Source organism: Acinetobacter lwoffii (assembly GCF_024129355.1).
GTDB classification, from domain to species: Bacteria; Pseudomonadota; Gammaproteobacteria; order Pseudomonadales; family Moraxellaceae; genus Acinetobacter; species Acinetobacter lwoffii_I.
On sequence record NZ_JAMXXP010000001.1, the window covers coordinates 57,672 to 115,342 of the forward strand.

A 57,671-nucleotide genomic window follows, 5' to 3' on the forward strand; every position below is an offset into this window, starting at 1 on the left:
GCACTAGAAGTTGAAAACTTGTATGAAGTTGCGAAAGCAACGCTTATTTCAGCTGCAGCGCGTAAAGAATGCCGTGGTGCACATACGGTTGTAGACTTTGAAGAGTCTCCAGACCATGCTGAATACCCATATGGTCGTCGTGATGATGAGTGGATGAAGCACACTTTATGGTTCTCTGCGGATAACCGTCTAGAGTACAAGCCAGTTCGTTACCGTCCATTGTCGGTTGACGCGATTCCACCTAAACCACGTACATTCTAATCAGGAGAATTCAGATGAGTAGAGGTACTCGTACATTTCATATCTACCGCTACGATCCTGACAAGGATAAAGCACCGTACATGCAAACTTTCAAACTTGAACTGACTGACAAGCACCGTATGTTGCTTGATGCACTTCTTGCATTGAAAGTACAGGACGAAACTTTAACGTTCCGTCGTTCATGTCGTGAAGGTATTTGTGGTTCTGATGGCGTGAACATCAATGGTAAAAACGGTTTGGCGTGTCTTTGGAACCTGAACGATTTACCAAATGAAATTACTGTTCGTCCATTGCCTGGTCTTCCTGTAGTGAAAGACTTGGTGGTTGACATGAACCAGTTCTATGATCAGTACAACAAGATCCATCCATTCTTGATCAACAACCAGCCTGCGCCTCCTAAGGAACGTTTACAGTCTCCTGAAGAGCGTGAGCATCTTGATGGTCTGTATGAATGTATTCTATGTGCATGCTGTTCAACTTCATGCCCGTCATTCTGGTGGAACCCGGACAAGTTCTTGGGTCCTTCAGCATTGTTGAATGCTTACCGCTTCATCATTGACTCGCGTGATACGGGTACACAAGAGCGTTTGGCTCGTCTTGACGATCCATTCTCATTGTTCCGTTGTAAAGGCATTATGAACTGTGTATCTGTATGTCCTAAAGGCTTGAACCCAACTAAAGCAATCGGTCACATCCGTAATATGCTTTTAGATATGGCGGGCTAATAGGCTGCTCTTCGCAGTTTAGAAAAAAGCACACCTTCAGGTGTGCTTTTTTTATGCAAACTATTGGAAAAATTAAAAAATCATAAGATAAAAATAAAGATACTATACTTAAAATGTATAAAGTTGAGTGAAATAGTCAGGAAAAGAGTAATGGCTTTGGGCGCCATATAAGAAGAACATGTGATTATTTTGGGTATTTATGATTTTTAGATGTAAAACTGACCTGAAAAATAGCAAGAACGATGTTATTATATAACGGAAATTTAAGGAGGGAGTGGATTGAAAGGTTTGCTCTCTTTTTATTTATCGGAAATGCTTAGGACTTAAGTCTACATTGAATCTATTTTTGAGATAAAGCACCATATATTAGAGTAAAATATCTGAACTGTATTTAGCCAATTTATGGAAGGTATGTGTCAAAAAAATCAATTGAAAAGTTGAGATCATGTTAGCATTTAGCCCATGACTATGTTTAAAAAATGCCACGTCAGGTACATTTTTTAAACACTGCATAATCAGGGACTGGTATATAAAGGTAGACCCGAGTCGCTTTAGAAAAAATCTTTGTTAATACTTGCTTTTTTCTAAGTCGATTTGCAAAAAATTGCCCGGTTTCGATCGGGTATTCAATGAGTGATGATGCCGCTGAGGGGCGTTATTGTTCATTAAACATATCAAGATTTTCTTGGTGTGGTGATAACGCCTCATGGTTTATGCCTTATGGGGGACTAGTATCATATTACCAATTTGATGCTAATAATCCTGGGTTTTGCTTAAAAAGCATCCTGAAAATGTTTTTGCAATAGGAAATGGGTCCACAAATGCAAGAAGTTGCTGACGCTCTGCGTCTTGACACTGAACTTTCCGCTGATAGTGCAGCGTATATTGAAGAACTTTATGAGCAGTATTTGACTGCTCCAGACTCAGTGGGTGCTGACTGGAGAGCGTACTTCGATAAATTCCCAAAAGGTGATCAACCACACAGTAATGTACGTGAGCAATTCCTACTTTTAGGTCGCAATTCAAGCCGTATTCAGCCTATTGTTCAGTCGACAGTCAGTTCAGAGCATGAACGTCGTCAAATTGGCGTGCTACAGCTGATTGCAGCGTACCGTAACCGTGGCCACCAGAAAGCAAAACTGGATCCATTAGGTTTGGCGAAGCGTGAAGTTGTGCCTGATCTAGATCTTGCTGCGCATGGTTTGACTCAGTCTGACCTAGATACAGTATTCAATACTGGCAATCTGGCGATCGGTAAAGAAGAAGCGACTTTGGCTGAAATGGTTCAGTCAATGGAAGCCACTTACTGTGGTTCAATCGGTGCTGAATACATGCACATCGTGGACACCAAAGAAAAACGTTGGATTCAACAACGTCTAGAAAGTGCACGCGGTCAATATGGCTTCAATGCTGATCAAAAGAAACATGTCCTTGAGCGTTTAACTGCAGCTGAAGGCCTAGAAAAATATCTTGGTAATAAATTCGTTGGTGCCAAACGTTTCGGCGTTGAAGGTGGTGAAGCATTCATCCCGATGGTCAACGAAATTATTCAGCGTGCAGGTTCTGTAGGCTGTAAAGAAGTTGTGATCGGTATGCCTCACCGCGGCCGTTTAAACCTTCTTGTTAACATCATGGGTAAGAACCCGGCTGACCTGTTTGGTGAGTTCGAAGGTAAATCTATTCACAAGAAAGGTTCTGGTGACGTTAAGTATCACCAAGGCTTCTCTTCAAACGTGATGACTCCAGGTGGCGAAGTTCACTTGGCATTGGCGTTTAACCCGTCACACCTTGAAATCGTTGGCCCTGTGGTTGAAGGTTCAGTACGTGCACGTCAAGTACGTCGTAAAGACATTGGCGGCGATGACGTATTGCCACTAATCGTACACGGTGATGCTGCATTTGCAGGTCAGGGCGTTAACCAGGAAACTTTCCAGATGTCACAAACTCGCGGTTATACCGTGGGTGGTACAGTGCACATTGTAATTAACAACCAGGTTGGTTTCACCACGTCTGATCCACGTGACGCACGTTCTACAGAATACTGTACTGACATCGCAAAAATGATTCAGGCGCCGATCTTCCATGTGAATGGTGATGATCCTGAAGCTGTGGTGTTCATTTCACAATTGGCACATGACTTCCGTCATACCTTCCGTAAAGACGTTGTGATTGACATGTTCTGCTACCGTCGTCGTGGTCATAACGAAGCGGATGAGCCAGCTGCAACTCAACCAATGATGTATCAAGTGATTAACAAGAAAGCGACTACGCGTACGCTTTATGCGGATCAACTGGTACAACAGGGTGTTCTTGATCGCGCAAGTGCAGATCAAATGGTTGAAAACTACCGTGCAGACCTGGAAGCGGGTAATCACGTTGCCAATGCACTGGTACTTGAACCAAACAAAAAAATGTTTGTGGATTGGACTCCTTACTTAGGTCATGAGTACACAGACGAGTGGGATACAACTTTCCCAATCGAACGTCTAAAAGAGCTTGGCAAGAAAATGCGTGAGCTTCCTGAAGGCTTCGTGATGCAGCGTCAAGTTGCAAAAGTAATTGATGACCGTCTGAAAATGCAAACGGGTGAAATGCCTCTGAACTGGGGTGCTGCTGAAACTCTGGCGTATGCAACTGTACTAGATGATGGTTACTTGCTTCGTTTAACGGGTGAAGACGTAGGTCGTGGTACTTTCTCACACCGTCATGCAAAACTGCATAATCAGGTAGATGGCTCAACTTATCTTCCGCTGTGTAACCTGAAAGAAAACCAGCCGCGTACTGCAATCTATGACTCTTTATTGTCAGAGATGGCTGTATTGGCATTTGAATATGGTTATGCGACGACTCTTCCTAAGAGTTTGATCATCTGGGAAGCGCAATTCGGTGACTTCGCAAACTGTGCACAAGTGGTAATTGATCAGTTTATCTCATCTGGTGAAACCAAATGGGAACGTGTATGTGGCTTGACCATGCTTCTTCCTCACGGTTTTGAAGGTCAAGGTCCAGAGCATTCATCTGCACGTTTGGAACGTTTCTTGCAGCTATGTGCTGAAGACAACATGCAAGTCATCACACCGACCACGCCTGCGCAGATTTTCCACGCATTACGTCGTCAAGCGATTCGTCCAATCCGTAAGCCATTGATTGTTACTTCGCCGAAATCTTTACTTCGTCACAAGCTTGCTGTATCTAGCCTTGAAGAGCTTGCAAACGGTACATTCCAGACCGTGATTGATGAAGTAGACAACATCAACAAGTCAGATGTAACCCGTCTGGTACTGTGTGGTGGTAAGGTGTATTACGACCTAGTTGAAAAACGTCGTGAAAAAGAATTGAACAACACTGCAATTGTACGTATTGAACAATTATATCCATACCCAGAAAAACGCCTGGCAGAAGTGCTTGCGCAATATCCAAACGTTAAAGAACTTGTTTGGGCGCAAGAAGAACCGAAGAACCAAGGCGCTTGGTTGTTCATCGCACCGCGTCTATATGACGACGTGATGAAAGCGGGTAAACAAGTACGTATTAGCTATGCAGGCCGTGAAGCTTCTGCTGCACCGGCATGTGGTTCACCATATTTGCATGCAAAACAACAAGCTCAGCTCATCAACGACGCGCTTGCGATCGATGCTGAATAATCCAGGAGATTCTAAAATCATGGCAACCGAAATTAAAGCACCGGTATTCCCAGAGTCAGTTGCGGACGGTACGATCGCAACTTGGCACAAACAACCAGGTGAAGCTGTATCACGTGATGAAGTGATCTGCGATATTGAGACTGATAAAGTTGTTTTAGAAGTTGTTGCTCCTGCAGACGGTACACTTGCATCTATTATTAAAGTTGAAGGCGATACTGTTCTTTCAGCTGAAGTTATTGCGCAGTTTGAAGAGGGTGCTGTTTCTGGCGCGGCTCAAACTCAAGCAGTTCAGTCTGAAGAGAAAGTTGAACAAGCTGCGGCAAATACTGAAGCAGGTAATTCACCAATCGTTGAACGTCAACAGGTACAGGACCAGGCTCCAGCAGTGCGTAAAGCATTGACTGAATCTGGTGTTGCAGCTGCTGATGTTGCAGGTACTGGTCGTGGCGGTCGCATCACGAAAGAAGATGTGGCAAATCATCAAGCGAAACCGGCAGCACCTGCAGCGCAACCATTAAGCGTTGCAGTGGGCGAGCGTATCGAAAAACGTGTTCCTATGACTCGCCTTCGTAAGCGTGTTGCTGAACGTTTACTTGCAGCAACTCAAGAAACTGCAATGTTGACCACGTTCAACGAAGTGAACATGAAACCAATCATGGAAATGCGTGCTCAATACAAAGATGCATTTGAGAAGCGTCATGGTGCGCGTCTTGGCTTCATGTCATTTTTCGTTAAAGCAGCAACTGAAGCACTTAAACGCTATCCAGCGGTAAATGCTTCAATTGATGGCGATGACATCGTGTATCACGGTTACTACGATATCGGTGTTGCAGTTTCATCTGAGCGTGGTCTAGTGGTTCCTGTACTTCGTGATACAGACCGCATGAACTATGCTGAAGTTGAAAACGGTATTCGTGCATATGCTGGCAAAGCACGTGACGGTAAGCTGGGTATCGAAGATATGACTGGCGGTACATTCACTATTACTAATGGTGGTACTTTCGGTTCATTGCTTTCTACACCAATTTTAAATACGCCACAAACTGCGATTCTGGGTATGCATAAAATCCAGGAACGTCCGATGGCGGTGAATGGTCAAGTAGAAATCTTGCCAATGATGTACCTGGCACTGTCTTATGACCACCGTTTAATCGATGGTAAAGAAGCAGTTGGTTTCCTTGTAACAATCAAAGAATTGTTAGAAGAGCCAGCGCGTCTTATCCTTGATCTTTAATTTTTAAGAATATATTTATGGGCTTAGGGCGAAAACTCTAGGCCCATTTTTGGAGATAAACATGTCTCAATTCGATTTAGTCGTAATTGGTGGTGGCCCGGGCGGCTACGAAGCAGCAATTCGTGCAGCTCAACTTGGTTTCAAAGTTGCGTGTATTGAAAAACGTATTCATAAAGGCAAGCCATCTTTAGGTGGTACTTGTTTAAACGTGGGTTGTATCCCGTCTAAAGCTTTACTTGATTCTTCACATCGTTATGAAGATACCGTTCAGCATCTAGATGACCATGGTATTACGACCGGTGAAGTTAAATTCGATCTTGCTAAAATGCTGGCTCGTAAAGACAAAGTTGTAGATCAATTGACTGGCGGTATTGATCAATTACTTAAAGGTAATGGCATCGAGTGGTTAAAAGGTACGGGTAAACTGCTTGCAGGTAAAAAAGTTGAGTTTGTGTCTCACGAAGGTGAAACTCAAGTTTTAGAGCCTAAGTACGTGATTCTTGCGACGGGTTCTGTTCCTGTAAATATTCCAGTAGCTCCTGTAAATCAAGACTTGATCGTTGATTCTACTGGCGCGCTTGAATTCCCAGAAGTACCTAAGCGTTTAGGTGTGATTGGTGCTGGTGTAATCGGCCTTGAGCTTGGTTCTGTATGGCGTCGTTTGGGTGCTGAAGTTGTTGTATTTGAAGCAATGGATGCATTCTTACCAATGGCTGATAAAGCATTGGCAAAAGACTTCCAAAAACTGTTGACTAAGCAAGGTATGGATATCCGTATCGGTGCAAAAGTTGCAGGTACTGAAATCAATGGTCGTGAAGTAACGGTTAAATATAACCAAGCTGGTGAAGACAAAACTGAAACTTTCGATAAATTGATCGTTTGTGTCGGTCGTCGCGCATATGCTGAAGGTTTATTGGCTGATGATTCAGGCATTAAATTGACTGAACGCGGTTTGGTTGAAGTCAACGATTGGTGTGCAACTTCAGTTGAAGGCGTATACGCAATTGGTGACTTGGTACGTGGTCCAATGCTTGCGCATAAAGCAATGGAAGAAGGCGTAATGGCGGTTGAGCGTATTCACGGTCATGCTGCACAAGTGAACTATGACACCATTATTTCTGTAATTTACACACATCCGGAAGCGGCGTGGGTAGGTTTAACAGAACAGCAAGCGACTGAAAAAGGTCACGAAGTTAAAACGGGTCAATTCGGTTTTGCTGTGAACGGTCGTGCTTTAGCTGCGGGTGAAGGTGCCGGTTTCGTTAAGTTTGTTGCTGATGCAAAAACGGATCGTTTACTCGGTATGCACGTGATTGGACCTGCTGCGTCTGATATCGTTCACCAAGGTATGATCGCGCTTGAGTTTGTATCTTCAGTTGAAGATCTTCAGTTGATGACTTTCGGTCACCCGACATTCTCTGAAGTGGTACATGAAGCTGCACTTGCAGTTGATGGGCGTGCGATTCACGCGATCCAACGTAAGCGTAAGTAATTCGAAAAAAGAGCGACTTAGGTCGCTCTTTTTACATTTCATGGTTGTTTTTATTGGAACAATCATCTAAAAATAAAGATAACGATTTTAAGAAATGCTGGTACTGCTTTGACGGACGTCTGGGTGCTAGTGGGTTATAACAAGGCAAAGAAGTAATAAAAGGTTATTCAATGAATTTACATGAGTATCAAGCAAAAGCGCTATTAAAAAAATATGGTATGCCTGTACAGGAAGGGATACTTGCCACCAATGCCGATGAAACGGTGCATGCTTTCGAGCAGTTGGGTGGAAAGTTTGCAGTATTGAAAGCACAGGTGCATGCGGGTGGCCGGGGTAAGGCTGGTGGGGTAAAAGTGGTAAAATCGGCTGCCGAGGCTGCTGAATATGCCAACCAGATTATTGGTTCACGCTTGGTGACTTACCAGACTGATGCCAATGGTCAGCCGGTCAATAGCATTTTGGTCTCTGAGGATGTTTATCCGGTTGAGCGCGAGCTGTACTTGGGCGCTGTAGTGGATCGCTCGACTCGCCGCATCACTTTTATGGCATCGACTGAGGGTGGTGTTGAAATTGAGAAAGTGGCCGAAGAAACTCCTGAAAAAATCATTAAAGTTGAAGTTGATCCTTTAGTTGGTCTAGTGCCATTTCAGGCGCGTGAAGTTGCTTTTGCACTTAAACTCAAAGATGGACAAATCAATCAGTTTGTTAAAGTCATGACGGCTGCTTATCAGGCATTTGTAGACAATGATTTTGCACTTTTTGAAATCAATCCGTTGTCTGTGCGTGAAAATGGCGACATTCTCTGTGTCGATGCCAAAATCGGAATTGATTCGAATGCACTATATCGTTTACCTGAAGTCGCTGCACTGCGTGATAAGTCTCAGGAAAATGAACGTGAGTTAAAAGCGTCTGAGTTTGATCTGAACTATGTGGCTTTAGAGGGTAACATTGGTTGTATGGTCAATGGTGCCGGTCTTGCCATGGCAACCATGGATATTATCAAGCTTTATGGCGGTCAACCAGCCAACTTCCTGGATGTTGGTGGTGGTGCAACCAAAGAGCGCGTGATTGAAGCCTTTAAAATTATCTTGGCAGATAATTCTGTTCAAGGTGTATTAATCAATATTTTTGGTGGAATTGTACGTTGTGACATGATTGCTGAAGCAATTATTGCAGCGGTTCAGGAAGTAAATGTGACCGTTCCCGTAGTTGTTCGCCTCGAAGGCAATAATGCGGAACTGGGCGCAAAATTACTGGATGAATCAGGTTTAAAATTGATTTCTGCACATGGTCTTGCTGATGCTGCAGAAAAAATCGTTGCTGCTGTAAAAGCTTAAGGAGTATCTAACATGAGCGTATTAGTTAATAAAGACACTAAAGTATTGGTACAGGGCTTTACAGGCAAAAACGGTACATTCCATTCTGAACAGGCTTTAGCCTACGGCACTAAAGTCGTGGGTGGTGTAACCCCGGGTAAAGGTGGTCAAACCCATTTAGAATTGCCTGTATTTAATACCATGCGTGAAGCAGTGAAAGAAACAGGTGCAGATGCTTCAGTGATTTATGTTCCGGCACCCTTTGTACTGGACTCTATTGTTGAAGCGGTTGATTCTGGCATTGAGTTAATTGTGGTAATTACTGAAGGTGTACCGACCATCGACATGCTCAAAGCCAAGCGTTATCTGGAAACCAATGGTAATGGCACACGTCTCATCGGACCAAACTGTCCGGGTATTATTACGCCGGGTGAATGTAAAATCGGGATCATGCCGGGACATATTCATCAGCCCGGTAAAATCGGGATTATTTCACGTTCAGGCACACTGACTTATGAGGCTGTGGCGCAAACTACAAAACTCGGTTTAGGTCAGTCGACCTGTATCGGTATTGGTGGTGACCCGATTCCGGGCATGAACCAGATTGACTGCTTGAAACTGTTCCAGGAAGATCCACAAACTGAAGCTATCATTATGATTGGTGAGATTGGCGGTACTGCGGAAGAAGAAGCTGCGGAATATATTCAATCGAATGTGACTAAGCCAGTTGTTGGTTATATTGCGGGTGTGACTGCACCTAAAGGCAAACGTATGGGTCACGCAGGTGCGATTATTTCAGGTGGTAAGGGCACAGCAGAAGAAAAGTTTGCTGCCTTTGAGCGTGCGGGTATGGCGTATACACGTAGTCCAGCCGAACTTGGTTCAACCATGCTGCAAGTATTAAAAGATAAAGGTTTAGTTTGATATTCACATTAGACCTTTAATAAAAAAGCTCCCAGATGGGAGCTTTTTTATATCTCAGTCTATTTTTAAGTTTTGGCTTTAAGGCTCTGAGTCATGCCGTTGATATCACCACCTTGAATACCAAGCTCACTCATCAGACTGTCAATAAGCGGTGCTTGGCTACGATAACGTAGGGCGCTATTCACTACCTGATCTGATAGAGCAACATTACCATTCTCATGATGGGCATCTGCCTGACAGGCACCGGCATGACCGCCATGTAGGCCATTCACCTGGAGAATCTTGATATCATCAATATTCTCCATTGGCTTGACACTTTCTCTGATAATTTCAGGCAAGTATTTCAGCATGGCCAGACGAATCTGCATTTCGACCTGTTCAGGTGACAGGACGTTATTGGCTTCATTAACCGCACGTGTACCTTCAGCATCCACCTGATACTGTTTCTCCATTGCCTGAGCCAGTAGAATTTTCGCATCCGCTTCGCCCTTGGCTTTAAGGCGGACTTTTTCTGCTTCCGCCTCAGCCGCAATCCGCACTGCTTCTGCATCATCTGCTGCCGCTTGTTTTCCAGCTTCAGCGGCAACTGTAATGGCAATTGCATCTTTTTCAGCATGTTCTTTGGCTGCGACCAGCTCAACTGCCTTTTGACGCTCTGCCTGCTGGATTTGACGTACGGTGATAACTTCTTCTTCCGCTTTTACCGCTTGTGCACGTGCCTGATCGGCTTGGGCTTTAGCTTCAGATTCAGCACGTGATTTTTCCGCAATGGCAATGGCGCGGTCCTGTTCAGCCAGTTCAATGGTTTTCTTTTGCTCGACCTGTGCTTTTTGAATCAGCTGAGCCTTTTGAATATTTTCATTTTCGACATCACGGGCGGCCAAAATACGCTTGAGTTCGACTTCTCGTTCAGCGGCAATTTGTGCTTCTTCTGCTTCACGTTTTTTGCCGGCTTCCTGAGCGGCAATTTCAGCCAGCTGTTCAGCACGGCGAATGGCAATTTCACGTTCTTGTTGCAGCTTGGCATATTCTTCTTCACGAATAATTTGCAGGCGCGCCTGTTCAGCTTCCAGATTTTTGGTTTTGATCGCCAGATCGGTATCCTGTTCAATGTGGTTACGCTTGCGGCGACGATCTTCAATGGTTTCAGTGAGCTTGGTCAGACCTTCAGCATCAAATGCATTTTGCGGGTTGAAGTATTTAAATCCGGTCTGATCCAGTCCGGTTAGGGAAACCGTTTCAAGCTCCAGACCATTTTTATGTAAATCTTCCGAAACGACTTGCTGTACTTTTTGTACGAAATCGACGCGTTTTTCATGCAGTTCTTCCATGGCCATTTCTGCCGCCACTGCGCGCAGTGAATCAACAAATTTACCTTCCACCAGATTTTTCAGTTCATTCGGTGACATGGTTTTTTGACCAAGGGTTTGTGCTGCGGTGGCAATTGAATCTGCGGTAGGTTTGACTCGGACATAGAATTCGGCCATGACATCGACCCGCATACGGTCACGGGTAATCAGTGCCTGATCATCAGCACGGCGGACTTCAAGACGTAGGGTATTCATATTTACTGGAATGATTTCATGCAAGACAGGGAGCACGATTGCGCCTCCACCTAAAATCACTTTTTCTCCACCCCAACCGGTACGTACAAAGGAAATTTCCTTGCTTGAACGACGGTATAAACGTGCAATGATGAGACCGAAGGTCACCAGTGCTACAAAAATAATTCCCGCAATAATTAAAATATTATATAAATCAAATGTTAACATTGTTATAAAGTCTCAATTGAGTGCTAGCTAAATAAAATTAAAGTGCAATGGCTTGAAAGCCGTTCTTGGTTTTGTGGGTTAGAACTACATTCTGACCTTGATTTAGAATTTGATTGTTTTCTGGTTCAACCAGAACATAATGAGTCTGGCCATGTTGATCCCGGACTTTGGCTTGTGCGGGAGAATTCACTTTGGCATTTCCCAGAATAATGGTCGCGGTACGTCCGATGAGTTCATCACTGTAAATCGCGGAAGTTTCATCTTGGGGCAGGAGCTTACTGGCGGCCATGGCAAGAAAGCGCACCACAGGCATACACAGAAACAGGCAGGCCGGAGAAATCAGCCAAACATTAAACAGCTGGCTGGTCAGGCGCTCAAATATGCCCTGAATCAATAAACCGCTTAACCCATAACTGGTCAGAAAAATGATTAGCCAGATAAATAAAGGCAGACGCCCCAGATATAACCAGTCAAATACTTTGCTGAAAACACCCGGAGACTGATCCGGGCTTATTTCTGGTTGCAGGGGATCTTCAGGTAAAAACTGTTCAAAGATATGCTGAGAGCCGCCGCCAAGCAGCAATAGAATACATTCTAGTGCTGCAAACATCAGCATTAGGCTCAGGCTAATACTAAATACGATATTGGATGGATGCGTAAACAGTTCCCACATTTTTTCATCTCTATAATTATGTTTTTAGGAAAAGTATCTGAAAGTTTTTATTGATATAACGATAACAGTAATTGTTGATTTTGTATGCAAAAAAATAACAAAAAACCTTATAAACAAGGATTGAATATATTGATTATTTAATAATTATTAAACTATTAAAATTAATAATAAACTATAAGTTAAATGGATGTTTGAGCAAGTGATGTCATAGCGGCAATAGGAATTCTGAATAGCATGGCATTCTGTGTATGCTTGCCTGAGAAAGATATAGAGATACATCGACCTGAGTATCTCTAAATTTTTCTATTCAAGTCTAAAGCAGGGCAGTCTGAATCCGGACTTTCATATCTAAAGTCTGTTGCAGAATATACTGTTGCATCCATTTGACCTGTTCGCCCATAGGATTGACCTTGACTGCAGTATTCAGGAAGTCGAGATTAGGCTGCTTGAAGAGCTGCTGTTGCAAGGTTTGCTCCAAAATCTGACTGTTGGCTGTCAAAGGTAATGCCACCAGATAGAACGCTTTAGGATAATTATAAAAGGCATATAATAAGTTAAAGGCTTTTTGATCACCTTTGAGGTTGCCAGCACCGATTTCGTAAGCTGCGTTCTGGTTGCTATAAGTAACGCCGATTAGAAATTCCCAATGACCTTCTTGCAAACGTAGACCAAACTGTAATCCGATTTGATCCGCGGTCAGCTCGTGTTGCAGATAGATATTTAAAGGCTTGCCATCATCACTGAAAGGTTCTTGCAAGACCAAAATATTTTGCTGGTGCTGATAAATATAACTAGCAAGCTGGGCCTGTTCCAGACGGGTTTTTACAGTGGCAAGATCAAAAGCGCTATAGGGCATAAACGAAGTATATCAATAGGGAGAATTGAGTCTTACTCTAGTAATTTTTTAACTATTTGAGAACCACTACTTTAGATTATTTTCCTAGGATTTTATTGGCTTAGCGACAGGGTAATATATAGCTATACCACACAATATCCTCGCTTGAATTGGGCAAATTATTGATTCATAAAAACTGATATTCATTATTGATGAATTTTTATATGAGCTTTTGATATATCAATATCATAAAACAAGCAATGGATAGGATAAGTAAATCACTATAATGAATATAAATTTTCAAAAGTGTCATAAGTACACGTTTTTCTAAGCTGGTGTTGTCCATGTCGTTAAATGAGGAAAGACTTACTCATCTCAAACAGCTTGAAGCTGAGAGTATTCATATCATCCGCGAAGTTGCTGCCGAGTTTGAAAATCCGGTCATGCTGTATTCGATTGGTAAAGATTCAGCGGTCATGCTGCATCTTGCGCTAAAAGCGTTCTACCCAGCAAAACTTCCATTTCCATTATTACATGTCGATACAGGCTGGAAGTTTAAAGACATGATCACTTTCCGGGACAACATGGCGAAAACCCATGGTTTCGATTTGATCGTGCATCAGAATAAAGAAGGGGTTGAGGCAGGTATTAACCCGTTCGACCACGGTAGTTCTAAATATACCGACATCATGAAAACTCAGGGCTTAAAACAGGCTCTGGATAAATACGGTTTTGATGCTGCTTTTGGTGGTGCGCGCCGTGATGAAGAAAAATCACGTGCCAAGGAACGTGTTTATTCATTCCGTGATTCGAAACATCGTTGGGATCCGAAAAACCAGCGTCCAGAACTTTGGAATCTTTACAACGGTAAAGTGAACAAGGGCGAAAGTATTCGTGTATTCCCATTATCTAACTGGACTGAGCTGGATATCTGGCAATACATCTATTTGGAAAGTATTCCATTAGTACCACTTTATTTGGCTGCAGAACGTCCTGTGGTTGAACGTAGTGGCACACTTATTATGGTTGATGATGAACGTATGCCTTTAAAAGAAGGTGAAGTTCCACAAATGAAATCGGTACGTTTCCGTACGTTGGGTTGTTATCCATTAACAGGTGCTGTGGAATCTACAGCCAATACCTTGCCGGAAATTATTCAGGAAATGTTGCTGGCAACCAGTTCTGAGCGTCAAGGTCGTATGATTGACCATGATGAAGCAGGCTCGATGGAGAAGAAGAAGCAGGAAGGCTACTTCTAATTTAATCTCCCCCTGACCCCCTCTTTGAGAAAGAGGGGGGAGCTCCTAAAAGTAAATGGAGAAAGTCCCTTCTTTAATAAAGGGGGATATAGGGGGATTGAAAACCGATTTCTAAAGAATATGTGGAGCTTTGAGCGATGTCTCATCAATCTGATTTAATCAGCCAAGATATCTTGGGCTATCTGAAACAACATGAAAATAAAGACCTGTTGCGTTTTCTGACTTGCGGTAACGTGGACGATGGTAAATCGACGTTAATCGGTCGTCTGCTATACGATTCAAAATTGATTTATGAAGATCAATTACAGGCCGTGACCCGTGACTCGAAAAAAGTCGGTACGACAGGTGATGCACCTGACTTGGCGCTTCTGGTCGATGGTTTACAAGCAGAGCGTGAGCAAGGCATTACCATTGATGTGGCCTATCGTTATTTCTCGACTGAAAAACGTAAGTTCATTATCGCGGATACGCCGGGACACGAACAGTACACCCGTAACATGGCGACAGGTGCGTCGACGTGTGACCTTGCAATCATTTTGATTGATGCGCGTTATGGCGTGCAAACCCAGACGCGTCGTCATACTTTTATTGCGAGTTTGCTCGGTATCAAAAACATCATTGTTGCAATCAACAAGATGGACTTGGTGGAATTCTCTGAAACACGTTTCAATGAAATCCAGGCTGAATATGCGGCATTCGTTGCACAATTGGGCGATCGCAAACCAAGCAATATCATCTTTACGCCTATTTCTGCATTGAATGGCGATAACGTGGTGAACAAGTCAGCCAATACGCCATGGTACACTGGTGAAACGCTGATGGGTACACTTGAATCGGTGGAAATTAACCGTAGTTCAGCGAAGCAGGATTTCCGTTTCCCTGTGCAATACGTGAACCGTCCAAACCTCGACTTCCGTGGTTTCTGCGGTACGATCGCACTTGGCGATATCAATGTTGGCGATACCGTAACAGCATTACCTTCTGGTAAATCATCGACTGTCAAAGAAATTGTCACTTTTGATGGCAATCTTGAGCATGCAGTTGCAGGTCAGGCAGTGACTTTAACGCTTAACGATGAAATTGATATTTCACGTGGTAACGTGTTAATTCGTGCGGATCAAGCTGTTCCAAATATTTCCCGTTCAGTTCAAGCGACTGTTGTGTGGATGGCAGATCAACCACTTGTACTGGGTAAGCTGTACAACATCAAGATTGGTACGCAAACCGTTCCGGCAAAAGTAACGGCAATTCATTACCGTACCAACGTTAACACATTGGAAAAAGTTCAGGTGGATAAACTTGAGCTAAATGCAATCGCCAATGTGACTGTTGAATTTGATGCACCAGTGGTCTTTGACCGTTATCAAGACAGCCGTTTCACCGGTTCGTTTATCTTCATCGATCGTTTGAATAACGTGACGATTGGTGCTGGTATGGTGGAAGAATCAGTTGAATGGTCTGCACACGATGAGCCTGTCACTGCAGAAGCACGTGCGGCACGTTTGGGTCAAAAACCTGCTGCGATGACTGTATCTGGTAAAGCTTTGGAAAATGCTCAGGCGCTAGAAAGCTTGCTGATTCAGCAAGGGATCGTTGCTATTGCTAAAGCAGGTTTGAATGCGGAGCAGGTTGCACTGGTTCGTGAAACTGGTGTGGTTGTGATTACCGATGCTGCTGAAGGTACAGACACGACTTTAACCGTAGATACAGTTGAAGAACTTGCTGAGAAGATTGTGGAATTGGTTCGTCTTTAAGACTGGACTGATTTGAAGAAACCCGCTGAAAAGCGGGTTTTTTATTGCCTAAATTTTGATTGCATGAAAATCATTCGATTAGTCAAAATGTGATCTTTCAATTTACTAGTCAATTAATACAATACTCCCTAGATTTGGGGAATATATGAAAAAATTAATATTGCTGGCTAGTTTGTGTATGGCTTTTGGAGTAGATGCCAAGCAAACCACAACCAGTACTGAATCGATCAAGCAAAAAATAATCCAGCAGTCGATTGAGAGTTATTCGGGCAATTGCCCATGCCCTTACAATACTGCACGTAATGGTAGTCGCTGTGGTAAACGTAGTGCTTATAACCGTGCAGGCGGATATGCGCCACTATGTTATCCGGAAGATGTGAGTGAAAATATGGTAAAGGAATATAAAGGGCGTAGTTAATTAAAGGCTCTGTATTTTAGATAGTGAGCTAAAAAAAATATTTTTGTTAGATTTAGCTTTACATGGGTAATTTAATTACTCATAAGAATCATTGAGGACTAAGGCCAGAATTACTTTCATTTCGGTTAAACTTTTCACGCCTGCAATCCTTTTAATAATTTCTCCATTTCTAAAAATAAGCGTAGAAGGCAAACCATAGGCATTATAGCGCAAGGTTAAAATCGGAGACTGATCCACATTGATCTTGCCAAATTTAACTTCAGGATTTACCTCTGCATAGTATGTCGCCAGTTCGGCAAAGACCGGAAAATTCTGAACACAAGGCTTGCACCAGTCTGCATAAAAGCGAATCACAGCAAAACCTTCAAACCACTCAAAATCACTGTAATTGTTTTCATTATATTCCATCACTTGGGTCATGGTCGGCCTATTATCAATTTCCTGAATAGTCCCCCGATTATACATAAGTCCGATGTAGCTTCATTCCTCATGCTAACTATGTTCAAATAAGTCCAAGATATATGAAATGCATAGATTAGGGAAAGAAATCATGTCGCAACAAACCATGCAGCAAGTCATTATTACAGAACCGGGTGGTGTCGATAAACTCGCTTATGAAACGGTGACTGTACCTGAACCTAAAGCAGATGAAGTTCTGGTGAAAGTCCATGCCTTTGGTATTAACCGTCCAGATATCCTGCAGCGTCAAGGTTTATATCCAATGCCGAAAGGGGTAACGCCAGTTCCTGGTCTGGAAGTGGCAGGTGAAGTGGTTGCGATCGGTAGCGATGTGAGCCAGTTTAAAGTCGGTGACAAGGTTTGTGGCCTGACCAATGGTGGCGGTTATGCTGAATATTGCGTAGTGCCAGAAAGCCAGACCTTGAATATTCCTGAAGGCGTAAGTTTTGTACAGGCAGCGGCCATTCCTGAAACTTTCTTTACTGTATGGGCGAACGTGTTCCAGATGGGTAAGGCCAAAGCAGGGGAAACTGTACTGGTACATGGTGGAACGAGCGGGATTGGTACGACTGCTTTAATGTTGTGTAAATCACTCGGAATCAAAACTTTTGCAACTGTCGGTTCAGATGAAAAAGTTGCGGCTATTTCTGATTTAACCACGGCTATTAATTATAAAACTCAGGACTTTGAGCAAGTTATTAATGAAGCCACTGACAATGGTGGTGTCGATGTCATTTTAGATATGGTCGGTGCACCATATTTAGAGCGTAATTTGAATTTGTTGCGCCGTGATGGACGTCTGGTCTATATCGCTTTCTTGGGGGGTGCCAAGGCCAAAGAAGTCAAACTGGGTCAAATCATGATGAAACGTCTGACCATTACCGGTTCGACCATGCGTGCACGCACCACAGCTGAAAAAGCAGAAATTGCACAGGGTCTGAAAGCACAGATCGCACCATTATGGGCCAAAGGCGAATGTCTGCCTATGATTTATAAAACCTTTAAGTTTGATCAGATTCAGGATGCTCATGCAGCAATGGATACAGGAGAGCATGTCGGTAAAGTCGTGGTTGAAATTATCTAATCGCAGCTTATTGAGTCAAAAAATGCCAGTAATTTTGCTGGCATTTTTTAATTTCGAGTAAAAATTATTACAAATAAATATATAGAATTTTGAATAAAAATTAAAAAAATGCCAACTGTTCGACACAACCTGTCAAGAATGACACGTAAATTGCATATATAGATAATTCCGACCAAATGGTTAAACATTCACATGAATGTGAGAGGGAAAATAAGATGAAAATTATTTCAACAGCATATAGTTCAAAACATAGTTTAAGAGCATTACGACGTATTCATAAAATGATTATTCGCGGAACCATCAGCTGGGTAGAGTTACATAAAATGTATCGGGCGATGCTGCATCTGGAGCGTTATATAGAAAGATTAACAATACAAAATCGTCATTCAAGCAAGAAAGCATCCAGAAAATCCAAATAAGATCTTGTATGTTTAGGGTGAATAAAGGGTCAAGATCTGATGCAAAAAAATATCTTAGACTTTGTCCTAATATTATTCATTGATCGGCATTCAGTATAATCATTCAACATCTAGCGATAAATAAGTACATGAGAATGTATTAAGTGGGGATTTATGAAGCGCCCAGCTTCAACACATGAGCGTCTTGCAGAGCGTTTAGCCAGAATTTTGACCAAATTAAACGTCGGATATCAACTCCGGGCTGCAGAGCTAGCTGCAGAATTTCAGGTCAGCACCCGCACCATTGAGCGTGATTTTGATCGTCTAGGCTCTTACTTACCCTTACTTCAAGATGAACAGAAACGATATTATCTGGAACCCTCTTATTTAGGTCGGTTTAAATTGCAGGATATCCAGACTTTTGCCCAGCTTTCGGGGATCAGTGAGTTGTATCCGGCGTTGGATATGTCTTTTATGCGTGAACTGCTGGATGAACGGGCAAATCAGGTATTTTTGGCAAAAGGCTATTATTTTGAAGATGCTAAACAGTTTGCCGAGCATTTCAAGCTGCTTGCAAGTGCAATCTATAAACGTGAGCAGGTTAAGCTGCAATATTCAGATCAATTGCAAATCATCCAGCCCTATCGTCTGATTCACCATCATGGTATCTGGTACTTGGCTGCTGTGAGTGAAAGCAAGCTGCGCACCTATCGCTTAAGTCAGGTGCAACAGCTCAAGTTGGTTTCTGAGGCGGAGAGCTTTGCGCATGATCCTGAAATACTGAAAATGCTGGCAGATGAAGACAGCATCTGGTTTGGGCAGCAAAAGCAGCAAGTCTTAATCAAGGTACAACCTGAAGTCACGGTTTTTTTTAAAGAGCGCCGTTTATTTCCAGAACAGCAGATCGAGCAGGAAGCCGAGACTGGAGAGTTAGTGATCAGTTGCCAGATTCGTCACGAAATGCAGTTGTTGCCTTTGGTGCGTTACTGGTTGCCCTATGTGAAAATTATTGAGCCGATTCATTTTCAGCAGAAACTGGAACAGGATTTGCAAGGATATTTACGTTCTGCTGGATGATATTGAGAAAGCAGAGCAGGAGAGCCTGATTAATGATGACACTTTAAATGGGAATTTAATTTACTTATTTTTTGACTAACTAAATTACAGACATAAAAAAACCAGCTTTCGCTGGGTTCTTTATTTGCACCATCTTTCTATAGTAGAAGAATGGTGCCCGAGGCCAGACTCGAACTGGCACGCTTTGTGGGCGGGGGATTTTAAATCCCCTGTGTCTACCGATTTCACCACTCGGGCTTTAACAAGATGGAGGCGGAGGTCGGAATCGAACCGGCGTCCACGGAGTTGCAGTCCGCTGCATGACCACTCTGCCACCCCGCCGCGTCTTGTTGATGCGTATATTAGCAAGCTCAGAAAAAAAAACAATAGTGTATTCATCTGTATGCGCATAAAAACATCATCTGGCGGAAAATATTTAAATTATTCATGTAGAATGTGCAAAATTGATTCATATCAACACTTGGGAGAAGTGCCGTGGCATTAGTTCTAGACGGTCGTGCATTGGCGAAGCAAATTGAAGCTGACTTGTTTACTCGCGTAGAAGCGCTGAAAGCAAAATCAGGTCGTACTCCAATTCTTGCGACGATTTTGGTAGGTGACGATGGTGCATCTGCAACTTATGTTCGCATGAAAGGCAATGCCTGCCGCCGTGTTGGTATGGATTCACTCAAAGTGGAACTTCCTAAAGAAACCACAACTGAAGAATTATTGGCTGAAATTGAAAAATTAAATACAAATCCTGATGTGCACGGTATTCTGCTGCAACATCCGGTTCCAGCTCAAATTGATGAGCGTGCCTGTTTCGATGCAATCTCGCTTGAAAAAGACGTAGATGGCGTCACTTGTCTTGGTTATGGTCGTATGGCAATGGGCGAAGCAGCCTATGGTTCAGCGACGCCTGCGGGTATCATGACCATCCTGAAAGAACATAATATTGAAATTGCAGGTAAACATGCAGTAGTTGTCGGTCGTTCTGCAATTTTGGGTAAACCAATGGCAGCGATGCTGCTAGAAGCGAATGCAACCGTAACCATTTGCCATTCACGTACTCAAGATCTTGCAAGCTTTGTTAAGCAAGCAGATATCATTGTCGGTGCGGTAGGTAAAGCAGAATTAATTCAAAAAGACTGGATCAAACAAGGTGCAGTGGTTGTTGATGCTGGTTTCCATCCACGTGATGGCGGTGGTGTTGGTGATATCCAACTTGTTGGCATTGAAGAAATTGCTTCTGCTTACACACCAGTTCCGGGTGGTGTAGGTCCAATGACGATTACCACTTTAATCCGTCAAACGGTTGAAGCTGCTGAAAAAGCTTTAGGTTAATCAAATCCTCCCTAACCCTCCTTTTTCAAAGGAGGGAACTCTGATCACTATTTTTGGATGGAGTTTCCCCCTCTTTTTTAAAGAGGGGCTAGGGGAGATTCTTCAAAGACATTAATACTAATTAAAAGAAATCTAATGAGCTGCACCTTCCGACTCCCTCAAGCCCCAGAACATCTACTAAAAGCCTTGCATGATGTGATTCCATATTGTGAGCTGCATGCACAGCAATTGCCGGATACACCCATTTCCCTGTGGCTGATTCCGCCAGTATTCCCAACTGACAAACTCGATGATGAAGTCATCCGTCGCATCTGGAACGATACACCGTACTGGATCTTTTGTTGGGCCTCAGGCTTGGCGATGGCGCAGTGGCTATTGGCGGAGCCGCATCATGTCAAAGATAAAGTTGTTTTGGATTTTGGGGCTGGATCGGGCGTAGTTGCCATTGCAGCAAAAATGGCAGGTGCAAAACGTGTGATTTGCTGTGATATCGATCAAGTTAGTCTGGATGCCTGTCGCGCCAATGCGGAGCTGAATGATGTTGAGCTTGAATATCTGGATGACCTATATAAGGCAGAGCAGGTGGATATTCTATTAGCCGCAGATGTGCTCTATGATCAATGTAACCGTTTCTTCCTGGATGAGTTTTTAAAATTTGCACCTGAGGTGTGGGTTGCAGACAGTCGGGTAAAAAACTTTAGTCATCCTCAATATGAAAAACTGGATGAGCGTAGTGCGACGACCTGGCCGGATTTGGATGAATCGCCCGAATTTCGTAATGTCAGTTTCTATAAAACACGTTAAATTTAAAAAATTAAAAAGGGCACTAGGCCCTTTTTGATTGTCTTACTCTGATTAAGTAACTAAGTATCAGATATTAAGAACAGGTATAACGAATAACCCGCATGGTCGTAGGGCGGGCTTCTAAAGCTTCGCGTGCACCCGGGTTCTCGCTATTATGTAAATCAGGCGTATTGCTCAAGCTGATTTGCGTGCGGCTATTACCCAGTTGGCGGCCATAGTTTTCCTGTTCCGCAGTTGGATTGGAAATTTCATTGGTGCTTAAAATCTGGATGTTGTAAGTTTTGGAATTTCCTAATACGTGTCTGCAAGCGGCTTGCAAGCGATTTTCATCCTGGCTTGGTCGTCCTGAGAGGGTGTAGCTCAAGGTTGCTGTATTGCCTGAACGTTCCAGAATTTCATAGCCACTTTGTCCATTGAATTGATGGGGTGTGGTCTGACATGCACTCAGTACGAAACTGCTCGCAGCCATAGCCAAAATTACTGTTGTTCTTTTCATATTTATAGTTCCTGAAGTCTTGGCTTAAGTATGCCATATTTTGCTTAAACTGCTGCTCTGGTCAATTGTGATCAATTGTTTAAACAGCCAATAAAAAAGGCCGCTTACGCGACCTTTTTTAATTAAATCAGCAATTAAGCAGATTTAACCGCAGCAATAAGTTCTGCTTGACGAGTTTTTAACGCTTCCGGTAAACGCTCACCCAGCTTGTCGAACAATTCAGTGTGGCTTTCAAGTTCTTTGATCCATTGATCTTTATCTTGAGAAGTTACTAGGTCAAACTGTTCTTTAGTGAAGTCAGAACCAGTCCAGTTCAACTGTTCGTAAGTAGGAACTAGGCCGATTGGTGTTTCAACAGCATCAGCACGACCTTCACAACGGTCAATGATCCACTCAAGAACACGCATGTTTTGACCGAAACCAGGCCATACGAAGTTGCCTTCAGCATCACGACGGAACCAGTTCACGTTGTAGATACCTGGAAGTTTGTTGCCAGCAGCGGCAGCTTTCGCGCCCACTTGCTCGCCCATTTCTAACCAGTGCGTGAAGTAATCCGCCATGTTGTAGCCAGCGAATGGCAGCATCGCGAACGGGTCACGACGAACAACACCTTGTTGACCAACAGCAGCAGCAGTTGTTTCAGAGCCCATCGTTGCAGCTTTGTAAACACCGTCAACCCAGTCAAATGCTTCTGAAATTAGAGGCACAGTGTCTGCACGGCGACCACCGAAGATGAACGCAGAAATTGGCACGCCAGCTGGATTTTCCCAGTCAGCGTCAATAGAAGGGCATTGACCAGCTGCAACTGTGAAACGAGCATTTGGATGCGCTGCTTTTTCTTCGCCAGTGTGTGGTTGACCTTTCCAGTTAGTCAGGTTGGCAGGCGCTTCTTTAGTCAGACCTTCCCACCATACTTCACCGTTGTCAGTCACAGCGACGTTTGTATAAATCACGTCTTTGTGCATGGTTGCCATACAGTTCGGGTTGGTCTTGGTGTTGGTACCAGGCGCTACACCGAAGAAGCCAGCTTCAGGGTTGATTGCATATAAGCGACCGTCTTCACCTGGTTTGATCCAAGCAATATCGTCACCTACAGTTTCAATCTTCCAGCCTTCATAGCCTGCTGGTGGAATCAACATAGCGAAGTTTGTTTTACCACATGCAGATGGGAATGCAGCTGCGATGTAGTGTTTTTCGCCTTGTGGATTGGTCACGCCAAGGATCAGCATGTGTTCAGCTAACCAGCCTTGTTGACGACCCATAAATGATGCAATACGTAATGCCAGGCATTTTTTACCCAACAATGCGTTACCGCCATAACCAGAACCATAAGACCAGATCTCACGAGTTTCTGGGTAATGCACGATGTATTTTTCTTTGTTGCAAGGCCATGCAACATCTTTTTCGCCGTTCGCAAGCGGAGCACCTACAGTGTGTACGCAAGGAACGTATTCACCGTCAGTACCAAGAACGTCATAAACAGCTTTACCCATACGAGCCATTTTAGACATGCTTACTGCAACGTAAGGAGAGTCAGTTAACTCGATACCGATATGAGCGATATGAGAACCCAATGGACCCATTGAGAATGGAACCACATAAAGTGTACGACCTGCCATTGAACCGTCAAATAAACCGTTCAATTTTTCGCGCATGACAGCAGGTGCTTCCCAGTTGTTGGTCGCGCCAGCATCGTCTTTGTTTTCAGAACAGATGTAAGTACGATCTTCAACACGTGCTACGTCAGAAGGATCAGAATTTGCAAGATAAGAACCAGGATGAGTTTCTTGATTCAGCGCTTGCATTGTGCCGTTAGCGATCATCAAGTCGATATAACGTTGATATTCTTCTGCGCTACCGTCACACCATTCAATTTTTGCTGGTTTTGTTAATTTAGCAATCTCTTCCACCCAAGCAATAAGCTTAGGGTGACGAACGAATTCTGGTGCGTTCACTTGGGTCATGGTGAGGCCTATCTCAAATGTGTACAAATTAGATGTACAAAGTACAATCCGAGCAATAAAAAATATCGCCCAGATGAAATATGAAAAAAAGTGGCTGTATTAAAGCATAAAATGATAAAAAAAATAAGACCAAAGAAGTGCTAGATTTCTTTTGGAATATAATGCTATTTTATTTATAAATATAAGTAAAACAACAAGATAAAACTAAATATTTGAATTATTGATTCTATTTATTTAAATGATGAATGGTATTTATTTTAAAAATTAATATTAAAATCATTATCTTAATTTTATAAGATCTCTAATATTCATTATTGATTAAATAAATGGTTGCCATTTGAATTTTACATAAAGCCACTGTTAATTGTCTATGAATTGGACAAAATGCCAATAGGCTTCAATGAAATTGCGCGAAAAATGTCTAATCAATCTAAACCCTTATCGCTGATTTTTAATCATAAAGCTGGTTTTCGCATACAGGGGCCAGAAGGCATTTATGAACAGCTGATCGATATATTTTCAGCGCAGGGTTATCAAACTAAAGCTTATGAAATCAATGATTCACAGCAATTTGATAAAATTATGGTTGAGGTGCTTGAACAGCATTTGGCATCTAGCGAGTCAGGAATCATCGTTGCGGCAGGCGGAGATGGCACTTTAAATACAGTCGCCAAACATGTGTTGAATACGCAAATTCCTGTCGGTATTTTGCCTTTAGGGACTTTTAACTATGTGGCGAGATTATTGGGGATTCCGCTGGATTTGCTTGAAGCGGCAAAAGTGATTGCGACAGGACAGCCACAACGTATGAATGTTGCTCGTATCAATCAGGAAATTTATCTGAATAATGCCAGTTTAGGTCTATATCCTTTATTTATTAAAAAACGTGAAGACTATAATCGTATTTTTGGTCGCTTACCGCTACATGCCTATACTTCTGCACTGGATGTTTTAATTCGCGACCGTAAAGAATTAAAACTAAAAATCTGGGTGGATCAAAAGAAATATCCGGTAAAAACACCACTGATTTTTTTTGGCAATAATCCCTTGCAACTGGCGGATATGAAAATGCGCATTGCAGAAGCGGCTGAAAAAGGCAAAGTGGCGGGAGTTGTAGTTTCTAAAAGTGATAAGCTTACTTTATTTAAGCTAGTGTATCAGCTGATTCGTGGCAAGATTGACCAGGCATCGGATGTTTATAGTTTTGCAGCCGATCAAGTTCGAATCGAATCCCGAGCCAAGAAACTGATGGTAGCGATTGATGGGGAAATTGTGGAAATGGCCCCGCCACTCAATATTTCTGTATTAAAAGATAGCCTAAACGTAATGGTGCCACATGATCCTGCATCTGTCTGATCTGCATTTTGGAACAGAGAAGCCGGAGTGTTTAGAAGCGATTCGGCATTTCTGTCAGACCCATCCACTTGAAGCCGTCGTCATCAGTGGTGACCTGACTCAGCGCGCACGTTTGGGTCAATTCTTTGCCTGCAAAAAATTTTTAGATCAGCTCAATACGCCTTATATGGTGATCCCGGGGAATCATGATATTCCGCTCTATCATTTGTGGAATCGGCTTTTCAATCCATTTACCCGTTACCAGATTTTTTTTGGTGAATTGGAGCCAATATTTGAAACTGAAAATTTTTATCTGATTGGGGTGAATTCGATCCGACGTCGATATCATACCAAAGGGCATTTATCCCTTGAGCAGATTCAGCGTATTGACCTGACGCTGGCGCAGGCGCCTGCTTCCAAATTAAAAATCATTGTCAGCCATCAGCCTTTTTATGTGCCTTTTCAAAATAAGCGCGGTTTCAAGGACAGCCCATTGATGGCCAAAATTGCTTTAGAGGCCTGGGCAGAGCATGGTCTGTTTGCGGTGTTACATGGGCATCTGCATCAACCGGCGATTTATGATTTGAATCAGATGTTCGGATTGGGGATGGATCATCCTGTATATGATGTACATGCAGGGACTTCTGCGTCAAATCGTTTGCATAAAAATGAACCCAACAGCTTTAATCTGATTGATGCCACAGGAAAAATTTCTCAATATTTGTTCGATGAAGTGGCGCAAGCCTTTATGTTGAAAGCTGATCTGCCGAATAAATAGACGAAAACCTATGATTCGTTAAAAAAAACCAATTTTTTTTCATTTTTGCCCTTGAAGCGTTTTATTCCATCTCCATAAAAGTGACATCAAAAATTTTTGATGATGACCCATGGAATAATTAAGTCGTCATCAGTGACCTAAAAAAGACTTAGTCTGATGGAGTTATTTATGAGCAACATTCGTCCATTACATGACCGCGTTGTTATTCGTCGTGTTGAAGAAGAAACTAAAACAGCTGGGGGCATTTTACTTCCAGGTTCGGCTGCTGAAAAACCTGCTCAAGGTGAAATCATTGCAGTTGGTAATGGTCAAATCACTGACAATGGCGTACGCGCGTTAGACGTAAAAGTTGGCGACAAAGTATTGTTCGGTACTTATGCAGGCACTACTGTAAAAGTAAACGGCGAAGAGCTTTTAATCATGAAAGAATCTGACATTTTAGCGGTATTAGAAGCTTAATCTGCGCTAAAAAAGTTTTATTCATTCCAAATCAGATTTTGTAAAGATACAACAATATTCGGAGTCAAATATGTCAGCTAAAGACGTAAAATTTGGTGATTCAGCTCGTTCAAAAATGATTGCTGGTGTAAACACCCTTGCAGATGCAGTAAAGGTTACTTTGGGTCCTAAGGGCCGTAACGTTGTTATCGACCGTTCTTTTGGTGCACCGCACATCACTAAAGATGGTGTCACTGTTGCCAAAGAAATTACGCTGAAAGACAAGTTCGAGAACATGGGTGCTCAACTGGTTCGTGAAGTTTCTTCAAAAACCAATGACATCGCAGGTGATGGTACAACGACTGCAACTGTATTGGCACAAGCAATTTTGAATGAAGGCATCAAGTCAGTAACAGCGGGTATGAACCCAATGGACTTGAAACGCGGTATCGATATTGCGGTACGTTCTGTAGTTGAAAACATCAAGGCAACTGCAAAACCAGCATCAGACTCTAAAGCGATTGAACAAGTAGGTTCGATCTCTGCTAACTCTGATACGACTGTAGGTCAGCTGATTGCGCAAGCAATGGAAAAAGTGGGCAAAGAAGGCGTGATCACGGTTGAAGAAGGTTCAGGCTTCGAAGATTCGCTTGACGTAGTTGAAGGCATGCAGTTCGACCGCGGTTATATTTCTCCGTACTTCGCGAACAAGCAAGATACTTTAACAGCTGAACTTGAAAATCCATTCATTCTTCTTGTTGATAAAAAAATCAGCAATATTCGTGAATTGATTACAGTACTTGAAGCTGTTGCTAAAACTGGCAAACCGCTTTTAATCATTTCTGAAGATGTTGAAGGCGAAGCGCTTGCGACGCTTGTTGTCAACAACATGCGCGGTATTATCAAAGTATGTGCGGTGAAAGCACCTGGTTTTGGTGATCGTCGTAAAGCTATGCTTCAAGACATCGCGATCTTGACTGGCGGTACTGTGATTTCTGAAGAAATCGGCATGCAGCTGGATCAAACGACGCTTGATCACTTGGGTACAGCACATAAAGTAACTGTATCTAAAGAAAATACTGTAATTGTAGATGGTGCTGGTAATGCTGGCCAAATCGCTGACCGTGTACAGCAAATCCGTGCACAGATCGAAGAATCTACTTCAGAATATGACAAAGAAAAACTTCAAGAGCGTGTAGCGAAACTTGCTGGCGGTGTTGCTGTCATCAAAATCGGTGCTGCAACTGAAGTTGCAATGAAAGAGAAAAAAGACCGTGTAGATGACGCGCTTCATGCGACTCGCGCTGCAGTTGAAGAAGGTGTCGTTGCGGGTGGTGGTGTTGCACTAGTACGTGCTGCATCTGCACTTGAAGGCGTAACAGGCGCGAATGATGACCAAAACGTAGGTATCAACATTCTTCGTCGTGCGATTGAAGCACCGCTTCGTCAAATCGTATCTAACGCAGGTGATGAGCCTTCTGTAGTGATCAACGCTGTGAAGAATGGCGAAGGTAACTTCGGTTATAACGCTGCAACTGGCGAATATGGCGATATGCTGGAAATGGGTATTCTTGACCCTGCTAAAGTAACGCGTTCTGCACTTGAGCACGCCGCTTCTGTTGCTGGCTTGATGCTGACCACTGAATGCATGATCACTGAAATCCCAGAAGACAAACCTGCAATGCCTGATATGGGTGGCATGGGTGGTATGGGCGGCATGATGTAATTCATCATCCGAGCATTTCATAAAAAATCCCCGCAATAGCGGGGATTTTTTTATGCGTTTACAAAATTATGATGCGGACTTTTTAACTAATTTATAATTTAAATTACTGTCGATTTTTTTACCTGATTTCATCTCGCGTGCTTCAACAAAATTTTCACCAACAAAGAATTTACGGTTTTCAGCTTTGTTATCTAATGTGATGATTGAAGGATCTTGAGGGTCAAAACTGAAACTACCTTTAGTTTCCGTCTCATTATTTCCAGCTTTACCTAAATATTCCTCATTTAGCTCATAGGTTTTATCCGGATTGAGATCTAACTCGACCTTAATCCCTTCACAGTCAGCACAAGGAAAAACACCTTCGTATTCACCTGCCCAATCTAGCGAAGTTTCTGCGCTATCAGCACGGTTCACACTAGTATCCGCGTTATTTTGCTCCATCATGGCTGGGCTGGATTGAGCATTATTACTCATCGGCTCATTATCATTGGGCTTTGAACAGGCGGTTAAAGCTCCTGCAAGAACGACTGCTATCGCAGCAGTAAGCGTTAATTTTTTCATTGTTTTAACCCTATTAAATTATTTGTTATGAATTACATTAAAAGTAGTCAGTACAGATAAATAGGGCAATCTTGTTAAAGTTTGATTCATTAGGTGAATGAGGCCAGAGTTATTGATAAGTGAGCAGGATTTAAGAATTTTTAGCCAAGTTTAAAGTCACTTTATGCTGTTTCGTTAACCAATTCTGAACGCTATGATTAGAAAATAATGATAATGCGGAGGGGATAATGAAATTAGAACAAGAAAATAATCTGATTGCAAAAATTTATGATGCTGCTGTATTACCATCTTTGTGGCTGGACGTGATCAAAGATATCGTGAGCTATACTAAAAGTAAGAGTGCAATTTTTACCGGTCTGGATCAGCTTAATCCAGGCTATGACTTTGTCTATACGCACAATATCCCGAATGAAAGTCTGGCCGCTTATCAAGAGGAGCGTATCAGAGTGATTGATATGAAACTGCATATGCCCTTATGGAATGCGATCGAGATGGGCGATGCTTTAAGTCATAACTGTCAGCACTATGCAGAACAGCCGGGTACGGATCACTATGTGTTCTATGAGAAGTGTTTAAAGCCTGGCGGTGTATCTTATCTGGCGGGAGTATTGCTGGATCGGGGGAATTATCGTTGGGCGGTACTGGGTATTCATCGTGCACCTGAAGTACAGCCTTTTGAACAGCCTGAGCTGGATTTTCTAAGACGTATCAGTATTCATTTACGCCGGGCTTTGCAAATTCACCGGCAAATCAACTTGATTCAGCAAGATAATTTAAGCTTGTATACCGTATTGGATAGTTTAAAAACCGGAATTGTACTGCTTGATCAAAACCTGTGTTTAAGTTATTCCAATCCCATTGCGCAAAAGATGCTTGATCAAAGTTCATGTCTGGATCTGGATATACATAACCGTCTAAAAACCAATTATAGTCAGCAGATACGTTTTGATCAGCTTCTGGAAAGTGCTTTGCTGGAAGATACGACCATTCAAACTGAAGTGGGTGGAGTCCTGGCGTTGAGTGATGGGGCAGGCTCGCAATTCATGCTGACGGTAGTGCCCTTTAAGAAATTAAGAAATATGCAACATTTACAGTCTGCTCAGCATCAGATTGCATTATTTATGACGGATAAAAACCAGCATTATTCCCTGTCAAGAACTTACCTACAACAGTGTTACCAGCTTTCCAAACGAGAGTTTGATTTATGTGAGTTGTTAATTAATGGTTATAAAATAGAAGATATTGCAGAACAGTGTGGCATTACGCTGAGTTCGGTACGGACGTATTTTAAAAATATTTATGAAAAAACCCAATGTTGTTCGCAAATCGAACTGATGCATTTATTGATGGGTTGTACCATTCAATTTGAACATATTGATTAAACCGGCCTGAATTTCATATTCAAGCCGGTTTATATGGGTTATTTAACACGTTGTAAAGTTACAGGATCTTCACCTTGCGGATGTAAGATAAGATTGTTGTTAGATATATTGATGCTTGCAATTGTCTTGCTGCCATTTGAACTATCTTGTAATCCACCACACTCGTTGGTATCGAATAATACCTCGGTTGTGGTGAGAGTATTTGCTGACAATGTATATTTGCCATATTCAATTCCTGGCCAACCACAGTCATCTCCACCTTCAGTGTCTAGGAAGAAATAATAGTTGTTATCAAAGAAAGCAAATAGGTGCGTTTCATTGAGTCGCCACGTGCCGACGAGACTATTAGACTGCTTAACTCGATTTAAACGGTATTCAGTACTAACGCCGGGTTCAGTAAGAATTAATTGAGTTCCATTAAAGTTTAAAGAATAAGGTTTATTCTCGGCAGGATGTGAAAGTCCCCATTCACCATTGGTGTCATGTAGGATTTCCGGTTCAATCACGGTTGTTGTTGCATTCCATTTTAAGCGGCCCATTTCAATGCCTGCTTGACCACTCTCATCTTTTGCTTCTGCTTCACCTAGTGCATAGCGTCCATCTTCCAGAATGTGAATCAACACAGCAGTGTTATCGGTACGGTTAATCTCCCACGTACCGGCAATATCTTTGTAGAAGGTCGCTTGGAAGTTTTCTGAAGCTTTTTCTGGTGTTATCAACTGATCTGGTGTGATGGCTGTTTTGGTGACAACTTCATTTACGAAGTCGGTGGTACTTTGGTTAAAATTAAGCTTTACAGCAGTGAAGGCTGTTTTAGTGTCATCACTAATCTGAATGCCATCGCTATGATCACCTTTTCCATCTAAGGATTGTAAAAAAACCATAAGGTTGATACGCGCATTTTCACTTTCGACTAAATCTAATGGTGTGATACGCTCCTTTGCTTCAATTTCATCACCGAGTTGTACACCCCCAATAAAGAATTTTACTTTTTCATCATCATTAAATTTAAATTCTCCTTTTTCGTTGGTAACTCCTGTTGCACCACTACTGGTGATATAGGTCACCCCTGAAATGATTCCGTCCGTCAGTACGCCGGTTTGGGTGCCAACATTGTTTGCTGGAGGTGTACTGGCATTATCATCCGAACCACCACAGGCACTAAGTAACCCTGCTAAAGCAATATAAAGTAAAGTCTTTTTCATTAGAATCTTCCTGAAATTTATAATGTGGATTCAGTATAAAAAGACCCTTATATTTGCCATATCCCAAAATGAGGAGGTTAAGAGCTTTTTAATGCATGAATCCTTTAAATTAGAAAGAAATTCCTATTTATATTGGGAAGCAATCTTAACTATCCGTAAATTGATGTATGAGATAAGTTGAAAGGTGGCAAAAATAATCAACTATTCATTTAAAAATTCTAATTATACAAATATAGATTAACTGTTTATTTATTGATCATAGAGCACTATCTATATTTGCCGAGGTTGCTAAAATTCGCGCAATTTTGAATAGAATTGGTGCGTGACGTGTTTGAGAAGTTAGCAGAACAAAGCCTGAGGCTGATGGGTTGGGAAATTGATAACCATTGGCCCCTAGATTTAGACCAATGTGTCATGATTGCTGCTCCTCATACCAGTAATTGGGATGCACTGTATGCGCGACTGGCCTTAAAAGCATTGGGTGTGAATGTTCGCTTAACCATTAAAGACAGTTATATGAAATTGCCATTTGGACCTTTTGTACGTGCTATGGGCGGTATCGGGATCGATCGCCGTCCTAAACAGCCGGGGGAGCCTCGTCCGAGTATGGTTCAGGTGATGACGGAATTATTCAAGACCCATCCTAAACTGGTGATGCTGGTCACGCCAGAAGCGACTCGTGCTAAACAGGAACAGTGGAAGACAGGTTTTTATCATGTCGCGATTAATGCAGGTGTGCCGATTGCATTGGCCTATATGGATTATGAGAAGAAGAAAACTGGTGTAGGTAAAATTGTTTATCCGACAGGGGATTATGAAAAAGACATGGCAGAAATCATGGCATTTTATGCAGAGATTCAGCCAAAATTCCCTGAATGCTTCAGCGTAGATCAGCGCTATTATCAGAATTAAAATTGAGTTGAAAAAAAGCAGGAAAATTCTCCTGCTTTTTTATTGCCTAATCATCATGAAGATTGACAGACTTAAGAGGCATGTTCAGAAGCGGGTAAAATTCCACCCAGATTTTGGCAGGCATCTTTATAAAGATCATATTGTTGCTCCACCACTTCATGCAGTGGCAGGTCAAACAGCTCTTCACCTTGATGATACTGTTTGATATAAGACTCGACTTTGGATTTGCTGCCATACAACATCTGCTGATAATAGTCGGTCATACTGCTATGTGGCATTTGGGCGGTATCTACCTTGGCACAATGGAAATTTTGCAGTAATTGTTCTGATTTTTTCAAATCGCTGGACATACAACCTGCCAGTAGCAAGGTACTGAGCAATGTCGTGATAAATTTCATGGAAAGTAGACTAAAGGCTTTATGGGAGCGCACTATTGTAGAAGTAAAACCCGGTCACAAAACCTTTTTAATCTACCAAATGGTTAAAAAATAGAACAACAGAATTTGAAAATTCAAGTCCATTCTCTAAACATTTAACCTTTGACCAGCCCGCCATCTACAATCAGGTTTTGTCCTGTGACGGCACGTGAATAAGGTGACAAAAACATCAGGATTGCAGCAGCAAATTCTTCTGGTGTAATTACGCGGCGTAAAGGCGTCGATTGAGCAATCAGGTCAAAGACAATGTCAGGTGTGGCCTTACTGGCATCCGTGGTTTGTAACAGGCCACCAGAGAGCATATTCACATTGATGCCATATTGTCCCAAGTCCTGCGCCGTGGTGCGGGTAAAGGCCAATAATGCAGCTTTGGCGGTGGTATAGTCATGATAAGGAACCACCGGATTTTGCACCAGGTTTGTACCAATATTCACGATCCGGCCAAACCCTGCCTGTTTCATATCATCCAGTGCGGCTTGTGTAGTATTTAAGGCAGCCTGTACTGCACCGCTAAATTGCCGTTGCAACATATCCCAAGTCAGCGTTTCTACTTTAGGGCGTGCATCACCATTAAATTCAAATTGAATCAGTGCGTTATTGATTACAGCATGAATCGCTTCCCCGAAATGGGTTTTAGCTGCGGCAAATAAAGCGCGGACCTGATCAACTTGGGTCACATCTGCCTGATAAATAAAGACTTGGTCTGGATGTTGCTGGGCCAGCTGTTCAGCTTGCTGCTGACTGCTATGATAATTGACGACCACGCGCGCACCCTCAGCCAGTAAAGCTTGAGTAATGGCCAAACCCAAACCACGCGCACCGCCCGTAACAAGAACAATCTGATCACGAATTTGCATAATGATGATCTATATTGTGAAAGATTGGCCTTAACATAGCAGTTATTTCACCGGATTCAAGCTTTGGCGGGGAAGACAGACTCGGCTTGATCTTGTGTTTAAATGAATTGGGGCGCTAATAGAAAACAGCCTGCGCTCAAGAGTAAACTTAAGATCATGCGTTTGAACAGTAATTCCGAAATTTTATAAAATAGTTTTGCGCCTAAAATTGCCGGAATATTCACAAAAACAATCAGCAAGGCCATATAGGGTAAATGGCTTTGATTGATCAGGCCTTGCCATAGATACGTACCCAGCGTGAAGAGCTGAATTACAAAATTAAAGTGCCGTAAAATATAGCGCTGCTGGGTTTTGGGTAATTGTTTTAACATCACCCAGGCCGAAGGAATGGCACCGCAAAAACCGCCCAGTCCTCCTAAAATTCCGCCAATAAAACCGATGCAGCTATCAGTCAATTTTCCTGAATGCTGAATTGTTTTGAATTGCGGATTGAATAGCATCACCGGACACCACAGTACCAGAAAAAATCCCAAGATCATCTTAAAGGTATCTGCTTGAATGATCTGCAACAGATAAGTACCCAGCGGCACGCCAATCAGACCAGCAATCAGATAAGGCAGCACCAACTGCCTGGATAAAACTAGCTGCTTTTTTTCCTGACTGAGTGAAATCACATGACTCCAGATCGAGGCAAATACCAGCAAGGGCGCGGCCAGTTGCGGAGGCAGCACCCAGACCCAGAAAGACATGGCGATCAGGGCAAAGGCAAAGCCGGTCAGCCCCTGGACAAAACCTGCGACCATTGCACCAAGAATAAATAACAGCCAAGTCATAAAGATCAGGTCATAAGCAAAGGCAGCAGTATTCTCAAGATTTAAACAAAAGCCAAGCTTCCATTTAGCTGGATTTATGCAAATGAAAGTTCAAATTCTCATAAAAGCATGAATGCTAATTAAGAAAAAAGAGGTTTACGGCCATGCATAAAACATGCATAAATCTCTACAAGAGTGCAACAATGGCTCCGTTCACTCTCCATGAACTCGCCTGATACTGACAGAGTGCAGTAAGAGGTGATGGACATGATGAAAAAAGTGATATTACTTTCTGTATTGGCTGTGTCATTAACCGGTTGTGTGGTTGATCCTTGGGATGATGATTATCGTGGCAACAGAGATCGTAATGGACATTATGATCGAGACCACAGAGATCATGACTGGAAAAATAAGGATCATAAAGATCATCGGGATTGGAAACGTGACCGAGATAACCGCGACTGGCGCCGTGATCGTTAATCACAGTCTTTAAATTTGACTGACTACAATGACAAAAAGGATTCCACTGAGGAATCCTTTTTTAATGGCTCTTCAAAACAATTTAAATCAAGAAATACTTTTTTGATAAAGCCCCGCACGAACTGTACCGGCTTTGGTATTTTTAATTAAACGCCATGAGGACGGTAATTTAAGTAATTGTAAATCACGATCTGCTTCTACATAAATATAGGCATTGTCCTTGATCAGAGGATCTGCCTTTAGCGCTAGTTCTTCCCATAAATCCAGGCTATATGGCGGATCTAGAAAAACCAGATCAAACTGTGCCTGAAGGGTAGACAAAGCTTGCTGCGCCGTAGCCACTTTTAACTGTGCACGTGCTTTGGTGACTTTTAAAAGTTCCAGATTTTGGGTCAGAAATTGTGCCTGAGTACGATCCGGCTCAATCATCACCACTGATACAGCACCACGCGATAATGCCTCAAACGCCAATGCCCCAGAACCGGCACAAATATCCAACACCTGGGCATTTTGTACATCCCACATCAGCCAATTAAACAGTGTTTCCCGAACACGGTCAGGCGTCGGGCGCAAACCCTCAATGCTGGCAAAAGGCAGTTGGCGGCGTTTCCAGTCACCACCAATAATTCGAAGCTGGTTTTTCATCTTTAATCTCGCTCTACCGGTGTCGGAGCAGGTGTTGCTGCGGGAGATGCAGCCGTATTTGCAGAAGTCGGAGCAGCATTGTCGGGCTGGTCACTGGCTGGAACGGCACTAGATGCTGCATCCTGACTCAACATGCCTGCACCACTTGGCAATTCAGCTGGCTTGATTCCGGCCGTCATCAGACCACCACTTAATTGGTGGCCTTGTGGGCGTACCGGATTTTTATCTTTATGCAGTAACCAGTAATCAAAAATTGGACGGGCCAGAGCCGTTGCGGCACTACCACCGCGACCATTTTCCAGAATAACCGCAATCGCGATTTCAGGATTTTCAGCAGGTGCAAAACCGACAAACAGACCATGATCCAGCTGACGGTCAGTCAATAAGGATTCATTATAGCGCTTGCCCTGAGCAATACTTTTTACCTGTGCCGTACCGGTTTTTCCGGCAATAGAATATTGTAAGCCGCTTTTGATGCCTCGGCCTGTACCGGATTGAATTACGTCCACCATCGCATCACGCATTTTGATCCAGTCTTCTTCCTGACCATTAAAATCGATCTTGCCATGCGTGCCATTATGCACCTTGAACGGTTTGGCACCGCGACTTTCGCGCAGAACATGGGGAATGACTTTATTGCCATGGTTGGCGGTAATGGCTGTGGCCATAGCCAGCTGCAATGGCGTTGAAGTAAAAGCACCCTGACCAATACTGACAGAAATGGTTTCACCACGTGACCATTTGGCCTTGCGGGTACGCATTTTCCATTCCGGGTTTGGATACAGTCCTGAGCTTTCACTTGGTAAGTCCACGCCGGTTTTTTCACCAAAGCCAAACTGACGCATCCAGGTATTCATTTTTTCAATACCCATACGGTAGGACATGACATAGAAATAAGTATCACAGGAGACGACTTGGGCCTTATGCATGTTTACTGCGCCATGTCCGGATTTTTTATGGTCACGGAAACGGTGACTGTCTCCCGGCAGGCTGAAATAACCCGGATCGGAAATAGTGGTATCCCAGTCGACCAGACCATGATGCAGACCACCGAGCGCAAACATTGGCTTGATGGTGGAGCCAGGTGGATAAACCCCTTGTACCGCACGGTTATATAAAGGTTGATCCAGATTATCGCGCAGGAATGAATAATCTTTGGTGCTGATCCCGGTCACAAACAGATTTGGGTTAAAACTTGGACTGGAGACCAGCGCCAGAATTTCTCCGGTTTTAGGATTCATCGCCACAATCGCGCCACGACGCCCAGCCAGTTGCTCCGAAGCGACTACCTGTAAACCGTAATCCAGTGACAGGAACAGATCATTACCACGCACCGGATCTTTACGGCCCAAATGACGCAGCACATTACCAAAGGCATCTGCTTCTACCGATTCATTTCCCGGCATACCATGTAAAAGTTCTTCATAGGATTTTTCCACCCCGATTTTTCCAATCAGGTTGGTTCCGGCATAGAGATCCTTATCAATGGCTTTCAGTTCTTTGTCATTAATACGACCGACATAGCCAATCACATGTGCAAACAGGTCGCCATGTGGATAATAGCGAGTCATCTGGGTTTCAATATTTACGCCCGGAAACTGATATTTCACTTCACTGAAACGGGCAATATCATTTTCATTCAGGTTGAGCTTGATTGAAACCCGTTCGGTTTTACGCGCTGTTTTAATCCGGGTTTGAAAGCGTTCAAGATCTTCTTCGGTCAATTCCAGAATCGGTTTTAGGCGTTCGAGCGTTTGATCGATATCCTGTACGTCGGCACGACTTAAAGTGGCAGTAAATACTGGATAATTATCGGCCAGCAGAACGCCGTTACGGTCATAAATATAACCGCGTGCTGGAGGCAAGGGTTGCAGACGAATCCGGTTCTCATCAGAAGCTGTAGTAAAGCTTTCAAAGTTGAACAGTTGCAAATAGGCATAGCGGCTGACTAGCAGCAGCATGAAGAAAATGACAATCCCCATGGAAATCAAGACTCGACTGCGATAGATGCGCTTTTCTTGTTGTGCATTTTTTAAAGGAAAGTGCTGCTTCATACGCGATCGACTTAAGACCTGAGAGTGGTAGAAAAGAATCAAAGTGGAGTATTCTAACGCAACTGCACTTGATTTGATAATGAAAAACTGCCCTTGCAATCAGTTCCTTTAAGCTTTGACTTTGCAGACATTAAAATTGTAAAGTGCTGTATATAAGAGTTGTGATAATTCTGCTAGAGTAAAATCTAATAAAAATAGGACTATACCAAAAACTATAATTAAGGAAGATGGTGAAGGAATGAACAAGGTTTACCCTTTGTTAGCGTTTGCATTGTGGGCGAACGGGGCTTATGCACATGATCAAATAAGTACTACTACAAATAAAATAGAGCCTGCTCAGGCAAAAGCCTTTAACGTGGGTGTAGGTTTTACCCAGAAATTACTGCATTTAAATACTGAATGGGTGAACCCTTATGGGATTGCTTATGTGAAAGGTGGCGTTTTTCTGGATGATGATCGTACGATTGGCGGCCAGGCAGGCTTTCGTTATCCTGCACATCTCACCGGCAAAGACAAAAATGGTTATTATGTCGGGGTTTATGCCGGTCATATCGACAGCAAACAGGTTGATGGCGAGTATGAAGGCCGTTTAGGTGCTGGCGTTGATTTGGCCTATGTTTTGCTTAGTTCAGAACGGATCAGCAGTTTTAGTATCGGGATCGGTGCCGGAGAGAAACTCGAAGACCGAAATGGTCGTGCTGTGGCTGAAACAGAACCCCGGCTACAATTTTCCTATACTTTAAGTATCGGTTTATAGACAAAATATTCGACCTTATTAATATGTGTATTCTGTGAACAAAAAATTAAATATGGAAGTTATGCATGCTTGAGTACGTCAACGAGTTGTGGCAAACCTTTGTAAACCGCCCGGATTTTTGGGCCGTGCTCAGCATTATTCCAGTGACTGCATTTGTAACCTGGGCTCACGTCTGGATGGCGCTGAAAATGGTCTTTTATCCGATCAATTTTTGGGGTTTCCATCTCGGGCCTTTACCTGTGGGCTGGCAAGGGATTGTGCCACGCAAAGCTGGACGTATTTCAGGCATTATTACCGATAACACACTGTCAAAATTAGGCTCTATCCGCGAATTTTTACAGGCGATGGATCCGGATGATATGGCACGCATCATTGGCGAGCAGGTCGGTTTCGAACTGGAACACCTGATTGATGAAGTGATGATGGATCGCAATGCGGTGCTCTGGGAAAACCTACCTTTTGCTATTAAGCGCAGAATTTATGCACAAGCACAAAAACAAATGCCGGCAATTTTGCGTGAATTAGTGACTGAGCTGACCATGAACGTCGAGTCACTTGTAGATATGCGTGAAATGGTAGTGAGCCAGATGGAAGGCGACCGTCGCTTGATGGTGCGTATGTTCCTGAAGGTGGGTCAAAAAGAGATCAATTTTATCTGGCATATCAGTGCCCTCATCGGGATGTTCTTTGGGATTTTCCAGATGATTGTCTGGTTTGTAGTGCCGTGGCACTGGACTGTACCGTTCTGGGCTGCGATCTGGGGCTTTTTGACCAACTGGATCGCGATCTGGATGGTATTCAACCCGCTTTATCCACACCCAGTAAAGTACCCGCAATTCTTTGCCCGTACCACAAATCGCAAGTTTCCGTGGATTAAGCCGGTGATTCCTCGTATCGGCACCTATAACATACAAGGCGCATTTATGAAACGTCAGGATGAAGTCTCTGACGTCTTCGCAAGTGTAGTCACAGAAGACCTGATTACGTTAAAATCGATCATGACCGAGATGATGTATGGCGGCAGAAAAGACAAAACCCGCCGCATTATCAAACGTCATATTAATGAAATTATGGAAACACCCCTGGTTCGGACCTCTTTACAGCTGTCTTTAGGACCAAAAGAGTATGCAAAACTCAAGACGGACTTGATCGATCGCTCGATTGAAATTACGATGGTACCTGTATGCGACCCAGCATTTAATGCGAGCCGTGCACAGAAAATCTATCAAATGTTTAGAGACCGCATACGTGAGTTGACTCCGAAGGAGTTTCAGAATCTTTTACGTCCTGCATTTCAGGAAGATGAATGGATTCTGATTTTATTGGGTGGGGTAACCGGTTTTGTCGCGGGTTTAATCCATTTGTTTGTGGCTTTCTTATAATGAGATGCCGGGGGACACAATCGGGTGATTGTGGTCGTGGCGTCATACATATTGTTTAAATGAGGATGTTTATATATGCGCATTATCTTACTCGGACCACCTGGAGCAGGTAAAGGTACACAAGCTCAGTTGATCTGTAAGCGCTACAATATCCCACAAATTTCAACCGGTGATATGCTCCGTGCTGCAATTCGTGAAGGAACTGAATTAGGTCTACAAGCTAAAAGTGTCATGGACAATGGCGGTTTGGTTTCTGATGAGTTGATCATTGGTCTGGTGAAAGAGCGCATTGCGCAACCTGACTGTGTAAACGGCTGCATTTTTGATGGTTTCCCGCGTACCATTCCTCAAGCAGAAGCCTTGGAAAAAGAAGGCATTGCAATTGATCACGTGATTGAAATTGATGTACCAGATGAAGAAATCGTACAACGTCTTTCTGGCCGTCGTCAGCATCCTGCATCTGGCCGTGTCTATCACATCGTTTACAACCCGCCAAAAGTGGAAGGTAAAGATGACGAAACGGGTGAAGATCTGGTTCAACGTCCTGATGACCAGGAAGCAACCATTCGTAAGCGTCTAGGTTCTTACCATACTGAAACCGAGCAACTGGTTGGTTTCTACCAAGGCCGTGCAGCGTCTGGTGAAAATGCACCAACTTATGACAAGCTAAATGGTTTACGTCCAATCGATGAAGTTCAAACTGATCTTTTCGCGATTCTGGATCAGGCAAAATAATCGGCTGACGATGATTTTGACAATCGGAGAGCCCTAAGTCATATTAGGGCTCTTTTTTATTGCGTATTTGAACAGGGTACTTGTTGCTATGAAATTTGGCGTATTGGTGTTGATGGTAGTCTTTCTGGCAGTATTGGTAGGTCTGTTCTATTTCAGTTTTAAAATGCTCAACAAAGTACGTCAGGAAGAACGTGCTGAAAATGCAGCAAAGCGACCTGAGCGCCAGCTCCATCCAAAATTACAAGCCGAACTTGAACAGCGCAAGCAGCAGGAAAAGGCTGAACAAGATCAGGATAAATAATCCATAATAGTTCAGCTCAGCTAAGAATTTGGTTTGAACGAAAAGCACTCTTCTCATAGTCGATAAAAAGGTGACACATTGGTCACCTATTTTTATCCCAGCTTGATCACGCCGTTCTATTCAGCAAGCTCAATATTTTTCACTGCAATTTGGCGGGCTGCACCAAATTCAAACCGATCCGGCCAGTTACACACATCGGATACTACACATTCATGACATTTCGGTTTGCGCGCAATACACGTATAACGACCGTGTAAAATCAGCCAGTGATGTGAATCAATGATAAATTCCTTGGGAATGACTTTGACCAGACGGTGTTCAACTTCCCACACATTTTTGCCAACCGCTAGTCCGGTACGGTTACCTACCCGGAAAATATGGGTATCAACCGCCATGGTCGGCTGACCAAAGGCCGTATTCAGTACCACATTCGCCGTTTTACGACCTACACCCGGCAGGGCTTCTAAGTCTGCACGATTGTCCGGTACGATGCTGTTGTGCTTCTGAATCAGCATCTCACAGGCTTTAATCACGTTGACCGCTTTCGAGTTATATAAACCAATGGTCTTGATATATTCCTTCAAGCCATCCACACCTAGGGCATAAATGGCTTCCGGTGTATTGGCGACGGGAAAGAGTTTGTCTGTGGCTTTATTGACACTGACATCGGTAGCTTGAGCAGAGAGCGTGACCGCGACCAGCAATTCAAAGGGATTCGCATAATTCAGCTCGGTTTTTGGATTGGGTCGCTGTTCACGCAGACGTTCAAAAAAGGTCTGAATCTGCTTTTTGGTCATGTTTTTAACAGGCTTGGCCTTTGCTGTTGTCATGTTCTATCCCTGTAAAGCCTGTAATTGCTGTGTCAGTTCTTCCAGTTGGGTACGTTTTCGGGCATCTTCACGAACCGAAAGTTGTTTTTCCAGTTTTTTAATTTGGGTACGTAGTTTTGCCAGTTCAATCGTGGTCTTGGAATCGAGGGCTACAGGTGCATTCTCTGGCTTGCTCGCGACTTCAATCACGGGAAGTTGCTCATTTAAAGCAGAGAAACGGGTAAACAGGGCAGTATCGATTTCTGCACGGACTACAGGTCCCTTACGATCGGTACGCCGTTTTTCTTCACGCTGGATGTGCGCATAGTAACGCTGACGCAGATCATCCTGTTCCGCAAGACGCTGAGCTTCAGTCGGCAAGGGTTGTTGATCTTCAACCAGATCGATGCAGTCTACCGGACAAGGCGGGATACAAAGCTCACAGCCGGTACACAGGTCAGTGAGCACTGTATGCATCAGTTTACCGGAACCAATAATCGCATCGACCGGGCAGGCGCTAATGCATTTGGTACAGCCGATACATTCATCTTCACGAATTACGGCTTTGATGCGCTGAGGACGACCATCGGCTTGAACTGGCCAGACACTTTCTTCAGGCACAAGTTTAGGACGATTTAATAATTCAGCCAAAGCATCGGCAACAGGCTGTCCGCCCGGCACACATTTATTGGCATTTTCCCCCTCAGCAATCGACTGAGCATAAGGTAAACATCCGTCACGATGGCCGCAGAGTCCACATTGGGTTTGAGGGAGTAAAGCATCAATCGATTGGACCAGAGAAATGGGCGAATTCATGTATAACCAGCGTTACTCATGGCAAGCATGAGAGAGTAAGTGAAACAAAATATGTCGATTCATTAATTTTAACATATTTTTAAACTCCTAAGTCGTGCGCAATTAAGGGTCAACTTGTGCCTTATTATTAGGCATAAATCTGAATGTAAGCCTTGATTCGATTGGCATTTCCTGACATAGAAAAAATTTTCATAATCAATATAAATATTTGTTATCAAATTAATTTTAAAGTATTTTCAAAAAAAGTATTGTAGATTAGTTACAAAAGATATTTAATATTTTGCGCCAAAATTTAACATTGATTGTAAATTTGACCAATTTTGATCCATTTTCTGCTGAGGATTAAGCGTTGAAATACAACACACTTAATGAGTTCCTAGATTACGTAAAATCACGTGATGCACATCAACCAGAATTTCTTCAAGCTGTAGAAGAAGTGATGACCAGTTTGTGGCCGTTCATTGAAAAGAACCCACAATACGCAGCACATGGTTTACTAGAACGTCTAGTTGAGCCAGAACGTGCGATCCAGTTCCGAGTTTCTTGGGTAGATGACCAAGGTCAGACTCAAGTAAACCGTGCGTTCCGCGTACAGTACAACTCAGCGATCGGTCCATTTAAAGGTGGTATGCGTTTCCACCCTTCAGTGAATCTTTCAATCCTAAAATTCTTAGGCTTTGAGCAAACATTTAAAAATGCTTTAACCACACTTCCTATGGGTGGCGGTAAAGGTGGTTCTGATTTTGACCCTAAAGGCAAATCAGAAGGCGAAATCATGCGTTTCTGCCAGGCTTTAATGATCGAGCTGTATCGTCACCTTGGTGCGAACACAGATATCCCTGCAGGTGATATTGGTGTAGGCGGTCGTGAAGTGGGCTACATGGCCGGCATGATGAAAAAATTAAGTAACGACACGGCATGTGTATTCACTGGTAAAGGTTTAACTTTCGGTGGTTCATTGGCACGTCCGGAAGCAACGGGTTACGGTACTGTGTATTTCGCTGAGGAAATGCTTAAGTCTCGTGGCGAAAGCTTCAAAGATAAAGTCGTTGCGATTTCAGGTTCTGGTAACGTTGCGCAATATGCTGCTGAAAAAGCAATGTACCTCGGTGCGAAAGTGGTTTCACTTTCTGACTCTGCCGGTACAGTTCACGTTAAAGACGGTTTCACTGAGGCGCTTCTTGCTGAAGTCATGGAACTTAAAAATGTAAAACGTGGCCGTATTTCAGAATTCGCATCTAAACATGGTTTCGAATATCTTGAAGGACAACGTCCTTGGGGTATCAAGTGTGATATCGCATTGCCATGTGCGACTCAAAACGAACTGGATGCAGACGACGCTGCTCAGCTTCTTGCAAACGGTGTAATCTGTGTAGCTGAAGGCGCGAACATGCCTTCTACACTTGAAGCGGTTGAGAAATTCGTTGAAGCGAAAATTCTTTATGCGCCAGGTAAAGCATCAAATGCAGGTGGTGTGGCAACTTCTGGTCTGGAAATGTCTCAAAACGCATTGCGTTTAGGCTGGACTTTCGAAGAAGTTGATGAGCGCTTACACGCAATCATGAAAGAAATTCACCGCAATTGCGTAAAATTCGGTACTAAGGAAGACGGTACTGTGAACTATGTAGACGGTGCAAACATTGCTGGCTTCGTAAAAGTTGCTGATGCGATGCTTGCTCAAGGCGTATTCTAAGTCTGACTTAGTCTAAGCTGAAAAAACCGGGGCTGTTGCCCCGGTTTTTTTATATCTGGTATTTTTAGCCTTAAAGAGCACCCTTAACTAATTCACGCTCAACCGCCATATCAAAAATATAGGCATATTTCGATTGATCAGCTGCCGGATGCTTAATTTCAAAACGTTTGACCCGAATAATCTGCCGTTCATTTGGTGAATGCTGAAAACCTTCGATCTGGTCATAGAATAAAGTCCAGTCCTTATCCACCTGAGTTTTCAGGCCATTCTGATCATATTTCACTTCTTTGACTTGCAAGCAACTTTGTTGGACCACGCCGGTACAGGGTTTAGTGTCAGGAGCAATTTCCAGAAAAATTGTTTCAGCCTGTCCTTGGTATTTGATTTCCGGAGTCATTTTCCCGATAAATTCATAGGTTTGACCATTTGCGGCCATCAACGTTAGGGTCGGCTTGTCAGGATCTGTGGTATTGAGCGTAAAAGGAATGTCACGCTTCTGTAAAAGTTGGCTGACAAAACGTTCCTGCTCCATCAATGCTGCATCACAGGCCATTTCAGTGCCTACAACTTCGCTGGTGGTGATGATATTGTTTTTGACTGACCAGGTCGTCCCGAGTCCATTACAGCCCGTCACGGCGCTCAGCCGGCCTTGAGCATCAAAACTGAGTACGATTGGTCGTTCTAGTCCACGATTCAGTTCCCAATAATAGGTTGGAAGAATCTGATCTGCATTTTTTTGTTGGATGATGGCCACCGCACGATCTCCAGCTCGTTGAATATCGCTGGACTGACAGGCTGCAAAAGTTAAAGGCAATAATGCCAGCACAATAAATTTTAATTTCATAGACTTATAATGAAGTATATAAAGTTCAAACAATAATAATGGATGTATTGCGAAAAAATATGGATACATTTCGCAGCTTTAAGTTGAAAAATGTATCCATCATTAAGATTTTAGTGCTGAAGCAAGATTAATCGAAGCGATAAATATCCATGCCGAGTGAACCCATGGTGAAACTGCTATGTACCAGACTAAAACGCTGACCTGTGCCCATCGCAAAGAAAATTGGAGCAAAATGTTCTAGTGTTGGATGATTCCGCGCCATATGCGGAATATTGGACCAGTCCAGTACGGCGTCATAATCACTATGTGTCAGTTTATGCACCACAAAATTACGAAAGCCAGAAGCCCATTCGGGTACATCAGCAGCCGTTCCATCCCAAGACAGTTCCCGTAAGTTATGGGTAATACTGCCCGAACCAATCAGCAGGATTTGTTGTTCACGTAAAGGTGCCAGGCTTTGACCAATCTGATAAATTTCATCCGCACTCATCGACATGGGTAAGGAAATTTCTACCACGGGAATGTTGGCATCTGGATACATATGTAGCAGCGGCATCCATACCCCATGATCACGCGGACGGGTACTGTTGGCATGTGCAGAAAAACCGGCATTAGCCAGCAAGCCTAAGACTTTTTCGGCCAATTCAGAATTTCCCGGTGCAGGATAGCGCAATTGATACAGTTCAGGCGGGAAACCACGAAAATCATGCCAGGTTTCTGGGCGAATTGCGCTACTCACTTCCAGCGCATCACTTTCCCAATGCGCAGACATCACAATAATCGCTTCCGGGCGTGGCAGATTTTCGCTCAAACGATGCAAGGCAGGACCCACTTGCTCAGGATTTAGCGCCAGCATAGGAGAGCCATGAGAAATAAATAAGCCGGGCAACGTTTGCAAGTTCATAATTCAAACCACATCTGGAAAGATGCCTCAATAATGCATGAAAAATAGAAATAAGAGCAGGAGATATTATTCAACAAAACGTTGCATATAAAGAACGCTTCAGCAAAATCATTAGCTTGCCCGATGATAAGGATGGTTGTTATTGATGCTCATGGCACGATAAAGCTGCTCGATCAGCATGACACGTACCAGTGGATGCGGCAGGGTTAACTTGGAAAGTGACCAGTGCCATGCAGCAGCTTTACGCACGGCTTCCGAGTGACCATCCGGCCCGCCAATCGCAAGTGCTACATCATTGCCTTCCAGCATCCAGCCTTTCATGGTTTCAGCCAGTTTTTCGGTACTGAATTCGCGTCCGCCCACTTCTAGTGCAATCAGGGTTTCATTCTGCTTGAGCGCATTTAAAATGCTGTCGCCCTCAATATTGCGGTATTTCAGAATATCCGCTTCAGAATCATTTTTCCCGCGCTTGGCCATCGGCAGTTCAATAATCTGGGTCTGTACAAAAGGCTGAATACGTTTGAAATAATCTTCAAAACCAGTCAGCACCCACGCTGGCATTTTTTGACCAATGGTCAGGATACGGATTTTCATACAGACAGATCAATAATTGGATACCTCATTATAACGATCAAACAACATGAAGTTGAGCAGGGAAACAAATTGAAATTGAAATGAGAGATTTAGTGTTGCTTTAATGTCCTTAGTTCAAGTATCCGCTTGATAAAGGAATGGAATAATAATAAATGCGGAACAGTGTCATGATAAAAGGATGTTGTACTGTGCTGCTGTTACTGATAGGCCTCATGGGGCCTAGTCTCTGTGCAGCCAATTCGAGCAAAAATGCTCAGGTCTCTCATCTGGAATTATTTTTTAGCCAGATCATGAGTGTCGATGAATACCGAAATTATAAAAATCTAAAAGAGCTGAATCGGGTATCTGCCTGGATCAAAGGGCAGATGCAGCGCTTTGGTATTCCATGCCAGTTTCAGGTTTATGTGGTCAATAACCTGAGTTACCGAAATGTCATCTGTAGCTTGGATACTCAAGCCAAAACCAAGATGGTGATGGGGGCACATTATGATGTCTTTAGTGCCCGAAACGGTGCTGATAATAATGCCTCAGGGGTAGCGGGTTTACTGGAAACTGCAAGATTACTGGCCCTGCAAAAATCCAAGCTCAAACATGATGTCGAATTTGCTTTCTATACGCTTGAAGAGCCGCCTTTTTTCAAGACAGAACATATGGGCAGTTATATGCATGCCAAGTCTTTAAAAAAGCAGAAGCAGAAAATTGAGGGCGTGGTGATTCTGGATTCGATTGGTTATTTTGATGAACATCAGGTGCAGAGCTATCCGGTGGGATTAAAATGGATTTATCCACGACATGGCAATTTCATTGCAGCCATTGGGCATTTAGCCTCAACTGGCCTGACTGGAGATTATTGTGATGCCATGCAGCGTTTTAACCGTCTGGAATGTCAACGCTTTGTCAGCCCAAGTTTTGCTCAGGATATGAATTTCTCGGGCTATCTGAATTATGCCAAATTCAACTATTCGACCATGCTGATTACCGATACTGCGAGTTATCGTAATCCTTATTACAATACCGAATTGGATACCCTCGACAAGCTTGATCTGAACAAGATGACTCATGTGATTGATGGATTGGTTACGATGGCACTACAGCCATAATTCAGTTGTTTTATTCAATAACTCAATAAAAAACCCTGCCGAAGCAGGGTTTTTTATACGAAACATCAAGTCTTAATGACGCGCTGCTTTCGCTTCTTCTTTGGTTTTCACAATTGGTGCTTTAACCAAGGCTTTTGGCAAAGAGGTCAGTGCCAGCGGTAAAATCTCATCAATCGATTTTACGGCTTTAATTTCTAGACCTTCTTTGACATTTTCTGGAATTTCCGCCAGGTCACGTACGTTTTCCTGTGGAATGAATACCAGCTTGATGCCACCACGATGGGCTGCCAAAAGTTTCTCTTTCAAGCCACCGATACGCAGCGCACGACCGCCCAGACTGGTTTCACCTGTCATCGCGATATCCGGGCGAATCGGGATACCCGTGAAAGCAGATACCAATGCTGTAGTCAAAGCCAAACCTGCCGATGGACCATCTTTCGGTGTTGCGCCTTCAGGTAAATGCACATGCACATCGGTTTCTTCAAAGCGCGAGGCTTCGATGCCGAGTTCATCCGCACGGGTACGCACTACAGTCATCGCAGCGGTAATCGATTCTTTCATGACATCGCCAAGAGAACCGGTGGTAATGAACTTGCCTTTACCTGGGACTGCTGCAACTTCAATGGTCAGTAATTCACCGCCGACAGAAGTCCAAGCCAGACCATTTACACGGCCAATTTGCGCTTCTTCTTCCGCCATACCGTAGTCAAATTTATGTGGACCCAAGTAATCTGGAAGATTTCCTGCGGTCACTTCAACCTGAAGGTTTTTGGCTTTCTTGCTAACCGCTTCTTTTACCACTTTACGTGCAATTTTTGACACTTCACGTTCAAGGTTACGAACACCGGCTTCACGGGTATAACGGCGCACGATGTCACGAATCGCCTCTTCATGCACGGTCAATTCTTTGGCACGTAGACCATTGTTCTTGATTGCTTTAGGAACAAGGTAACGATCCGCAATATTTACTTTCTCTTCTTCGGTATAACCCGGAAGACGAATCACTTCCATACGGTCCAGCAGCGCCTCAGGAATGTTCATGCTGTTTGCGGTACAGATAAACATTACTTCAGACAGGTCCAGATCAAGATCCAGATAGTGATCGCTGAACTTGTTGTTCTGTGATGGATCAAGTACCTCAAGCATCGCAGAAGCCGGATCGCCACGGTAGTCTTGCGCCATCTTGTCGATTTCATCGAGCAAGAATAACGGGTTTTTTACGCCCACTTTAGTCAATGACTGCACAATTTTACCTGGCATCGCACCGATATAGGTACGACGGTGACCGCGAATTTCCGCTTCATCACGTACGCCGCCCAGCGCCATACGCACGAACTCACGACCAGTTGCTTTAGCAATTGATTCACCGAGTGAAGTTTTACCGACACCTGGAGGACCAACCAAACACAGAATCGGACCACGCAATTTTTTCACACGAGACTGAACTGCCAGATATTCCACAATGCGATCTTTGACATCGTCCAGACCATAGTGGTCTGCATCCAGAATTTCCTGTGCTTTGTTCAGGTTAATGCTGACTTTGCTGGCTTTATTCCACGGTGTATCTAGAATCACTTCCAGATAGTTGCGTACCACAGCAGCTTCACTCGAAGCAGGCTGCATCGCTTTCAGCTTGCGGAACTCGTTTTCAGCTTTCTTGCGTACATGCTCAGGCAAATCTGCTTCAGCAAGACGTTTTTCAATTTCAGCGACATCATCTTCCGCGCCGCCGTTCATATCAGAAAGCTCGCGCTGAATGACTTTCATTTTTTCATTCAGGAAGTATTCGCGCTGGTTCTTTTCCATCTGACGTTTAACAGAGTCATGCAGGGTTTGCTCAATCTGTTGTTCTTCAGACTGTTGCAATAGATAAGTCATCAACTCAGTCAAATGCGCTTCGAATTCGTCATGTTCCAGGAATTTCTGTTTGACATCAATATTCAATGGAACACGGGTTGCGACGAAGAACAATAACTGTAATAGATCTTCAATTTTGTTGGCTGCGGTGATCAGTTCACGCGCATTACGAAGTTTCGCTTCTGCATATTGAGCGAAAAGCGCACGTAATTCCTGCAAGCGCACAGCTTGGGTGTCTGCATCGACGCTCACCGTCATTGGGCTGAGTTCATGCTCTGCTGTCAGATACTCAGTTTCGTCAATGATGGTTTTCAGCTTGGCACGGTGTAGGCCTTCGATCAGGACTTTAATACAGTTTTCATCATTTTCGTGATTCACAACTTGCACAATCTTCGCGACAGTACCGTATTGATATAAATTGTCGTGATCAATTTCTTCTGTAAGCGAATCTTTTTGCGCAACTACAAATACTAGATTGTCACTGTTACGAGCCACATCAACTGCATTGATCGATTTTTCACGACCGACAAACAGCGCAATTTGCATATGCGGATAAACCACCACATCACGCAACGCCAAAAGGGGTAGTACACTTGGAACCTGAGGCTCTAAGGTTTCTTGATTCATAATAATTTCAGACATGAGCACTCCTAATGAGTGACAACGGTGTTGCCATGCTTTTAATAGTGATGGGTAATTTTAAAAATACAAGGGCAGTTAAGATTAAATTGTATGAAAAATGACTAATTATGTGATTTTAAAGTAGTTAGCAAGGGTAAAATTGCAAAATTAACGTTTGAACTTTATAAAAACTGTCGGGGTGATTAAAGCATCAAGGGGCTGATCCCATGTTTCACGTTTTAACGGCTGTGCCAGCAGTTGAAAGTCATGCGCCAGCCCCAGACGGAATGGACGCCCAGGTGCAGAAGCCAAGGTACGATCATAAAAACCGCCGCCCATACCAATCCGTGTGCCCGAAGTATCACAGGCCAATAGTGGCATGAGCAATAAATCCAGTTTGGAAACATGTACACCACGGGTGCTCATGGGCTCTCGCATACCCAGCCGATGATGGGCAAAGCGCTTGTTATGGTATTGGTGCTGGGTGATCCGGATCCAGACCAGCTGCTGATTCATGTCGCAAATCGCTGGTAGATACACCTGTTTGCCCAGTTTAAAGCAGCGTTCAATAATCGCCTGGGTCTGAATCTCCCCAAAAGCATGCAAATACAGGCCAATACGTTGGGCATGAATAAATTCTGGACTGCGGATCAGACGGTTTAGAACTTTTTGTGCGGATTGCCTTTGCTCAAATTTAGAGAGATGACGACGCGTTTTACGAAGGTATCTTCTTAATTCCTGAATGGTCATAGGGCAAAAAGCATATGCAACAAATTTGTGCTCTAGTCTAAGTGGGAATTCTGGAAAAGTAAAAAATAATTGTAAGCTGCAATTTTATATTATTCCGTATCTGCTGATTTAAATTTAGCTAATTTGTCACCAGTTTCAAAGTTAAAAAACAGTTGCATCACTGGTTGTTAAAATGTGTTGAAACGGTCAATTTATTTTTTTTGATTCACGATTTTCCAAGCAATCAATTGTTCAGTGACAAACTCTGGAAATGCATGAGTTTAAGCACTTTGAAACAGCTTTCGATCAATAAAAATACAATTCTAAAGTAGGTTTATTCTGTTTTTGGTGAAAGATAGACAAGGGATCATATAACTATTCTCGACCGATATATGGGACACATTGGACTTAGGCAGAACGCGTAAGACCTAAATCAATGGAGATTGAAGATGATGAATATTGCGAAGAACACCGTCTGCCTTTGGTACGATGACGATGCCGAAGGTGCAGCACGATTTTATGCAGAAACCTTTCCAGGCTCCTCAGTTGGCGCGATCAACCTTGCCCCTGGAGATTATCCCTCTGGGAAAGAAGGTGATGTCATTACGGTCGAATTTACAGTAATGGGCGTTGCCTGCATCGGGTTGAACGGTGGTCCTGGTTTTCAGCATAATGAAACATTTTCATTTCAGGTGGCGACTGAAGACCAAGAGGAAACAGATCGCTACTGGAATGCCATTGTGGGCAATGGCGGTCAGGAAAGTGAGTGTGGCTGGTGCAAGGACAAGTGGGGCATTTCCTGGCAGATTACGCCAGCGGTCCTCATCAACGCCTGTAACAGTCCTGACCGTGCTGCGGCCAAGCGCGCATTTAATGCGATGATGACCATGAAGAAACTTGACATCTCCGTGATCGAAGCAGCATTTCGTGGTTAAGCGCCAAAGATATTGTCTTTCATTGCAGTTGATATTGCTGTGTAGCGCAATTTCACTGCAATAGTTAAATCTTCTCCTTTCTTTTGATCAACTCAAATTATCCCTCAACTCTATAAGGATACGTTACAAAAATTACAGATTAATCCAACTTGATCTGAACCTAAATCCAATTTCTTCATGATGATTCAAGGAGAATGTGTCATGAATTTTCCTCAATTACTGCTTATGGCGGGATGGGTCGCGCTGTCTGCACCTGCCGCTTTAGCCGTTGAACCGCCCATGTCGGGCAAAGCCAGCTCAGGCGCAGCTTCATCTGCTGCCGATAAGAAAGCCATTGCAAGTGCCATGACTGCTGCACCTAAGAAAGTAGCCGCTGCAGCCACGATTGTCGCTGTCGGTGCAGATGGCAAAATACGTACCTTGCGCAAGGGCAATAATGGTTTTACCTGTATGCCTGATAATCTGACCACTCCAGGTCCAGACCCAATGTGTATGGATCAGGCCGCTCTAGAATGGGCAGAAGCCTGGATGGGGAATAAACAGCCCACAGTTGGAAAAGTAGGCTTCATGTATATGCTGGCAGGTGGTACGGATGCCAGTAATGTCGATCCCTATGCCAAGAAGCCTACTGCGGGCAATCATTGGGTCAAAACGGGTCCCCATGTCATGATCGTCGGTGCTGAAGCTCGTTTCTATGATATGTATCCTAAACATACGCAACCGGATACCGCTGTGCCTTATGTCATGTGGTCTGGGACGCCTTATCAGCACTTAATGATTCCTGTGAAGTAATGAATTACCGCAATGACAAATGCACGCTGATTCAACCTTTCAATTCAGGTATTTAATACACTCAATTTTTATGACTGTCCTAAGCTATAAATAGAATAGTTTACTTAGAAGCTCATCGAAAGATGGGCTTTTATATGAGCATTGCAAAAGCTGAAATGATGCAGATCATGCAATATGAGTTCCAGAATAATTTTTGCACTGAATTGAAAACAGGCTGAACCAAAAACAACCATCCAATGAAATTCTCCCTAATTTATACATCTTAAATTTTATTAAGACATTGAAAATAAAATAAAAATTAAACTGGCATAAGTTCTGCATAACTGTATTCAAACTTGGATACAAGATTGGATACAGAATGCTTCATCAGAAAATGATCGGCTGGACAGTCCCAGCATGCCGCGATGCCGATCAGCAAAAAATGCTTCCACTGAATAACTTGGCTCAATTCATTGCCCAACTTGAGGGGAATGAACCTGCCTGGATTTCGGTTAGGACTGCTGCATATCTTATTCAAACAAAAATTGATGTATTCAAAAAACTGTATTTCGGACTGTATGTATCAGAGGCTGCCAGAGATCAGTGACGGCGGTAGGCTTATATGCAGCAGCTTAATCAAAAAAAATAGATCAATTCGGCAGATTCAGAAAATAGATAAAATAACAGAGGATTCATATGTTTAAGACTGTATTGATTGCAAACCGCGGCGAAATTGCTGTTCGTGCCATTCGCACATTAAAAAAAATGGGTATAACCAGTATAGCCGTCTATTCAGAAACGGACCGTTATGCACAGCATGTGATTGATGCAGATATTGCAGTGTCCTTAGAAGGTACCAAACCGAGTGATACCTATTTAAGTATTGAAAAGCTGATTGCCGCAGCCAAGAATACCGGGGCCGAAGCAATTTTCCCAGGTTATGGTTTTCTGTCAGAAAGTGCTGACTTTGCCCGTGCCTGCGAAGCAAATAATATTGCTTTCATGGGGCCAACACCGGAGCAGATTCTGGAATTCGGCTTAAAACACAGGGCGCGTGAACTTGCCGCAGCTGTCAATGTACCCATGACTCCCGGTACAGGTCTGCTAAATAGTCTGGATGAAGCCTTAACTGAAGCTGAAAAAATTGGCTATCCGGTTATGCTTAAAAGCACAGCAGGCGGTGGCGGAATTGGCTTGACCCGTTGTGATAATGCAGAAGCACTTCAGGAGGCCTATGAAAGTGTAAAACGTCTGGGCGAACAGTTCTTTAAAGATGCCGGAGTATTTTTAGAGTGCTTTATCGGTCGGGCCCGTCATGTCGAAGTTCAGATTTTTGGAGATGGACAGGGACAGGTAGTGGCTTTGGGCGAACGCGACTGTTCACTGCAGCGCCGTAATCAGAAGGTTGTGGAAGAAACACCAGCGGCACAGTTACCTGAAGCAACCCGTCAAAAATTGTATCAGGCGGCAGTTGAACTGGGCAAATCGGTGGAATATCGCAGTGCCGGTACGGTTGAGTTTATTTACGATGCAGCACGTGACGAGTTTTATTTCCTTGAAGTGAATACCCGTTTGCAGGTGGAGCATCCGGTGACTGAAATGGTGACCGGTTTAGACCTGATTGAATGCATGTTGAAAGTTGCAGCAGGTGATACTCTGGATTGGAAGCATCTAAGCAGTATTCAGCCTCAAGGTGCAGCGATTGAAGTACGCATCTATGCCGAAGATCCAGTTAAGAATTTCCAGCCGAGTCCAGGGATTTTGACCGATGTCTTTTTTCCGGAAAATGTCCGGGTTGATACCTGGGTGAGTACCGGAACTGAAATTTCCCAATACTTTGACCCGATGATTGCCAAGATTATTGTGCATGCTGAAGATCGTGATACTGCCATTCATACGCTTAAATCAGCTTTAGCTGAAACTCGCCTGAATGGTATTAGTACCAATCTGGATTATGTGCATACTGTTATTTCAGATCCGCGTTTTGAGCAAATGCAAATCTGGACACGCATGCTGGATGATTTCAAATATGTGCCGAATGTGATTGAGGTGATTCAGCCGGGTACACAAAGTTCCATTCAGGATTATCCGGGTCGTGTCGGGTATTGGGATATTGGTGTACCGCCTTCAGGCCCAATGGATGATTATGCTTTCCGGCTGGCCAATAAAATTGTTGGGAATGTCGAGGCCGCCGCCGGGTTTGAATTTACCCTGCAAGGTCCAATCCTCAAATTTCATGCAGAAAATATCATTGCTTTAACTGGCGCACCTTGTCCGGTAAGTCTGGATGATGAAGCAGTAAATTTCTGGCAGCCTGTTCAGGTAAAAGCAGGCCAAACCCTAAAAATTGGACAGGTTGAATCTGGATGCCGGACCTACCTGGCTGTACGAAATGGTCTGAATGTGCCGGAATATCTGGGTAGCCGTTCTACCTTTGCTTTAGGTAATTTTGGTGGACATGCAGGCCGAGTGTTACGGGCTGGTGACATGATTAAGATGGTGAATCCTGAGCTGCCGGCCGATGGTCTACCTTTAGCGATTGCAGAACCTGAAGTTTTGGCAACAGATCTGATTCCAAGTTATGGCAAGGAATGGAAAATTGGTGTGCTCTATGGTCCGCATGGCGCTCCTGATTTCTTTAAAGCTGAATATATTGAGGAGTTTTTTGCATCAAGCTGGAAAGTGCATTTTAACTCGAACCGATTGGGTATCCGTTTAACCGGACCGACGCCAAGCTGGGCGCGTGAAAATGGCGGTGAAGCGGGTCTGCATCCATCCAATGTACATGACTGTGAATATGCCATTGGTGCGATTAACTTTACCGGTGATTTCCCCGTAATTCTTGCCAAAGATGGTCCGAGCCTGGGTGGCTTTGTGTGTCCGGTGACCATTGCCAAAGCTGAACTCTGGAAAATTGGTCAACTGAAAGCCGATGACACGATTAGCTTCTATCCAATCTCGGTAAAGCAGGCCAATGCGCTGGAGCGGCAGCAAATTCAAACCCTCCAAAACTTTGCCAAGGCAGAGATAACCAGCGAGGCTGAAATCGTTACAGTTCAGGCAGAAAGTATCCTGGCATTGCGTGAAGCTACGCCAGATGCACCAAAAGCTGTATATCGTCAGGCAGGTGACAGTTATATCTTGCTGGAATACGGTGATAACGTACTGGATTTGGCCCTACGCCTGCGCGTACACCGCTTGATGCAACTGATCCGTGAAGCTGATCTTGACGGTATCCTGGAATTATCACCTGGTGTGCGATCCTTGCAGATTAAATATGATGGTCTGCGTTTGAGCCAGCAGCAACTGATTCACTTCCTGCTTGGTCTTGAAGAACAGATGGGTGATTTACGTGACATTAAAATACCTTCAAGAATTATCCATTTACCCATGGCCTTTGAGGACTCAGCGACTCTGGGTGCGGTTGAGCGTTATCAGGAAAGTGTCTGTGCCAAGGCCCCATGGCTACCGAATAATGTCGATTTTATTCAGCGAATTAATGGTCTAAACACTCGTCAGCAAGTTAAAGACATTATTTTTGATGCCAATTATCTGATTTTAGGGCTAGGTGATGTATATCTGACTGCACCTTGTGCAGTGCCCATTGATCCGCGCCACCGTTTACTGAGTTCCAAATATAATCCGGCCCGTACTTTTACCGCTGAAGGTACAGTCGGGATTGGTGGCATGTATATGTGTATTTATGGCATGGACTCACCGGGTGGCTATCAGTTGATTGGCCGTACCGTACCGATCTGGAATAAGTTTAAAAAGAACAAGCAGTTTGGCGATCAGCAATGGTTCTTACGCTTTTTTGACCAGATTAAATATTATGAGGTCACTGAGGCCGAACTGGATCAGTTCCGTGCTGATTTCGCCCATGGTCGGGCAGAAATTAAAATTGAGGAATGTAAGTTTGACTTTGCAGCATATCAGGATTTCCTTGCTGCAGAACAGGACAGTATTGCTGCTTTTAAAGCACAGCAGCAAGCTGCTTTTAGTGCGGAGGTGGAACGCTGGAAAGACGATTTTGATGCACCTGTAGAAATAGAAGTGCTGCAGGATGATACCGATTACAGCCAGTATGTCCCTCTCAACGCCTCTATGACCGGCAATATCTGGAAGATTTTTGTAGAAGCCGGGCAGATTGTGAAAAAAGGCGACACGGTGGCCATCATCGAGGCCATGAAAATGGAGCTGCCGGTCTATGCTGACGATGATGGCATTGTCAAAGCCATTATCTGCCGTTCAGGTCAGACCGTGCATAGCGGTGAACCGCTGGTTTATATGGAGTAATGGATTGAGCCTATGACCCTTGTCCCTAATCCAGCCACTAAAGCGACCGGAAAAAGCTCAGACAATCTGTCTGAGCTGGTTTTCCAGAAAATTAAAAATGACATTTTTGACTTTAAACTCATGCCGGGAGAACGGTTTACCGAATCAGAAATTGCTGAAAGCTATGCCGTAAGCCGTACACCCATTCGGCAAGCCTTATATCGTCTGCAGCAGGAAGGCTATGTCGAGGTGCAGTTTAGAAGTGGCTGGCAGGTTCGGCCACTGAATTTTAAAGCCTATGAGGAGTTATATGATCTGCGAATTTTGCTGGAATGTTATGCAGTCGAACAACTTTGTCAGATGCCTGAAGATCAGTTGAAAGCCGCTCTGGAAATTTTGATTCAAACCTGGTGTATCAAGCCAGAACAGTATCTCTATGATCTCAGAAAGTTATCCGCACAAGATGAAGCATTTCATTGTCATTTGGTATTTGCAGCCGGCAATGCGGAAATGGCGAAAATTCACAGTGAGATCAGCGAGAAAATTCGCATCATACGCCGTCTGGATTTTTCCAAGGATTATCGGGTTACAGCTACCTATGCCGAACATCAACAGATTTTAAAAGCGCTGCTTGCACAAGATGCAGCGTTCTGTCTCTCTATATTAGATGCCCATATCCGGCACAGTCGTAATGAGGTGAAAAAAATTACGCTAGAAATGTTGTCCTCTAGTCCTGCGTAAGTTAGTCATGATGCATGAGCTTTAAGAAATACAGACTAGATCAAAATATAGAACTAACTTTAGAAATTACGCTAAGCACAGACTGAATGGCTTGGCATTATTTCATTTAAAGATATAAACTGCTTTTTACAACAAGAAAAACATCAGACCTGACTCAAAATTGATAAACAATTCATAACCAGAAAAAACAAGAACCCGCTAGTGGCATCTCAAATTGTTTTTTAAAGTAAGTTGAGGATGATAATAACAAGAGATAAAAATGCTTCATCAGCC

At 43.4% G+C, this 57,671-nt stretch carries 53 protein-coding genes and 2 tRNA genes (1 of these 55 only partly in view); 33 read left to right on the forward strand and 22 right to left on the reverse strand.

What is annotated here, in order from left to right; all coding sequences use genetic code 11:
* The 7 genes from NI468_RS00235 to sucD all read left to right on the forward strand — a co-directional run.
* Positions 1–261, forward strand: the 3' end of a protein-coding gene (locus NI468_RS00235; protein WP_004279432.1) for an FAD-binding protein. It extends 1,638 nt beyond the left edge of the window; only the last 261 of its 1,899 coding nucleotides appear in the window; its start codon lies off the left edge, out of view; the stop codon is at positions 259–261.
* A 14-nt stretch (positions 262–275) separates the two neighbouring features.
* Complete coding sequence (locus tag NI468_RS00240; protein ID WP_004279433.1) at positions 276–986, forward strand: succinate dehydrogenase iron-sulfur subunit; 711 nt, start codon at positions 276–278, stop codon at positions 984–986.
* 821 nt (positions 987–1,807) lie between these two features.
* On the forward strand, positions 1,808–4,630 hold the full coding sequence (locus NI468_RS00245) for a 2-oxoglutarate dehydrogenase E1 component (protein WP_004279434.1): 2,823 nt from the start codon (positions 1,808–1,810) through the stop codon (positions 4,628–4,630).
* Positions 4,631–4,649: 19 nt separating this feature from the next.
* Entirely contained in the window at positions 4,650–5,864 is a 1,215-nt protein-coding gene (gene odhB, locus NI468_RS00250) for a 2-oxoglutarate dehydrogenase complex dihydrolipoyllysine-residue succinyltransferase (RefSeq protein ID WP_253098967.1), read from the forward strand.
* 61 nt (positions 5,865–5,925) lie between these two features.
* On the forward strand, positions 5,926–7,356 hold the full coding sequence (lpdA, locus tag NI468_RS00255; RefSeq protein ID WP_253098969.1) for a dihydrolipoyl dehydrogenase: 1,431 nt from the start codon (positions 5,926–5,928) through the stop codon (positions 7,354–7,356).
* Positions 7,357–7,526: 170 nt separating this feature from the next.
* Positions 7,527–8,693, forward strand: coding sequence for an ADP-forming succinate--CoA ligase subunit beta (sucC, locus tag NI468_RS00260; protein ID WP_153567074.1), 1,167 nt, complete (start codon positions 7,527–7,529; stop codon positions 8,691–8,693).
* A gap of 12 nt (positions 8,694–8,705) precedes the next feature.
* Positions 8,706–9,596 carry a succinate--CoA ligase subunit alpha gene (gene sucD / locus NI468_RS00265; protein WP_004646291.1) on the forward strand — a complete coding sequence of 297 codons (891 nt, stop codon included), beginning with the start codon at positions 8,706–8,708 and terminating at the stop codon, positions 9,594–9,596.
* Between the two features lie 65 nt (positions 9,597–9,661).
* On the opposite strand, the gene NI468_RS00270 is transcribed toward sucD, so the two are convergent.
* The 3 genes from NI468_RS00270 to NI468_RS00280 form a co-directional block, all read right to left on the reverse strand.
* Entirely contained in the window at positions 9,662–11,368 is a 1,707-nt protein-coding gene (locus NI468_RS00270) for a flotillin family protein (RefSeq protein WP_005107514.1), read from the reverse strand.
* Positions 11,369–11,405: 37 nt separating this feature from the next.
* Positions 11,406–12,041, reverse strand: a complete 636-nt coding sequence (locus tag NI468_RS00275; RefSeq protein ID WP_180180364.1) for a YqiJ family protein — start codon at positions 12,039–12,041, stop codon at positions 11,406–11,408.
* Positions 12,042–12,354: 313 nt separating this feature from the next.
* A complete protein-coding gene (locus tag NI468_RS00280; protein WP_253098971.1) occupies positions 12,355–12,897 on the reverse strand; it encodes a hypothetical protein in 543 nt (180 codons plus the stop codon).
* 323 nt (positions 12,898–13,220) lie between these two features.
* Here NI468_RS00280 and cysD point away from each other — a divergent pair, with 323 nt between their 5' ends.
* From cysD to NI468_RS00295, 3 genes are all read left to right on the forward strand, one after another.
* Complete coding sequence (gene cysD / locus NI468_RS00285) at positions 13,221–14,135, forward strand: sulfate adenylyltransferase subunit CysD (RefSeq protein ID WP_004730252.1); 915 nt, start codon at positions 13,221–13,223, stop codon at positions 14,133–14,135.
* Positions 14,136–14,272: 137 nt separating this feature from the next.
* Complete coding sequence (cysN, locus tag NI468_RS00290) at positions 14,273–15,889, forward strand: sulfate adenylyltransferase subunit CysN (RefSeq protein WP_253098973.1); 1,617 nt, start codon at positions 14,273–14,275, stop codon at positions 15,887–15,889.
* 145 nt (positions 15,890–16,034) lie between these two features.
* On the forward strand, positions 16,035–16,307 hold the full coding sequence (locus tag NI468_RS00295; RefSeq protein WP_195724982.1) for a hypothetical protein: 273 nt from the start codon (positions 16,035–16,037) through the stop codon (positions 16,305–16,307).
* A 75-nt stretch (positions 16,308–16,382) separates the two neighbouring features.
* On the opposite strand, the gene NI468_RS00300 is transcribed toward NI468_RS00295, so the two are convergent.
* Positions 16,383–16,727, reverse strand: a complete 345-nt coding sequence (locus tag NI468_RS00300; RefSeq protein WP_253098975.1) for a thioredoxin family protein — start codon at positions 16,725–16,727, stop codon at positions 16,383–16,385.
* A 130-nt stretch (positions 16,728–16,857) separates the two neighbouring features.
* On the opposite strand from NI468_RS00300, the gene NI468_RS00305 reads away from it, so the two are divergent.
* The 3 genes from NI468_RS00305 (at position 16,858) to NI468_RS00315 (ending at position 19,325) form a co-directional block, all read left to right on the forward strand.
* Positions 16,858–17,850: an NAD(P)H-quinone oxidoreductase gene (locus NI468_RS00305; RefSeq protein WP_253098977.1), complete on the forward strand. Its 993-nt coding sequence runs from the start codon at positions 16,858–16,860 to the stop codon at positions 17,848–17,850.
* A 215-nt stretch (positions 17,851–18,065) separates the two neighbouring features.
* Complete coding sequence (locus tag NI468_RS00310; protein WP_004646307.1) at positions 18,066–18,269, forward strand: hypothetical protein; 204 nt, start codon at positions 18,066–18,068, stop codon at positions 18,267–18,269.
* Positions 18,270–18,422: 153 nt separating this feature from the next.
* Positions 18,423–19,325 carry a helix-turn-helix transcriptional regulator gene (locus tag NI468_RS00315; protein ID WP_253098979.1) on the forward strand — a complete coding sequence of 301 codons (903 nt, stop codon included), beginning with the start codon at positions 18,423–18,425 and terminating at the stop codon, positions 19,323–19,325.
* Positions 19,326–19,476: 151 nt separating this feature from the next.
* Here the strand turns inward: NI468_RS00315 and NI468_RS00320 are convergent.
* Together NI468_RS00320 and NI468_RS00325 are read right to left on the reverse strand one after the other, a co-directional pair.
* Positions 19,477–19,562, reverse strand: a tRNA-Leu gene (locus tag NI468_RS00320).
* A gap of 10 nt (positions 19,563–19,572) precedes the next feature.
* Positions 19,573–19,646, reverse strand: a tRNA-Cys gene (locus tag NI468_RS00325).
* Between the two features lie 153 nt (positions 19,647–19,799).
* On the opposite strand from NI468_RS00325, the gene folD reads away from it, so the two are divergent.
* Both folD and NI468_RS00335 read left to right on the forward strand, forming a co-directional pair.
* Positions 19,800–20,648, forward strand: a complete 849-nt coding sequence (gene folD / locus NI468_RS00330) for a bifunctional methylenetetrahydrofolate dehydrogenase/methenyltetrahydrofolate cyclohydrolase FolD (RefSeq protein ID WP_253098980.1) — start codon at positions 19,800–19,802, stop codon at positions 20,646–20,648.
* A gap of 135 nt (positions 20,649–20,783) precedes the next feature.
* Positions 20,784–21,452, forward strand: coding sequence for a class I SAM-dependent methyltransferase (locus NI468_RS00335; protein ID WP_253098982.1), 669 nt, complete (start codon positions 20,784–20,786; stop codon positions 21,450–21,452).
* Positions 21,453–21,525: 73 nt separating this feature from the next.
* Here the strand turns inward: NI468_RS00335 and NI468_RS00340 are convergent, their stop codons facing one another.
* Entirely contained in the window at positions 21,526–21,948 is a 423-nt protein-coding gene (locus NI468_RS00340; protein ID WP_004646311.1) for a hypothetical protein, read from the reverse strand.
* A gap of 134 nt (positions 21,949–22,082) precedes the next feature.
* On the reverse strand, positions 22,083–23,912 hold the full coding sequence (locus NI468_RS00345) for a phosphoenolpyruvate carboxykinase (GTP) (RefSeq protein WP_004279470.1): 1,830 nt from the start codon (positions 23,910–23,912) through the stop codon (positions 22,083–22,085).
* Between the two features lie 417 nt (positions 23,913–24,329).
* Here NI468_RS00345 and NI468_RS00350 point away from each other — a divergent pair, with 417 nt between their 5' ends.
* From NI468_RS00350 to groL, 4 genes are all read left to right on the forward strand, one after another.
* Entirely contained in the window at positions 24,330–25,268 is a 939-nt protein-coding gene (locus tag NI468_RS00350) for a diacylglycerol/lipid kinase family protein (RefSeq protein WP_034438446.1), read from the forward strand.
* Entirely contained in the window at positions 25,249–26,025 is a 777-nt protein-coding gene (locus tag NI468_RS00355) for a metallophosphoesterase family protein (RefSeq protein WP_180086596.1), read from the forward strand. The genes NI468_RS00350 and NI468_RS00355 overlap by 20 nt, the downstream gene beginning before the upstream one ends.
* A 168-nt stretch (positions 26,026–26,193) precedes the next feature.
* Positions 26,194–26,484 (forward strand): co-chaperone GroES, encoded by a 291-nt coding sequence (locus NI468_RS00360; RefSeq protein ID WP_004646315.1) that lies wholly within the window; start codon positions 26,194–26,196, stop codon positions 26,482–26,484.
* A 70-nt stretch (positions 26,485–26,554) separates the two neighbouring features.
* On the forward strand, positions 26,555–28,189 hold the full coding sequence (groL, locus tag NI468_RS00365) for a chaperonin GroEL (protein ID WP_004279474.1): 1,635 nt from the start codon (positions 26,555–26,557) through the stop codon (positions 28,187–28,189).
* A gap of 66 nt (positions 28,190–28,255) precedes the next feature.
* On the opposite strand, the gene NI468_RS00370 is transcribed toward groL, so the two are convergent.
* Positions 28,256–28,750, reverse strand: coding sequence for a copper resistance protein NlpE (locus tag NI468_RS00370; RefSeq protein WP_005107501.1), 495 nt, complete (start codon positions 28,748–28,750; stop codon positions 28,256–28,258).
* A gap of 227 nt (positions 28,751–28,977) precedes the next feature.
* Here NI468_RS00370 and NI468_RS00375 point away from each other — a divergent pair, with 227 nt between their 5' ends.
* Complete coding sequence (locus NI468_RS00375) at positions 28,978–30,132, forward strand: LuxR C-terminal-related transcriptional regulator (protein WP_005267061.1); 1,155 nt, start codon at positions 28,978–28,980, stop codon at positions 30,130–30,132.
* 38 nt (positions 30,133–30,170) lie between these two features.
* Here NI468_RS00375 and NI468_RS00380 read toward each other — a convergent pair whose 3' ends face one another.
* Positions 30,171–31,337, reverse strand: a complete 1,167-nt coding sequence (locus NI468_RS00380) for a hypothetical protein (protein ID WP_253098984.1) — start codon at positions 31,335–31,337, stop codon at positions 30,171–30,173.
* Positions 31,338–31,700: 363 nt separating this feature from the next.
* Between NI468_RS00380 and NI468_RS00385 the strand changes: the two genes are divergently transcribed.
* Positions 31,701–32,249: a 1-acyl-sn-glycerol-3-phosphate acyltransferase gene (locus NI468_RS00385; protein ID WP_004730226.1), complete on the forward strand. Its 549-nt coding sequence runs from the start codon at positions 31,701–31,703 to the stop codon at positions 32,247–32,249.
* Between the two features lie 71 nt (positions 32,250–32,320).
* Here NI468_RS00385 and NI468_RS00390 read toward each other — a convergent pair whose 3' ends face one another.
* The 3 genes from NI468_RS00390 to NI468_RS00400 all read right to left on the reverse strand — a co-directional run bounded on the left by NI468_RS00390 (position 32,321) and on the right by NI468_RS00400 (position 34,376).
* Positions 32,321–32,647, reverse strand: coding sequence for a hypothetical protein (locus tag NI468_RS00390; protein WP_004279480.1), 327 nt, complete (start codon positions 32,645–32,647; stop codon positions 32,321–32,323).
* Positions 32,648–32,781: 134 nt separating this feature from the next.
* The gene (locus NI468_RS00395) at positions 32,782–33,543 is read right to left on the reverse strand and encodes a 3-oxoacyl-ACP reductase (RefSeq protein ID WP_180180368.1); all 762 of its coding nucleotides are present in this window, start codon (positions 33,541–33,543) and stop codon (positions 32,782–32,784) included.
* Between the two features lie 98 nt (positions 33,544–33,641).
* Complete coding sequence (locus tag NI468_RS00400; RefSeq protein WP_253098986.1) at positions 33,642–34,376, reverse strand: sulfite exporter TauE/SafE family protein; 735 nt, start codon at positions 34,374–34,376, stop codon at positions 33,642–33,644.
* 246 nt (positions 34,377–34,622) lie between these two features.
* Here NI468_RS00400 and NI468_RS00405 point away from each other — a divergent pair, with 246 nt between their 5' ends.
* Complete coding sequence (locus tag NI468_RS00405) at positions 34,623–34,835, forward strand: hypothetical protein (RefSeq protein ID WP_005104632.1); 213 nt, start codon at positions 34,623–34,625, stop codon at positions 34,833–34,835.
* Between the two features lie 87 nt (positions 34,836–34,922).
* Here NI468_RS00405 and rsmD read toward each other — a convergent pair whose 3' ends face one another.
* Positions 34,923–35,480, reverse strand: coding sequence for a 16S rRNA (guanine(966)-N(2))-methyltransferase RsmD (gene rsmD / locus NI468_RS00410; RefSeq protein WP_253098988.1), 558 nt, complete (start codon positions 35,478–35,480; stop codon positions 34,923–34,925).
* Positions 35,481–35,482: 2 nt separating this feature from the next.
* Positions 35,483–37,534, reverse strand: a complete 2,052-nt coding sequence (mrdA, locus tag NI468_RS00415; protein ID WP_253098990.1) for a penicillin-binding protein 2 — start codon at positions 37,532–37,534, stop codon at positions 35,483–35,485.
* 238 nt (positions 37,535–37,772) lie between these two features.
* On the opposite strand from mrdA, the gene NI468_RS00420 reads away from it, so the two are divergent.
* The 4 genes from NI468_RS00420 (at position 37,773) to NI468_RS00435 (ending at position 40,709) form a co-directional block, all read left to right on the forward strand.
* On the forward strand, positions 37,773–38,291 hold the full coding sequence (locus NI468_RS00420) for a hypothetical protein (protein ID WP_253098991.1): 519 nt from the start codon (positions 37,773–37,775) through the stop codon (positions 38,289–38,291).
* A gap of 65 nt (positions 38,292–38,356) precedes the next feature.
* On the forward strand, positions 38,357–39,673 hold the full coding sequence (locus NI468_RS00425) for a DUF445 domain-containing protein (RefSeq protein ID WP_004279487.1): 1,317 nt from the start codon (positions 38,357–38,359) through the stop codon (positions 39,671–39,673).
* Positions 39,674–39,748: 75 nt separating this feature from the next.
* Positions 39,749–40,408, forward strand: a complete 660-nt coding sequence (adk, locus tag NI468_RS00430) for an adenylate kinase (RefSeq protein WP_004279488.1) — start codon at positions 39,749–39,751, stop codon at positions 40,406–40,408.
* Between the two features lie 88 nt (positions 40,409–40,496).
* Positions 40,497–40,709 (forward strand): hypothetical protein, encoded by a 213-nt coding sequence (locus NI468_RS00435; RefSeq protein WP_004279489.1) that lies wholly within the window; start codon positions 40,497–40,499, stop codon positions 40,707–40,709.
* A 116-nt stretch (positions 40,710–40,825) separates the two neighbouring features.
* On the opposite strand, the gene nth is transcribed toward NI468_RS00435, so the two are convergent.
* On the reverse strand, positions 40,826–41,539 hold the full coding sequence (nth, locus tag NI468_RS00440) for an endonuclease III (protein ID WP_253098992.1): 714 nt from the start codon (positions 41,537–41,539) through the stop codon (positions 40,826–40,828).
* Positions 41,540–41,542: 3 nt separating this feature from the next.
* Positions 41,543–42,334: an RnfABCDGE type electron transport complex subunit B gene (locus NI468_RS00445; RefSeq protein WP_253098994.1), complete on the reverse strand. Its 792-nt coding sequence runs from the start codon at positions 42,332–42,334 to the stop codon at positions 41,543–41,545.
* 349 nt (positions 42,335–42,683) lie between these two features.
* Between NI468_RS00445 and gdhA the strand changes: the two genes are divergently transcribed.
* A complete protein-coding gene (gene gdhA / locus NI468_RS00450; protein ID WP_004646331.1) occupies positions 42,684–44,027 on the forward strand; it encodes an NADP-specific glutamate dehydrogenase in 1,344 nt (447 codons plus the stop codon).
* 70 nt (positions 44,028–44,097) lie between these two features.
* Here the strand turns inward: gdhA and NI468_RS00455 are convergent, their stop codons facing one another.
* The 3 genes from NI468_RS00455 to rlmH all read right to left on the reverse strand — a co-directional run bounded on the left by NI468_RS00455 (position 44,098) and on the right by rlmH (position 46,369).
* Positions 44,098–44,871: an META and DUF4377 domain-containing protein gene (locus tag NI468_RS00455; protein WP_253098996.1), complete on the reverse strand. Its 774-nt coding sequence runs from the start codon at positions 44,869–44,871 to the stop codon at positions 44,098–44,100.
* 127 nt (positions 44,872–44,998) lie between these two features.
* Complete coding sequence (locus NI468_RS00460; protein ID WP_253098997.1) at positions 44,999–45,775, reverse strand: DODA-type extradiol aromatic ring-opening family dioxygenase; 777 nt, start codon at positions 45,773–45,775, stop codon at positions 44,999–45,001.
* Between the two features lie 111 nt (positions 45,776–45,886).
* Positions 45,887–46,369, reverse strand: a complete 483-nt coding sequence (gene rlmH, locus NI468_RS00465; RefSeq protein ID WP_253098999.1) for a 23S rRNA (pseudouridine(1915)-N(3))-methyltransferase RlmH — start codon at positions 46,367–46,369, stop codon at positions 45,887–45,889.
* 167 nt (positions 46,370–46,536) lie between these two features.
* Between rlmH and NI468_RS00470 the strand changes: the two genes are divergently transcribed.
* Positions 46,537–47,469, forward strand: coding sequence for a M28 family peptidase (locus tag NI468_RS00470; protein WP_086043997.1), 933 nt, complete (start codon positions 46,537–46,539; stop codon positions 47,467–47,469).
* 72 nt (positions 47,470–47,541) lie between these two features.
* Here NI468_RS00470 and lon read toward each other — a convergent pair whose 3' ends face one another.
* Together lon and NI468_RS00480 are read right to left on the reverse strand one after the other, a co-directional pair.
* Complete coding sequence (gene lon, locus NI468_RS00475) at positions 47,542–49,968, reverse strand: endopeptidase La (RefSeq protein ID WP_044111574.1); 2,427 nt, start codon at positions 49,966–49,968, stop codon at positions 47,542–47,544.
* Between the two features lie 147 nt (positions 49,969–50,115).
* Positions 50,116–50,697, reverse strand: a complete 582-nt coding sequence (locus tag NI468_RS00480; protein ID WP_005267045.1) for a 5-formyltetrahydrofolate cyclo-ligase — start codon at positions 50,695–50,697, stop codon at positions 50,116–50,118.
* Positions 50,698–51,128: 431 nt separating this feature from the next.
* Between NI468_RS00480 and NI468_RS00485 the strand changes: the two genes are divergently transcribed.
* From NI468_RS00485 to NI468_RS00505, 5 genes are all read left to right on the forward strand, one after another.
* Complete coding sequence (locus NI468_RS00485) at positions 51,129–51,611, forward strand: VOC family protein (RefSeq protein ID WP_253099241.1); 483 nt, start codon at positions 51,129–51,131, stop codon at positions 51,609–51,611.
* 201 nt (positions 51,612–51,812) lie between these two features.
* Positions 51,813–52,403: a hypothetical protein gene (locus NI468_RS00490; protein ID WP_195724968.1), complete on the forward strand. Its 591-nt coding sequence runs from the start codon at positions 51,813–51,815 to the stop codon at positions 52,401–52,403.
* A 358-nt stretch (positions 52,404–52,761) separates the two neighbouring features.
* The gene (locus NI468_RS00495) at positions 52,762–52,989 is read left to right on the forward strand and encodes a hypothetical protein (RefSeq protein WP_253099001.1); all 228 of its coding nucleotides are present in this window, start codon (positions 52,762–52,764) and stop codon (positions 52,987–52,989) included.
* A gap of 89 nt (positions 52,990–53,078) precedes the next feature.
* Positions 53,079–56,678, forward strand: a complete 3,600-nt coding sequence (uca, locus tag NI468_RS00500) for an urea carboxylase (protein ID WP_184412539.1) — start codon at positions 53,079–53,081, stop codon at positions 56,676–56,678.
* Between the two features lie 12 nt (positions 56,679–56,690).
* Complete coding sequence (locus NI468_RS00505) at positions 56,691–57,398, forward strand: GntR family transcriptional regulator (RefSeq protein ID WP_180180377.1); 708 nt, start codon at positions 56,691–56,693, stop codon at positions 57,396–57,398.
* Positions 57,399–57,671 lie beyond the last annotated feature (273 nt).

Coding starts and splice junctions, on each gene's coding strand:
- NI468_RS00240 (WP_004279433.1), top strand. CDS start 276: ATGAGTAGAGGTACTCGTACATTTCATATCTACCGCTACGATCCTGAC.
- NI468_RS00245 (WP_004279434.1), top strand. CDS start 1,808: ATGCAAGAAGTTGCTGACGCTCTGCGTCTTGACACTGAACTTTCCGCT.
- odhB (WP_253098967.1), top strand. CDS start 4,650: ATGGCAACCGAAATTAAAGCACCGGTATTCCCAGAGTCAGTTGCGGAC.
- lpdA (WP_253098969.1), top strand. CDS start 5,926: ATGTCTCAATTCGATTTAGTCGTAATTGGTGGTGGCCCGGGCGGCTAC.
- sucC (WP_153567074.1), top strand. CDS start 7,527: ATGAATTTACATGAGTATCAAGCAAAAGCGCTATTAAAAAAATATGGT.
- sucD (WP_004646291.1), top strand. CDS start 8,706: ATGAGCGTATTAGTTAATAAAGACACTAAAGTATTGGTACAGGGCTTT.
- NI468_RS00270 (WP_005107514.1), bottom strand. CDS start 11,368: ATGTTAACATTTGATTTATATAATATTTTAATTATTGCGGGAATTATT.
- NI468_RS00275 (WP_180180364.1), bottom strand. CDS start 12,041: ATGTGGGAACTGTTTACGCATCCATCCAATATCGTATTTAGTATTAGC.
- NI468_RS00280 (WP_253098971.1), bottom strand. CDS start 12,897: ATGCCCTATAGCGCTTTTGATCTTGCCACTGTAAAAACCCGTCTGGAA.
- cysD (WP_004730252.1), top strand. CDS start 13,221: ATGTCGTTAAATGAGGAAAGACTTACTCATCTCAAACAGCTTGAAGCT.
- cysN (WP_253098973.1), top strand. CDS start 14,273: ATGTCTCATCAATCTGATTTAATCAGCCAAGATATCTTGGGCTATCTG.
- NI468_RS00295 (WP_195724982.1), top strand. CDS start 16,035: ATGAAAAAATTAATATTGCTGGCTAGTTTGTGTATGGCTTTTGGAGTA.
- NI468_RS00300 (WP_253098975.1), bottom strand. CDS start 16,727: ATGACCCAAGTGATGGAATATAATGAAAACAATTACAGTGATTTTGAG.
- NI468_RS00305 (WP_253098977.1), top strand. CDS start 16,858: ATGTCGCAACAAACCATGCAGCAAGTCATTATTACAGAACCGGGTGGT.
- NI468_RS00310 (WP_004646307.1), top strand. CDS start 18,066: ATGAAAATTATTTCAACAGCATATAGTTCAAAACATAGTTTAAGAGCA.
- NI468_RS00315 (WP_253098979.1), top strand. CDS start 18,423: ATGAAGCGCCCAGCTTCAACACATGAGCGTCTTGCAGAGCGTTTAGCC.
- NI468_RS00335 (WP_253098982.1), top strand. CDS start 20,784: ATGAGCTGCACCTTCCGACTCCCTCAAGCCCCAGAACATCTACTAAAA.
- NI468_RS00340 (WP_004646311.1), bottom strand. CDS start 21,948: ATGAAAAGAACAACAGTAATTTTGGCTATGGCTGCGAGCAGTTTCGTA.
- NI468_RS00345 (WP_004279470.1), bottom strand. CDS start 23,912: ATGACCCAAGTGAACGCACCAGAATTCGTTCGTCACCCTAAGCTTATT.
- NI468_RS00350 (WP_034438446.1), top strand. CDS start 24,330: ATGTCTAATCAATCTAAACCCTTATCGCTGATTTTTAATCATAAAGCT.
- NI468_RS00355 (WP_180086596.1), top strand. CDS start 25,249: ATGATCCTGCATCTGTCTGATCTGCATTTTGGAACAGAGAAGCCGGAG.
- NI468_RS00360 (WP_004646315.1), top strand. CDS start 26,194: ATGAGCAACATTCGTCCATTACATGACCGCGTTGTTATTCGTCGTGTT.
- groL (WP_004279474.1), top strand. CDS start 26,555: ATGTCAGCTAAAGACGTAAAATTTGGTGATTCAGCTCGTTCAAAAATG.
- NI468_RS00370 (WP_005107501.1), bottom strand. CDS start 28,750: ATGAAAAAATTAACGCTTACTGCTGCGATAGCAGTCGTTCTTGCAGGA.
- NI468_RS00375 (WP_005267061.1), top strand. CDS start 28,978: ATGAAATTAGAACAAGAAAATAATCTGATTGCAAAAATTTATGATGCT.
- NI468_RS00380 (WP_253098984.1), bottom strand. CDS start 31,337: ATGAAAAAGACTTTACTTTATATTGCTTTAGCAGGGTTACTTAGTGCC.
- NI468_RS00385 (WP_004730226.1), top strand. CDS start 31,701: ATGGGTTGGGAAATTGATAACCATTGGCCCCTAGATTTAGACCAATGT.
- NI468_RS00390 (WP_004279480.1), bottom strand. CDS start 32,647: ATGAAATTTATCACGACATTGCTCAGTACCTTGCTACTGGCAGGTTGT.
- NI468_RS00395 (WP_180180368.1), bottom strand. CDS start 33,543: ATGCAAATTCGTGATCAGATTGTTCTTGTTACGGGCGGTGCGCGTGGT.
- NI468_RS00400 (WP_253098986.1), bottom strand. CDS start 34,376: ATGACTTGGCTGTTATTTATTCTTGGTGCAATGGTCGCAGGTTTTGTC.
- NI468_RS00405 (WP_005104632.1), top strand. CDS start 34,623: ATGATGAAAAAAGTGATATTACTTTCTGTATTGGCTGTGTCATTAACC.
- rsmD (WP_253098988.1), bottom strand. CDS start 35,480: ATGAAAAACCAGCTTCGAATTATTGGTGGTGACTGGAAACGCCGCCAA.
- mrdA (WP_253098990.1), bottom strand. CDS start 37,534: ATGAAGCAGCACTTTCCTTTAAAAAATGCACAACAAGAAAAGCGCATC.
- NI468_RS00420 (WP_253098991.1), top strand. CDS start 37,773: ATGAACAAGGTTTACCCTTTGTTAGCGTTTGCATTGTGGGCGAACGGG.
- NI468_RS00425 (WP_004279487.1), top strand. CDS start 38,357: ATGCTTGAGTACGTCAACGAGTTGTGGCAAACCTTTGTAAACCGCCCG.
- adk (WP_004279488.1), top strand. CDS start 39,749: ATGCGCATTATCTTACTCGGACCACCTGGAGCAGGTAAAGGTACACAA.
- NI468_RS00435 (WP_004279489.1), top strand. CDS start 40,497: ATGAAATTTGGCGTATTGGTGTTGATGGTAGTCTTTCTGGCAGTATTG.
- nth (WP_253098992.1), bottom strand. CDS start 41,539: ATGACAACAGCAAAGGCCAAGCCTGTTAAAAACATGACCAAAAAGCAG.
- NI468_RS00445 (WP_253098994.1), bottom strand. CDS start 42,334: ATGAATTCGCCCATTTCTCTGGTCCAATCGATTGATGCTTTACTCCCT.
- NI468_RS00455 (WP_253098996.1), bottom strand. CDS start 44,871: ATGAAATTAAAATTTATTGTGCTGGCATTATTGCCTTTAACTTTTGCA.
- NI468_RS00460 (WP_253098997.1), bottom strand. CDS start 45,775: ATGAACTTGCAAACGTTGCCCGGCTTATTTATTTCTCATGGCTCTCCT.
- rlmH (WP_253098999.1), bottom strand. CDS start 46,369: ATGAAAATCCGTATCCTGACCATTGGTCAAAAAATGCCAGCGTGGGTG.
- NI468_RS00470 (WP_086043997.1), top strand. CDS start 46,537: ATGATAAAAGGATGTTGTACTGTGCTGCTGTTACTGATAGGCCTCATG.
- lon (WP_044111574.1), bottom strand. CDS start 49,968: ATGTCTGAAATTATTATGAATCAAGAAACCTTAGAGCCTCAGGTTCCA.
- NI468_RS00480 (WP_005267045.1), bottom strand. CDS start 50,697: ATGACCATTCAGGAATTAAGAAGATACCTTCGTAAAACGCGTCGTCAT.
- NI468_RS00485 (WP_253099241.1), top strand. CDS start 51,129: ATGAATATTGCGAAGAACACCGTCTGCCTTTGGTACGATGACGATGCC.
- NI468_RS00490 (WP_195724968.1), top strand. CDS start 51,813: ATGAATTTTCCTCAATTACTGCTTATGGCGGGATGGGTCGCGCTGTCT.
- NI468_RS00495 (WP_253099001.1), top strand. CDS start 52,762: ATGCTTCATCAGAAAATGATCGGCTGGACAGTCCCAGCATGCCGCGAT.
- uca (WP_184412539.1), top strand. CDS start 53,079: ATGTTTAAGACTGTATTGATTGCAAACCGCGGCGAAATTGCTGTTCGT.
- NI468_RS00505 (WP_180180377.1), top strand. CDS start 56,691: ATGACCCTTGTCCCTAATCCAGCCACTAAAGCGACCGGAAAAAGCTCA.